The 57,671-nt window shown below is 48.7% G+C and carries 47 protein-coding genes (1 of these 47 running past the window's edge); 27 read left to right on the top strand and 20 right to left on the bottom strand.

The window, feature by feature from the left end; genetic code table 11:
* From ACTHMC_RS20815 to ACTHMC_RS20800, 4 genes are all read left to right on the top strand, one after another.
* Positions 1 to 475: the 3' portion of a CinA family protein gene (locus ACTHMC_RS20815; protein ID WP_440416053.1), read on the top strand. It extends 17 nt beyond the left edge of the window; 475 of the gene's 492 nt are visible here — the last part of the coding sequence; its start codon lies off the left edge, out of view; it ends in the stop codon at positions 473 to 475.
* A 97-nt stretch (positions 476 to 572) separates the two neighbouring features.
* Positions 573 to 950, top strand: coding sequence for a response regulator (locus tag ACTHMC_RS20810; RefSeq protein WP_440416051.1), 378 nt, complete (start codon positions 573 to 575; stop codon positions 948 to 950).
* Positions 951 to 1,035: 85 nt separating this feature from the next.
* Positions 1,036 to 2,970 carry a PAS domain-containing sensor histidine kinase gene (locus tag ACTHMC_RS20805; RefSeq protein ID WP_440416050.1) on the top strand — a complete coding sequence of 645 codons (1,935 nt, stop codon included), beginning with the start codon at positions 1,036 to 1,038 and terminating at the stop codon, positions 2,968 to 2,970.
* A 102-nt stretch (positions 2,971 to 3,072) separates the two neighbouring features.
* Positions 3,073 to 4,260 (top strand): aminopeptidase C, encoded by a 1,188-nt coding sequence (locus ACTHMC_RS20800; RefSeq protein WP_440416049.1) that lies wholly within the window; start codon positions 3,073 to 3,075, stop codon positions 4,258 to 4,260.
* A 47-nt stretch (positions 4,261 to 4,307) separates the two neighbouring features.
* Here the strand turns inward: ACTHMC_RS20800 and ACTHMC_RS20795 are convergent, their stop codons facing one another.
* The 3 genes from ACTHMC_RS20795 to ACTHMC_RS20785 all read right to left on the bottom strand — a co-directional run bounded on the left by ACTHMC_RS20795 (position 4,308) and on the right by ACTHMC_RS20785 (position 10,040).
* Positions 4,308 to 8,426 (bottom strand): DUF6443 domain-containing protein, encoded by a 4,119-nt coding sequence (locus tag ACTHMC_RS20795; RefSeq protein WP_440416047.1) that lies wholly within the window; start codon positions 8,424 to 8,426, stop codon positions 4,308 to 4,310.
* Positions 8,427 to 8,769: 343 nt separating this feature from the next.
* Positions 8,770 to 9,558, bottom strand: a complete 789-nt coding sequence (locus tag ACTHMC_RS20790; RefSeq protein WP_440416045.1) for a S1/P1 nuclease — start codon at positions 9,556 to 9,558, stop codon at positions 8,770 to 8,772.
* 41 nt (positions 9,559 to 9,599) lie between these two features.
* Positions 9,600 to 10,040: a response regulator gene (locus ACTHMC_RS20785; RefSeq protein ID WP_440416043.1), complete on the bottom strand. Its 441-nt coding sequence runs from the start codon at positions 10,038 to 10,040 to the stop codon at positions 9,600 to 9,602.
* Positions 10,041 to 10,243: 203 nt separating this feature from the next.
* Between ACTHMC_RS20785 and ACTHMC_RS20780 the strand changes: the two genes are divergently transcribed.
* Both ACTHMC_RS20780 and ligD read left to right on the top strand, forming a co-directional pair.
* Positions 10,244 to 10,438 carry a hypothetical protein gene (locus ACTHMC_RS20780; RefSeq protein WP_440416041.1) on the top strand — a complete coding sequence of 65 codons (195 nt, stop codon included), beginning with the start codon at positions 10,244 to 10,246 and terminating at the stop codon, positions 10,436 to 10,438.
* Positions 10,439 to 10,446: 8 nt separating this feature from the next.
* Positions 10,447 to 12,531 carry a DNA ligase D gene (gene ligD / locus ACTHMC_RS20775; protein ID WP_440416040.1) on the top strand — a complete coding sequence of 695 codons (2,085 nt, stop codon included), beginning with the start codon at positions 10,447 to 10,449 and terminating at the stop codon, positions 12,529 to 12,531.
* Here the strand turns inward: ligD and ACTHMC_RS20770 are convergent, their stop codons facing one another.
* The 8 genes from ACTHMC_RS20770 to rbsK are packed head-to-tail and all read right to left on the bottom strand — an operon-like array spanning position 12,532 to position 24,403.
* Entirely contained in the window at positions 12,532 to 13,539 is a 1,008-nt protein-coding gene (locus ACTHMC_RS20770) for a nucleoside hydrolase (protein WP_440416038.1), read from the bottom strand.
* A gap of 12 nt (positions 13,540 to 13,551) precedes the next feature.
* Positions 13,552 to 15,171, bottom strand: coding sequence for a DUF4832 domain-containing protein (locus tag ACTHMC_RS20765; RefSeq protein ID WP_440416036.1), 1,620 nt, complete (start codon positions 15,169 to 15,171; stop codon positions 13,552 to 13,554).
* A gap of 6 nt (positions 15,172 to 15,177) precedes the next feature.
* Positions 15,178 to 16,806, bottom strand: a complete 1,629-nt coding sequence (locus tag ACTHMC_RS20760) for a DUF4832 domain-containing protein (protein WP_440416034.1) — start codon at positions 16,804 to 16,806, stop codon at positions 15,178 to 15,180.
* Positions 16,807 to 16,824: 18 nt separating this feature from the next.
* Positions 16,825 to 18,240 (bottom strand): RagB/SusD family nutrient uptake outer membrane protein, encoded by a 1,416-nt coding sequence (locus ACTHMC_RS20755; RefSeq protein WP_440416033.1) that lies wholly within the window; start codon positions 18,238 to 18,240, stop codon positions 16,825 to 16,827.
* Positions 18,241 to 18,251: 11 nt separating this feature from the next.
* A complete protein-coding gene (locus ACTHMC_RS20750; protein WP_440416032.1) occupies positions 18,252 to 21,197 on the bottom strand; it encodes a SusC/RagA family TonB-linked outer membrane protein in 2,946 nt (981 codons plus the stop codon).
* A gap of 31 nt (positions 21,198 to 21,228) precedes the next feature.
* A complete protein-coding gene (locus tag ACTHMC_RS20745; RefSeq protein WP_440416030.1) occupies positions 21,229 to 22,389 on the bottom strand; it encodes an IPT/TIG domain-containing protein in 1,161 nt (386 codons plus the stop codon).
* A 39-nt stretch (positions 22,390 to 22,428) separates the two neighbouring features.
* The gene (locus ACTHMC_RS20740) at positions 22,429 to 23,430 is read right to left on the bottom strand and encodes a GRP family sugar transporter (RefSeq protein ID WP_440416028.1); all 1,002 of its coding nucleotides are present in this window, start codon (positions 23,428 to 23,430) and stop codon (positions 22,429 to 22,431) included.
* Positions 23,431 to 23,458: 28 nt separating this feature from the next.
* The gene (rbsK, locus tag ACTHMC_RS20735) at positions 23,459 to 24,403 is read right to left on the bottom strand and encodes a ribokinase (protein ID WP_440416026.1); all 945 of its coding nucleotides are present in this window, start codon (positions 24,401 to 24,403) and stop codon (positions 23,459 to 23,461) included.
* A gap of 202 nt (positions 24,404 to 24,605) precedes the next feature.
* Here rbsK and ACTHMC_RS20730 point away from each other — a divergent pair, with 202 nt between their 5' ends.
* The 8 genes from ACTHMC_RS20730 to ACTHMC_RS20695 all read left to right on the top strand — a co-directional run bounded on the left by ACTHMC_RS20730 (position 24,606) and on the right by ACTHMC_RS20695 (position 32,423).
* Positions 24,606 to 26,090, top strand: a complete 1,485-nt coding sequence (locus ACTHMC_RS20730) for a hypothetical protein (RefSeq protein WP_440416024.1) — start codon at positions 24,606 to 24,608, stop codon at positions 26,088 to 26,090.
* Between the two features lie 91 nt (positions 26,091 to 26,181).
* Positions 26,182 to 27,000: a universal stress protein gene (locus ACTHMC_RS20725; protein WP_440416022.1), complete on the top strand. Its 819-nt coding sequence runs from the start codon at positions 26,182 to 26,184 to the stop codon at positions 26,998 to 27,000.
* Positions 27,001 to 27,130: 130 nt separating this feature from the next.
* On the top strand, positions 27,131 to 28,510 hold the full coding sequence (tig, locus tag ACTHMC_RS20720) for a trigger factor (RefSeq protein ID WP_440416020.1): 1,380 nt from the start codon (positions 27,131 to 27,133) through the stop codon (positions 28,508 to 28,510).
* A gap of 170 nt (positions 28,511 to 28,680) precedes the next feature.
* Complete coding sequence (locus tag ACTHMC_RS20715; RefSeq protein WP_440416019.1) at positions 28,681 to 28,980, top strand: hypothetical protein; 300 nt, start codon at positions 28,681 to 28,683, stop codon at positions 28,978 to 28,980.
* 482 nt (positions 28,981 to 29,462) lie between these two features.
* Positions 29,463 to 30,155: a ClpP family protease gene (locus ACTHMC_RS20710; RefSeq protein WP_440416018.1), complete on the top strand. Its 693-nt coding sequence runs from the start codon at positions 29,463 to 29,465 to the stop codon at positions 30,153 to 30,155.
* A gap of 26 nt (positions 30,156 to 30,181) precedes the next feature.
* Positions 30,182 to 30,817 (top strand): ClpP family protease, encoded by a 636-nt coding sequence (locus tag ACTHMC_RS20705; protein WP_440416016.1) that lies wholly within the window; start codon positions 30,182 to 30,184, stop codon positions 30,815 to 30,817.
* Positions 30,818 to 30,944: 127 nt separating this feature from the next.
* Positions 30,945 to 32,183, top strand: coding sequence for an ATP-dependent Clp protease ATP-binding subunit ClpX (clpX, locus tag ACTHMC_RS20700; RefSeq protein ID WP_440416014.1), 1,239 nt, complete (start codon positions 30,945 to 30,947; stop codon positions 32,181 to 32,183).
* Positions 32,184 to 32,249: 66 nt separating this feature from the next.
* Positions 32,250 to 32,423: a hypothetical protein gene (locus ACTHMC_RS20695; protein ID WP_440416012.1), complete on the top strand. Its 174-nt coding sequence runs from the start codon at positions 32,250 to 32,252 to the stop codon at positions 32,421 to 32,423.
* 105 nt (positions 32,424 to 32,528) lie between these two features.
* Here the strand turns inward: ACTHMC_RS20695 and ACTHMC_RS20690 are convergent, their stop codons facing one another.
* The 5 genes from ACTHMC_RS20690 to ACTHMC_RS20670 form a co-directional block, all read right to left on the bottom strand.
* Positions 32,529 to 33,671, bottom strand: a complete 1,143-nt coding sequence (locus ACTHMC_RS20690; protein ID WP_440416011.1) for an acyl-CoA dehydrogenase family protein — start codon at positions 33,669 to 33,671, stop codon at positions 32,529 to 32,531.
* Positions 33,672 to 33,818: 147 nt separating this feature from the next.
* Positions 33,819 to 34,871, bottom strand: a complete 1,053-nt coding sequence (locus ACTHMC_RS20685; RefSeq protein WP_440416010.1) for a helix-hairpin-helix domain-containing protein — start codon at positions 34,869 to 34,871, stop codon at positions 33,819 to 33,821.
* A 94-nt stretch (positions 34,872 to 34,965) separates the two neighbouring features.
* Entirely contained in the window at positions 34,966 to 35,760 is a 795-nt protein-coding gene (locus ACTHMC_RS20680) for an MBL fold metallo-hydrolase (RefSeq protein WP_440416009.1), read from the bottom strand.
* Between the two features lie 8 nt (positions 35,761 to 35,768).
* Positions 35,769 to 36,071, bottom strand: coding sequence for a hypothetical protein (locus tag ACTHMC_RS20675; protein ID WP_440416007.1), 303 nt, complete (start codon positions 36,069 to 36,071; stop codon positions 35,769 to 35,771).
* Between the two features lie 96 nt (positions 36,072 to 36,167).
* Positions 36,168 to 37,724, bottom strand: coding sequence for a response regulator (locus ACTHMC_RS20670; RefSeq protein ID WP_440416006.1), 1,557 nt, complete (start codon positions 37,722 to 37,724; stop codon positions 36,168 to 36,170).
* A 114-nt stretch (positions 37,725 to 37,838) separates the two neighbouring features.
* Between ACTHMC_RS20670 and ACTHMC_RS20665 the strand changes: the two genes are divergently transcribed.
* The 5 genes from ACTHMC_RS20665 to ACTHMC_RS20645 all read left to right on the top strand — a co-directional run bounded on the left by ACTHMC_RS20665 (position 37,839) and on the right by ACTHMC_RS20645 (position 43,644).
* Positions 37,839 to 39,056 carry an HD domain-containing protein gene (locus tag ACTHMC_RS20665; RefSeq protein ID WP_440416004.1) on the top strand — a complete coding sequence of 406 codons (1,218 nt, stop codon included), beginning with the start codon at positions 37,839 to 37,841 and terminating at the stop codon, positions 39,054 to 39,056.
* A gap of 48 nt (positions 39,057 to 39,104) precedes the next feature.
* The gene (gene lpxD, locus ACTHMC_RS20660) at positions 39,105 to 40,151 is read left to right on the top strand and encodes a UDP-3-O-(3-hydroxymyristoyl)glucosamine N-acyltransferase (protein WP_440416002.1); all 1,047 of its coding nucleotides are present in this window, start codon (positions 39,105 to 39,107) and stop codon (positions 40,149 to 40,151) included.
* Positions 40,152 to 40,554: 403 nt separating this feature from the next.
* Positions 40,555 to 41,961: a bifunctional UDP-3-O-[3-hydroxymyristoyl] N-acetylglucosamine deacetylase/3-hydroxyacyl-ACP dehydratase gene (locus ACTHMC_RS20655; RefSeq protein ID WP_440416000.1), complete on the top strand. Its 1,407-nt coding sequence runs from the start codon at positions 40,555 to 40,557 to the stop codon at positions 41,959 to 41,961.
* Between the two features lie 194 nt (positions 41,962 to 42,155).
* The gene (lpxA, locus tag ACTHMC_RS20650; RefSeq protein ID WP_440415998.1) at positions 42,156 to 43,004 is read left to right on the top strand and encodes an acyl-ACP--UDP-N-acetylglucosamine O-acyltransferase; all 849 of its coding nucleotides are present in this window, start codon (positions 42,156 to 42,158) and stop codon (positions 43,002 to 43,004) included.
* On the top strand, positions 42,985 to 43,644 hold the full coding sequence (locus tag ACTHMC_RS20645; protein ID WP_440415997.1) for an ABC transporter ATP-binding protein: 660 nt from the start codon (positions 42,985 to 42,987) through the stop codon (positions 43,642 to 43,644). The genes lpxA and ACTHMC_RS20645 overlap by 20 nt, the downstream gene beginning before the upstream one ends.
* A gap of 632 nt (positions 43,645 to 44,276) precedes the next feature.
* Here ACTHMC_RS20645 and ACTHMC_RS20640 read toward each other — a convergent pair.
* Together ACTHMC_RS20640 and tsaE are read right to left on the bottom strand one after the other, a co-directional pair.
* A complete protein-coding gene (locus ACTHMC_RS20640; protein ID WP_440415995.1) occupies positions 44,277 to 45,491 on the bottom strand; it encodes an alanine dehydrogenase in 1,215 nt (404 codons plus the stop codon).
* A 38-nt stretch (positions 45,492 to 45,529) separates the two neighbouring features.
* Positions 45,530 to 45,943 carry a tRNA (adenosine(37)-N6)-threonylcarbamoyltransferase complex ATPase subunit type 1 TsaE gene (gene tsaE / locus ACTHMC_RS20635; protein WP_440415993.1) on the bottom strand — a complete coding sequence of 138 codons (414 nt, stop codon included), beginning with the start codon at positions 45,941 to 45,943 and terminating at the stop codon, positions 45,530 to 45,532.
* Between the two features lie 192 nt (positions 45,944 to 46,135).
* Here tsaE and ACTHMC_RS20630 point away from each other — a divergent pair, with 192 nt between their 5' ends.
* Positions 46,136 to 48,256 (top strand): heavy metal translocating P-type ATPase, encoded by a 2,121-nt coding sequence (locus ACTHMC_RS20630; RefSeq protein ID WP_440415991.1) that lies wholly within the window; start codon positions 46,136 to 46,138, stop codon positions 48,254 to 48,256.
* A 4-nt stretch (positions 48,257 to 48,260) separates the two neighbouring features.
* Positions 48,261 to 50,168 (top strand): RecQ family ATP-dependent DNA helicase, encoded by a 1,908-nt coding sequence (locus ACTHMC_RS20625; protein WP_440415989.1) that lies wholly within the window; start codon positions 48,261 to 48,263, stop codon positions 50,166 to 50,168.
* Here the strand turns inward: ACTHMC_RS20625 and ACTHMC_RS20620 are convergent.
* Complete coding sequence (locus ACTHMC_RS20620) at positions 50,165 to 51,730, bottom strand: helicase HerA-like domain-containing protein (protein ID WP_440415987.1); 1,566 nt, start codon at positions 51,728 to 51,730, stop codon at positions 50,165 to 50,167. The two genes, ACTHMC_RS20625 and ACTHMC_RS20620, sit on opposite strands and share 4 nt — an antisense overlap.
* A gap of 153 nt (positions 51,731 to 51,883) precedes the next feature.
* Between ACTHMC_RS20620 and ACTHMC_RS20615 the strand changes: the two genes are divergently transcribed.
* Entirely contained in the window at positions 51,884 to 52,324 is a 441-nt protein-coding gene (locus tag ACTHMC_RS20615) for a hypothetical protein (protein ID WP_440415986.1), read from the top strand.
* 101 nt (positions 52,325 to 52,425) lie between these two features.
* Complete coding sequence (locus ACTHMC_RS20610) at positions 52,426 to 53,127, top strand: response regulator transcription factor (RefSeq protein WP_440415985.1); 702 nt, start codon at positions 52,426 to 52,428, stop codon at positions 53,125 to 53,127.
* A gap of 193 nt (positions 53,128 to 53,320) precedes the next feature.
* Here the strand turns inward: ACTHMC_RS20610 and ruvB are convergent, their stop codons facing one another.
* Positions 53,321 to 54,349: a Holliday junction branch migration DNA helicase RuvB gene (gene ruvB / locus ACTHMC_RS20605; RefSeq protein ID WP_440415984.1), complete on the bottom strand. Its 1,029-nt coding sequence runs from the start codon at positions 54,347 to 54,349 to the stop codon at positions 53,321 to 53,323.
* 48 nt (positions 54,350 to 54,397) lie between these two features.
* Between ruvB and ACTHMC_RS20600 the strand changes: the two genes are divergently transcribed.
* The 4 genes from ACTHMC_RS20600 (at position 54,398) to ACTHMC_RS20585 (ending at position 57,254) form a co-directional block, all read left to right on the top strand.
* Positions 54,398 to 55,087 (top strand): type 1 glutamine amidotransferase, encoded by a 690-nt coding sequence (locus ACTHMC_RS20600; RefSeq protein WP_440415983.1) that lies wholly within the window; start codon positions 54,398 to 54,400, stop codon positions 55,085 to 55,087.
* Positions 55,088 to 55,204: 117 nt separating this feature from the next.
* On the top strand, positions 55,205 to 55,633 hold the full coding sequence (locus ACTHMC_RS20595) for a MarR family winged helix-turn-helix transcriptional regulator (protein WP_440415981.1): 429 nt from the start codon (positions 55,205 to 55,207) through the stop codon (positions 55,631 to 55,633).
* A gap of 69 nt (positions 55,634 to 55,702) precedes the next feature.
* Positions 55,703 to 56,605, top strand: a complete 903-nt coding sequence (locus tag ACTHMC_RS20590) for an NmrA family NAD(P)-binding protein (RefSeq protein WP_440415980.1) — start codon at positions 55,703 to 55,705, stop codon at positions 56,603 to 56,605.
* A 34-nt stretch (positions 56,606 to 56,639) separates the two neighbouring features.
* Complete coding sequence (locus ACTHMC_RS20585) at positions 56,640 to 57,254, top strand: thioredoxin family protein (RefSeq protein WP_440415978.1); 615 nt, start codon at positions 56,640 to 56,642, stop codon at positions 57,252 to 57,254.
* Positions 57,255 to 57,671 lie beyond the last annotated feature (417 nt).

The following is a 57,671-nucleotide window of genomic DNA, read 5'->3' as shown; positions in this document are numbered from 1 at the left end:
GTCCATGCTGAATGCCATCGGGAAGAGGCTGATGAAAAATGGCAGCACCATTGCCGTAGCCGAAAGTGTTACTTCCGGCCTTCTCCAGTGGGCGTTGGCCTCCGCCACCGATGCCATGAAATTCTATCAGGGAGGGATCACTACTTATAATATAGCCCAGAAATTCCACCACCTGCGGGTAGAGCCTATTGCAGCGGAATCCTGCCATGCGGTTTCAACCAAAGTAGCTGCGGAAATGGCCATAGGAGCTATCCGGCTTTTCGGAAGCCAGTGGGGCATCGGCATCACCGGTTTTGCTACACCCGTGCCTGAATCCGGAGGCAAACGCTACGCATTCTATGCTATCGCCTACCAGGGCAGGATCCTGTCTTCCAGGCAACTGAAGCCCCGGGCCACTATTACAGAAGAAGTACAGCTGGCCTATGCCAATGCTGTTCTGGCGGATCTCCGCAGGCTTTTACATTCCAGGAAGTAAGTATTCCCGATTTTTCCAGCTCACCAGTTTACAATTTTTTATAAAAATCTTTACTTTTATCGCCTAACTACCCTTTACTATGTGTGCTGGAAAACGGTTGATCCTTTTAGTAGATGATGACCCGGATGATATTGAACTACTGGACGAAGCCTTTGCGTCCTGCGCACCCGCACCGGAAATCCATACCGCCCACTCGGGCAAACAGGCCCTGGACATCCTGATGAACTGGCCCGGGGCCAGGCTTCCCGACCTTATCATACTTGATTACAATATGCCAGACATGACCGGTGCCGAAGTACTGGGTGTTCTAAAACACAACCGCCGATTCTCCGATACCGTCAAAGTGGTCTGGAGCACCTCAGACGCAACCCACTACGAACAAAACTGCAAAGAGAATGGGGCTACCCATTTTTTCAAGAAGCCCGACAGGATTGAGGCCATCCAATCGCTCGCCGCCACGCTGCTGACCCTCTGAAGGCTGGCATAATTTTTAAGTACGATCCTTTTGCCCTGTGAACGCACCTGGCTACACAAAATTGCCAAACCAATAATGCCCCGGAATGACTAAAAAGATTCAGGATACTGTGGATGCCATGCAGTTGCTGGAAGACAGTGAAAGGAGGTTTAGAGCGCTGGTGACTGCCACCGCGGATGTGATCTATAGGATGAGCCCGGATTGGACCGTAATGCGCGAACTGGATGGAAGAGGGTTTCTCTCCGATACCAGTGAGCCTATGACCGACTGGATTTACAAATATGTGCACCCCTCCGACCATCCCCTGGTGCTTTCCACCATTGCAGAAGCCATCCGCACTAAAACCATTTTTCAGCTGGAACACCGTGTACTCCAGACTGATGGTACTCCCGGGTGGACCTTTTCCCGTGCAGTTCCCATGCTGAACGACCAGAACGAGGTCATCGAATGGTTTGGCACAGCATCCGATATCACCGCCCGTAAAAAGATTGAAGAAGACCTGAGAATTACAAGGGAAGAACTGGTCCGCAGTAAAGGATTATATGAAGCAATTGTAGGAAGTACACCCGATCTCATCTATATTTTCGACCTCAATTACCGTTTCATCTATGCCAATAAGGCCCTGCTCACCATGTGGGGCAAAACAGAAGACCAGTATTATGGGTGCAGTTTACTGGAGCTGGGTTATGAGCCCTGGCATGCGGAAATGCATGAAAGGGAGATCGACCAGGTGGTGGCCACAAAAAAACTCATCAGGGGAGAAGTATCCTTTCCACATGCCACTCTCGGCAAAAGGATGTACGACTACATCTTCGCGCCCGTTCTCGATGAAAAAGGCGATGTGCGCGCCGTGGCAGGCACCACGCGTGATATTTCCGACCTGAAACTGGCGGAAGATGCACTCAAACAAAGTGAAGACCAGTTCCGCACACTCACGCAATCCTTGCCTCAACTGATCTGGACCTCCAGTCCCGATGGTTATTGCGATTTCTTCAATCAGAAATGGATCGAATACACCGGCAGCTCCACATCTGACTCCGCAGGAGATGGCTGGACGAATTATATTCACCCGCAGTATGTTACCGAAGTATTCAGGAAATGGCAGGATGCCCTGCACTCCGGTAACTCTGTGATCGCAGAATTTCCATTACGCGCCAAAGACGGAGCCTATAGCTGGTTCTACGTGGTAGGCAATCCTATCAAGGATGACACCGGCATTATCCGCAAATGGGTGGGTGCCCTCACCAATATCGAAAGCAGGAAGGCGGTGGAAGAAAGCCTGGAACAACTGGTGACCGACAGAACCCGAGAATTACAGCGCTCCAATGACGACCTGCAGCAATTTGCACACGTGGCCTCCCACGATCTGAAAGAGCCCGTTCGTAAAGTGAAGATCTTTGCCAGCCGGCTGGAAAAAGAATTCGGTGGTGAACTTTCGGATACGGCATCACTCTATCTCAAAAAGATTTACAGCGCCACAGACAGGATGAACAATATGATCGAAGGTGTGCTTAATTATTCAACTGTCAATAACCTGGAGCAGGATTTCAGCAATGTGAACCTCTCCGATATCCTCAGCAATATTGAATCAGACCTTGAAGTATTGATACAACAAAAAGGAGCAACGGTAAAATATGATCAGCCACCTTCATTTGAAGGAGCGCCAGTACTGATCTACCAGCTCTTCTATAATCTCATCAACAACTCGCTTAAATTCGCACGCAAAGATGTATCTCCCGTGATCTCCATCAGCAGCCGGCAAGTTCTGGAGAACAAAAAGCCGTTTACAGAGATCACGTTATCCGATAACGGCATCGGTTTCTCTCAGGAACATGCTGAAAGGATCTTCCATACATTCACCCGCCTCAATGCCAAAGACAAATATGAAGGCACCGGCCTTGGACTGGCCCTCTGCAAAAAGATAGTGGAACGCCATGGAGGTTCCATCAAAGCAAAGGGTGAAGAAGGCAGCGGCTCCTCCTTTATCATAGCCCTTCCCGTAAAACATACGCAGCACTGATACTTTTCATGAAGGCCGGATTAAAATCCGGAAAAAGATACAGGTACGGTAATGCCTGTTCTTTTGAATGCCCCTATCTTTGGCCCCTCAAAATGAAAATACATGAACTTTAAGAAAGCCTCTCTCATTGCTCTCACAGGCTTTGCTGCGATTGCCTCCTACGCCCAGGACAACCTGGTGAACTCACTCAATGCGAACGCCAGCGCAAAAGCCAAAGAAAAATTTGTATTTACACCCGTGATCAGCATCAACTGTACGGATGTTAAGAACCAGGGAAGCAGCGGCACCTGCTGGAGCTATTCCGGCAACTCCTTCCTGGAATCTGAAATGATCCGCAACGGCCGTCAACCTGTTGACATTGCCGAGATCTACACCGCCCGCTGCGTGTATATCGAAAAAGCAAAGAATTATGTTCGCATGCACGGCGCCGTTAGCTGGGGCGATGGTGGTGCACTGCACGACGTTACCAATATGTATGCTACCTACGGCGCCCTGCCACAGGAAGTTTACACAGGCCTGAACTACGGTACAGACAAAAACAAATTCGCTGAAATGCAGGATGTGCTGAAAGGTATGCTCGATGGCATTATCAAGAACAGCAACGGACAGCTCACGCCAAACTGGTTGCCCGCATTCACAGCCGTTCTGGATACCTATCTCGGAAAAGTTCCTGAGTCTTTCAACTATAAAGGCAAAACATACACTCCGCAAACCTTCGCCAAAGAAGTGATCGGATTGAATGCCAATGATTATATCGAGATCTCTTCTCTCACTACCGCTCCTTACTACACACAAACCTTCCTGCCTGTTCCTGATAACTGGAGCTTTGGTTATGTGTACAACGTAACGCCAACCGACCTCACAGATATCATCGACAATGCCCTGAAAGCAGGATACACTGTTGGCTGGGCCACAGATGTGAGCGAGAAATATTTCAGCTGGAAGAACGGCGTAGCCTTTGTACCCGAAGTGCCATTTGAAAAAATGAGCCCCGCTGACCAGGCTGATCTCTTCAACGGTCCAAAAAAAGAAATGGCCATTACCGCCGAGAACCGCCAGAAAGCTTTCGATAACTACGAAACGCAGGACGATCACGGTATGCAGATCGTAGGTATCTCTAAAGACCAGAACGGTAAAGAGTACTATATGGTGAAGAACTCATGGGGTGTGTCCAATGATTACAAAGGATTCCTCTATGTAACCAGGAACTATGTTCAGTATAAATCAACTGCGCTGATGGTGCATAAGAATGCAGTTCCCAAGCCACTGGCACAGAAAATGAAATTATAATGATCCGAAGCTGATCAGAAAAAACGCTCCGCCTGCCGGAGCGTTTTTTATTGGTAATGCACAGGAATTCCCATACTCTGCCAGTAACGTAGCAGATCCTCTACCCAGGTACCAACATAATGGCCACCCCTGCCTCCTCCCCTGTAGTATCTGATCCTGCCATCTTCAACACCTTCGATCTTTTGCAGGGAAGAACCGCCATTGAATGTATTCAGCAGGCTTCCCATATTTCCATAACCGGAAGAGACCTGGTCGTTCACCGTTGAGAACTGCCTGCCAGGTATATTGGCTGGATGTGCAAAATCACCGGGCTGATGCGGGGACAGATAATCCACAAAATCGATCAGGCTTCCATACTTTGAATGTTTAGCCAGTTCCGTGGCAATACCGGCCGCATAAGCTGCGCCCTGGCTATGGCCCACGATCCTGATCCGTTCTTCTGCACCAAGACTGATACTGCCTGCATCCAGCCTTTCAATCAGTAGCCGGCCGGCAGTCAGCCCCTCGGCAAAACGATCCGGCGCCTCGGAACCAGGCGTAAAACTTCCATTGATATACCAGGCATTGTTATCGTTGAAAACCGTACGGTAGGCGTTATCTACTTCCTCCCAGTAAGAGAACGGCTGCCCGTTGTTACGCGGCAAAGCCCGGAAATAATCCCTGTCCGGCGCATACTGATCCGGGTTAGTAACGGTTAAGGATTGGCTTGCATAAGCTCCTCTGTCAACCCACTCACGCTGCTGCACCTGCATTACCGGACTGCTTCCTTTCATCCAATGGTTCAGCATAAATCCACTGGCAAAGATGAAAAGATTCCCATCCACCTCTTTTGCATTCACCGGGTTGTTACCCGTGTAAGCATAGGGAGATAAACCATACCAGTTTTCAGCACCGGCATCAACTGATAACCACCGCCCTGTTTGTACGTCGTACATACGAGCCCCGAAATCATACCAGGCAGGCTCATCACCCTTATCAATCAATTCCTGCTGCGCTTCGCGGCCTGCATGGAGTATATTATTGACCGGAGCACCGGCAGCCTTTGTACTCAGAGCCTGTATCCGCATGCCAAACGGGTAATAATGATTTTCCTCCAGGAGCGGCCCACGTATATGAGTAAGTTGCAGGTCATCAAAATACACATCCGTACCGGCAGTTTCGTTACTGAGGAAAACAAAGAGATAGCCATTTTTTGTGATATTACGATTGCTGACCAGAATGGTATAGAGTTCATTGTCTGCACCAACAGTGGCAAAGCCGGTATTGTTGCCGTCATTGGTAATCACTGGCTGGAAATATTCATCCAGCAGCAGGAAGTTGAGAAATGCTCCGGGCTTTGTGAGTGGAGTGGAATTGTTCCGTTGCATCACGAAAGCGCCAAGCGCAGGTGTAATAGAATTTGTCAGGAAGGCCGCTGAAGCCAGCTTTCCATCTGCTACCGGAGGTAGCGCAGTAACCAGCATGGAAATGATTGCTGATAAATTATTCCCGGGAGAATAAGGCAATTGCCCTGTTACCCTGTACCAACTTTTCACCTGCAGATGGAATTTATCGCCCGCCATTACTTTAATTATCATACCCGGGCCTTGCTGATTTTCGCCTCCTCTCAACCGGCAGACATATTGATTGGCCACAGTATTGTTTTCTGATGGATATCCGGCTGGTTTCAGCACCCTGGTTTCCGGTATTTTCTGATACAGATTCTGTTCGATAGCAGCCTGTGATAGCTCCATGCTGGCAGGAGGGTATCTGTCGGTCTGCTGTTGCTCCGTCAGTATCATTCTCAGGTTGGACAAATGGTCCTTTACAAAAAAATCAAGTTGTGCTTTGTCTGCAATAAACCGCGTCCGGCCTTCTTCATGTAAAATGTATTGCAGTTTATCTTCCTGGTCTTTTTGTGAAGGCTCAAAATAACGCGTAGATGTAAAGACCGCGGAACCGGGATAAACTGTCGTGTGCACCAACCGGCGTATGCTATCTGTTACTATCTTCTTCAGTTTCTCTCCGTTGGCAGACCAGCTGTATTGAATATTTCCTTTACCGGGTAATTCCACCTTTTCCGGTAATTTCAAATGATTGTAACTGATCCTGCCTATGCCTTTGTTGAGATCAGCTATCATGTTTCCACTGGCATCATAACTATATTGTGAATGCAGTGAAGACAAAGGGTGTAGATCTCCCAATTTGCAACTGGTATCTTTATTTGCATCTCTGATTGATTGTACACGATTGGTGCCAGGTTGATAAATATAAGAAAGCGAATCGATGGTCTTGTTTCCAGCCACGGTCCATGCCCTTTGGGACAGAGACAGCATATTTCCATTCTGATCATATTGAAGGCCACCGGAACTGAAATCCATTGCAGGCGTATTGTTTCCATTACCTCCGGCTGCCGCCAGCAGGCGGTTTGCAGCATCATAATCCAATTCGTAATTTCTCAACTGATCATCCCCTGTGCTCTTCCATCGCCAGTCCGATATATTTCCATTTTTAAATTTTCCATATTCCAGGGAATAACCAAACCAGTTGTTTTCACTATGGCCGCCGGTAGAATAATCCTTGTTCATACCGGATACCCAACCGCGGATATGATATTGCCATCGCAGCGTTTCCAATGGGCCGGAACCAGAAAAGGCCGTCCCCAGCAACTTCGTTTTTATTCTTCCTGTTTCATCATATTCATATTTTGCGATCAGGCGAAGCGAATCGGGCGAATTATATCCTTTATCGATACGCACCAGTCGCCGCGATGCATCATAACTATTGACAGTATAAAGAAGGAAAGACTGTTGCAGCAACCGGATACGCTCTACTGCCCGCAATACCTGTCCGGTAAAATTATACTGAAAAGATCTGGTACTGATGCTGCCTGAAATATTTCTTGTCTGCTCCTGCAGCAGCCGTCCCTTATCATCATAATAATTCACTTTGGTTATCCAGATATTTGTTCCAATCACTTTTGCAGAGGACCAGGCTAGAAGTTTGTATATCAACAGTGACTGTGAACGTGGTTCCGCGTGCTCATTGGCTGATTTGGTATTCAGGAATATTTCATCTTCCCCGCTCATTGCTGTTATGAATCCTGAAGGCAGCATATCATAATCATCATAATGGAATTTCTGCAACTCTTCAAAGGCCTGGCCGCGCAAGTCAGGATATTGGTCTGTTGCTGCTGCCAGTGCCGCATGTACCTCCCTCGATTGCGTATTGATCAGCAGACCGGATGCAATCAACCGGTTCCGCTGATCATAAGCATAATATAACCACTGCCCTTTCATATTGGCATCTTGCTGCAATACCATTCTTCCTCCGGCATCATATACCATCCTTGATTCTCCACCTCCCGGGATTTGTTTCCTGATGAGGTGGCCGCGTGGATCATATTCATACCTGAAGCATTGTTCTGCAAGAATCACAGGGTTATTTAGTATCCATTGCTGCTTCATCACCGCTAACACGCCTTCCGGCTGCAACACACAGCGAAGCCTGTTGACATGATCATACATAAAATAAGTACAGATCCATCCGGCATAACCTGCTCCGCATCTATCAGACAGCTGTACTTTCTTCAATACCAGCTTGCCACGCTTGTCTGTAAATTCAATGACCCGCCTTCCATCTTCATCCGATACAATGGTTTTATACAATGTACCGGCCGCATACCAGCCCGTACTTAAATAATTACCAAATCCATCCGGTACATTCTTTACGGTCCAGATCCGCACGCTGTCCGAAACAGAATTCACAGTACGATTGAAAACTATTCCATGTCCGGTGCCCACCCAGTGATTGCCGGGTGGTAACTCCCCTGTTACCTGCGAACCCGGAGATGCCTCAAATTTTGTCTGATGAAAAAACCAGGCATCATCCGGATACTGTTGCCGGCAGAAATCTGCCTGTTTAGGAAAAGGATCCTGCACAAGCCGGCCTTCGTTACCGGTAACCAGGAACGGCATATATTTTCTTGCCATTCTTCCGTACTGATCATGTAAAAATGGCGTGACCAATGCCTGTCCTTCCTGTATTTCCAATGTCTGCAATGGCCGGCCCAGCCCATCGAAATAACTGATGGTCCGACGCACATCACGCGCAGGCCGCTTCTGCAATCCGGTAGCATCGCGCTCCGGCACCATCACTTCACTGCTACGAATTATGTTCGTTAACATTGAAGGCGCATAAGGCGGTAAAGGTATTGCCGGTCCGGCACTGAACGGAACAGTTACAGGCTTTGGCCTCACCTGGGCTGCTCCGGAGAAGAAAAAGAATAACGGCCCCATCCACCAACAGGCGGACTTACCAGTAATTTTTTTAAGCATGTACAACTGATTTTCATCCCATGAACAGGAGTGATCAAATATTCATCAGGAAGGATAGCCCGGGATGATATCAGAGTATTTGCGAAATAACAAAGGAATCAAACATGAAGCAATACCATGCAAAGGGTATTTTACCGATACTCGGGGACGCGAGTGACCGGGCACAGCGAAATAAATATTATAGCGTATATGATTAACCGAAAATATTGTTCAGGAGGCCGGCGAGATGAACGCCACCTTTCAGTAACTGATCGTTCAGTATTTGCACATGATCGAAATTATAGCGGTAGCTCAGTTTCTGATCCGGAGTAACCCCGGCATACAGTTTTTGCGCAATATTGTAAGAGTTGATGACCCAACTGCTGGGTGGCTCTGCCTGCCAGGCTTTACGTTGGGCTTTGGTAGTATGATTGATAGCCGATACATACTCCGTGTAGCTGAGTTGCTGAAATTCTACCAGCTTCTCATCCCATACCGCATGCAGGTTGGTGGAACTGTTGAACCAGCTCAGGCGAATACGGTTGCCACCCAGGTCTTCCAGCCTTCCTACATGCATGGGCTGGTGAAGATCACCAACAATATGGATCAGTAAACGCAGATAGAGTAGTTGCTGATCAGCAGGCAGTGCTTTGTTCCCAAGCTCCTGCACCAGCCAGTTCATTTTCGTATAAGCGTTAACGGAGGTATCCTGCTTCAGATGCGCTTCGATGTCCGCTTCGGCCAGGCCCTCCCGCAGGTTGATATAATGCCAGTTGCTAAGGTAATTGTAGTTGGAATCAGACTTGATGAAATCAGCCCAGTTACTGCACATGGCCATGGACTCACTCCCCAGTATACGCTGGATCTGTCTGCGTGCTTTATTGGTAAGATAGGAATCGGCGATCTCTGCCACGATCCTGTGCCCCAGTACGCCCCATGCCATAGAATGCAAGGGAATGTAGAACAGTATCGCAGCCAGCAATAGTTTTCTCATTATTTTCATACATGAAGTTTTGCCGGAGCAAAATAGGCAATCCAGCCCTATCAATCCACTAAAAACTGGCTGTGCGGAGGAAAATGCAGATAATTTTCCCAATCGATGGAAAATATCTTCCTCAGTTTATCGGTAAGTTCAGCAATTGTATTGGTTTTGGCCAGGTACAGGTTCGCGCCGCTACGGTACGCCTCTTCCATGATCCGTTTGGAAATTTCGGAAGTATACATGATCACGGGCATCTTATCATAATCCCTGTTCTTACGGATCTCTGTAATACAGGATATTCCGTCCTTACAAGGCATATGTATATCCAGGAAAAGTATATAAGGGATCTTATCCTTCAGCATAATAAACAGCACATCGCCATTTTCCGCATGCCTGAGCAGATAGGGCACCTGCAGCCCCTTCATTCCCAGGTCGAAAATCTCAACATCATCGCTATCATCTTCAGCAAGCATTATATCCTTTTGTAAAGCCAGTGCACCCATATGGACATATTTAGATTGCTAAGATAGGACTTAACCGCATTTATCAGTTATCCGGCTCCATTTATTAAGGGCGGGCAAATCCGGGACAAACAAAACTGCGTATTATTTTCCACGCCTTTATGTTCCACAGCCACGCGTGACAGGAAATCCAATGCTGGTGCGGGTTTTGTGTTTAATATCAATGAAACAAAATCCGATCAACCATGAACAAATATCCAGACAAGCCAGAAAATTTATCCTCTGACAAACAGCAGCAAGACAAACAAACACAATCTTCCCCGCCTGAACAACAGAAAAAGGAAAATGAAAAGAACGATCCGGGTCCTGTTTCTGACCAGGATTACAGTAGTTCGAAAAATCAGTCGGGCAAGAACACCGACCCTGATTCAGAAGATTAATCAATGCCATGTCCAAAACAAAATCCGGAAAACCGGCCACTGCCATTCGCAGCACCCGGCCGCAACAAGATGCGGCACCTTTGAGCTATTCCATCCAGGACCTGGTCAGCAACCTGTCTGTCCGTAAAAAACAAGCCTTCCCAAAAAACATCCAGCCTATGCTGGCCTCTCTTGCCTCCAAAGCATTTGATGATGCTGCATGGCAATATGAGATCAAATGGGACGGCTACCGTGCCATCAGCTACCTGAATAAAGGATCCGTGGACATTGTTTCACGCAACAGCAAGTCCTTTAAACAAAACTATTACCCCATCAATGAAGCGCTGGAAGCCTGGACTATCAGCGCCGTCATCGATGGAGAGATCATTGTAGTGAATAAAAAAGGAAGGGCTGATTTTGCAGCCCTGCAGGAGTGGCGGAGCGAAGCAGATGGGCAACTACGCTATTATTTATTCGACCTGCTCTGGCTGGAAGGCTTTGATCTGACCGGACTGCCACTCTCCGAAAGAACCAGTTTACTTAAAAAACTGATCCCGCCGGATAATGAATGGATACAATTCTCCGCCAGCTTTGACACCACCGGCACCACTTTCTTCAAACAGGCGCAGAAACTGGGACTGGAAGGTATTATGGCAAAGAAGAAAGACAGTATTTACGAACCCGGTAAACGAACAAAAAACTGGCTGAAGATCAAAACGGAAAGGACCCAGGAGGCAGTAATTGCCGGATATACCAGGAATGAAGGGACCAGCAAACTGTTCAGTTCATTACTTCTAGGCATATACGAAAACAGGCAGCTGGTATACATCGGGCCTGTAGGCACCGGATTCACCAACCAGCAGCAAACGGAACTGATGAAGGCCTTCAAGCCACTCCGCACAAAAACATGCCCCTTTCCGGAAGTACCTGAATACAACAAACCCAGCCGCTTCAGACCCAATCCGCCTAAAGCAAGTGTCACCTGGCTAAAACCCGAACTGGTAGCGGAGGTAAGCTATCAGACCGTTGCCCCGGGCGGAGTGCTCCGGCACCCCTCTTTCAAAGGCTTGCGGCCCGACAAAAAAGCAAAGGAAGCCGTTGCAGAAAAAGCATTCAAACCGGAAAATGTGATGAAGCAGAAAAAAACACCCCCTAAGAAAGCCATCAACTCCGGAAACCGGAAATCTTTACTCAATCCTACTGACGCCACACAGGTCAGAAATATCCTGGGCACCAGTTTCTCCTTCAATAATGTTCAGAAGGTATACTGGCCAAAGGAAGGATATACAAAAGGGGATATGCTGAACTATTATTATCAGGTTGCTCCCTATATAATGCCCTACCTGAAGCACAGGCCGCAATCCCTCAATCGCTTCCCCAACGGCATCAATGGCAAAAGCTTTTACCAGAAAGACCTTACTGCCCAGGCATCTGAATGGATGCAACTCTTTCCTTACACCACCAGCGAGGGAGAGCACAAGAATTACCTGGTGCCTGAAGATGAGCGGGCACTGCTGTTCATGGCAAATATGGGCGCCATTGAAATGAATCCCTGGAACAGCACCGTTCAGAAGCCTGATAACCCAGACTGGTGCATGATAGATCTGGACCCCAGCCCGAAACAAACATTTGAACAGGTCATCAAAGCAGCGCTTACCACCAAAGAGGTACTCGACCAATTAAAAGTGCCCGGTTATCCCAAGACCTCCGGCTCCACCGGGATCCATATCTATATACCCCTCAATCAGAAATACACGTATGATGAATGCCAGCTATTCGGCAAACTGATCGCCACCCGCGTACACGAGGCCCTGCCTGATTTCACCAGCATTGAAAGGCTCACAAAGAACAGGAGAGGAAAAATGTATATCGATTATTTACAGAACAGACCCAAAGCCACACTGGCCGCGCCGTACAGCCTCCGGCCCAAACCGGGAGCACCGGTATCGATGCCTTTGTTCTGGGAAGAAGTGAAACCCGGACTGAAGATCACAGACTGGAATATAAAAAACGCCCTCGCCCGGATCAGGAGCGAAGGCGATATCTTCAAGCCGGTACTCGGCAAAGGGATAGATATGCGAAAAGTGCTGAAGCAGTTGAACGATCAGGAATAATCATTTCCCTGTCACCAGTTGCACCAGCCTGTTCAGTACTGCATCCTTATTATTTTTATAGATGAGATAACGCTGATTTCCATTCCCCGCACTGAACACTGATTTCCCATCCGCGGCAATAGTGATGCGGCCTGCAGGAGAAAGGTCGAAATGATTTTTCTCAGGTTCGATGGCATACAAAACAGAGGTCAGATCCCAGGTCTGGCGGTCATATGGCATTTTCTGGTACACGATGTACGACATCACCAGCGGATTACTTACCCCTCCATTGAAATCATTCAGGATACTGCTTGCAGGATAACGATACTTATCCCCGATCTCGAAACCACTGGCCACCAGCGGCACCGGGCATTCCGAAAATGTGATCTTACTCGCATCCAGGTCCTGCACAATATTCCATTCGGGGAAATCGAATTCATTAGTGTACATGCCTCCCATCACAGATACCAGTTTCACTTTTTTCTTCATCAGTTCCACTCCACTGAGCTGGCTGTATTCATCAGCACCGGACCTGAGCAACCTGGCGATATTGGTTTCGGGCCCCACCACAATCAATATTACCGACTGATCCGCTGCCTTACTCAGCAACCTGCGGAGCAGTTTGTACCCTTCCGGTAAACTATCGGCAATACTACGTTTGGGAAAGAGCAGCTTCTTTCCATTGATGGTGGTATCCAGCGTAACGGGTACATATACGTGCGGTTCAGGGTTCACGCCATTGTAGGCATATCCCAGGGGAATATCGTTATAACCATTGAGTCTGCAGTAGGCATCCACATAATCGATCACGCGGGGGTTGGACTTACTGATAGTGATGCCCAGCAGTTTTACCTTCTGTTGCTTTTCATAATTGAACAGCATCTGCAGGGCCAGCACATCATCTATATCATTGCCTATATCCGTATCGAAGATCACGGAAACCGGGGCGGCAGCTTTCTGCTGCCGGGCCACCGTCTTGCAACTGAATGCCAGTATGGCGATGAAGAACAGACCGGATAATATTTTCATGACTATACTTTCTTATTTACAATAATATAAACTTGCATCTTCCTTCAGGTTACTGAATCCGGATTCAGGCAATGCATATGCTGCCAGATCAGTCCCCACACCAATATACCCCAGGGCAGTATATCCACCTTTGATATAACTGGTATTGGCAAAACGGATGGAAGGCCTGTTACCTGCCGGATCGATGATACTCAGTGCAAGGATATACTTTCCTTTTGAAACGCCGCTCAGTTTCACCTGCTGATCAATGGTATACACAGGCGCAGCAATGCTGTACTGCTGTTTCGCCTCGTCCCATTCATCACCGGGCATCCACTGACTGATATTCACTTTTTTCAGGGTACTGCTCCAGACCGGCTGAAAGGTACGTGGATCCAGCAGACTGAGCTGCACGGGCCAGTCATAGTAAAACGGAGAAGACCCGGTATTGGTAAGACTGAACTTTACAGAGATTGCTTTCCCATTGTCTACCCTGGGAGAATACACCGCCTGATCAAGCACATAGCGATATCCCATGGCCTTCTGCAAAGCATCAGCGGCTTTCAGGAAATCCCTGTCTTCAAAATTTGCCCAGGTGATACCACCGAGGTGATTGCAGTGGAGATTCCGGATCTGCTTCAACGTCAGTTTGAAGTACTCCGGGTCCTTCACCACTTCTTCGAAACTTTTGAATTTAGCCAGGGAGCCCCAGTTCCAGGTGATCTCTCCGCCGATGGGCTGGGTCTTCCAGCGGTCTTTCAGCTTGCGCATTTCACCATACCCCCTCACTTCTTCCTCCGGCTGGCTCCAGCTATCCCAGTAAATACCGAATTGGTAGTCCTTGAATTCATAGGCATAGCGGACCATTACTTTTTTGTTCCTGAACGCCTTGGAGAAAGCATCGCCCAGCACCTTTTCCATGCCTGGTATCCAGGTGCGGTTCACAACATGGTCGGGCTCGTCATGCGGAGGCCAGTAGGTGGACAGGTCAGGGTCATGCTGTTCCCCCCATTCACCAATGATGCCCATCTCCACATAGGCCACACGTGGATCATTGTCCCAGGCCTTGCCGATCTTTTCCACCAGCTTTTTCACCCTCGCAGGAAACGCGGGATCAAAATAGCCGCCGGTGATGGGCTTGTGTTTATCTGCTGAGTCAACGCGGGCGCCCCAGGATCCCTCGACCTGCTTATATGGTCCGTTTTCTTCGGGTATCCCCTTTGGCCAGTGAGTGCCAGTAAGATCGTCCGGATTATTCAGATCCTTGGGGCGACCGCCATGCCAGGGCTCTACCCAAACCAGGTAGACCCTCGGAATTATTTTCGTATTGTGCGCTTCAACTCCCTTCCAGCGATGATTGCTGTATGCAATGATCTTGTCCACTCCATCTTCCGCATCATCCTCAATCATGTTCCACTGCATGTATTCCTTGATCATGCTGCCATAGGGCCAGGGATATGCTGCGCGTATCTTGTCAACCCCCGGCTGAAAAAATTCGCGGAATCCTTTCATGGGGTTACGGAAAGCAGGCTGGTACTCGCTGAGCTGCACCTTCACCATGCCGTTCTCCAGGCTTGCATTATTGGTTTGTGCTTCCGCAGTCTGCAGAAACGCCACCAAACCAAGCCCCGCTGTGAATTTCAATAATCGCATCAGTACTTATTGCTTTTGATATTTCAGGGTACGTTCGTCTTTCATGTCGCGGAAATCCATGGATGGGATCTCATAGTTTTCCAGTTCCTTGTTGATGCCTATATAACCCATCGGGTGACGGCCACCAATGAAATAGTTCTGTACTGCAAAACGCAGGGAAGGCATATTGCCCGCAGGGTCCAGCACAGAGATGGCAATCACATATTCCTGCTCAGACAGGTCCACATCAAGACTGATCTCTTTTTCGATACTGTATACTTCTGGGGCGATGGTGTACCTGTTGGAAGCTTTGTCCCAATTGTCGCCAGGCATCCACTCTGAGATGTTCACGTTTTCCAGCACCTTACCCCATACTTTCTTTTTAGTGCGTTTGTTGAGCAATGAGATCTCAACAGGCCAGTTGTAGTAGAATGGTGATGATCCGTTGTTCACCACTTTGAAGCCAACTTTGAAAGGTTTGTTCTTTTCGATCTTTGTGGGATAGGTGAAATCGGAGATCACAAAATTGTATCCCATCGCGCGCTGCAGTTCTTCAGCATTTGCTTTGAACTGGCTGTTGTTGAAGTCTGCCCAGGTGATGCCTCCAAGATGGTTATTGTGCAGGTTTCGGATCTGTTCGATAACGGTAGCGCGTGTAGGCCCGTCTGCCACCACCGCTTCAAAGGAGTTGAATTTTGAAAGCCCGCCCCAGTTCCAGGTGATCTCGCCACCGATGGGCTGTGTTTTCCAGCGGTTGCCCAGTTTCTTCATTTCATCATAACCACGCACCTGCTCTTCGGGTTGGCTCCAGCTGTCCCAGTAGATCCCGAAATCGTAGTCTTTGAATTCGTATGCATACCGCACCATCACCTTCTTGTTTTTGAAGGCGGAAGTGAAGGCATCGCCCAACGTTTTTTCCATGCCTGGTATCCAGGTACGGTTGGCAACATGGGCTGGTTCATCGTGAGGTAACCAGTAGGTACTGATGTTAGGATCATGCTGCTCGCCCCATTCTCCGATGATACCCATTTCAACATAGGCCACGCGCGGATCATTATCCCAGGCTTCTCCGGCCTTTGCCACCAGCGCTTTCACACGGTCCTGGAAAGTAGGATGGAAATATCCACCGGTGATGGGTTGCGTTGGATCGGTGGGTCTTGTTTGTCCGGGAAGATCGGAAGGCCAGTGCCAGCCGTTCAGGTCATCCGGGTGATTGGTATAAACGCCTTTGGCCACACCACCGTGCCAGGGCTCCATCCATACAATGTAAATGCGTGGGATCACTTTTATATTATCGTCTTCCACACCTGCCCAACGATGATTGCTGTACGCGATGATCTTGTCCACTCCATCGCCTGCATTATCTTCCAGCATATTCCATTGCATGTACTCTTTTACGAGTGTACCATATGGGTAAGGATATTCAGCACGTTTTGGATCGATTCCGGGCCCGATGAACTCACGGAAACCTTTCATGGGGTTACGGATGGCGCCGTTGTATTCGGCAGGACGAACGGTGACCATACCATTGGCCACTTCAACGGATGGTTGAATATCGGCCTGATCGAATTTCTCAGGTCCCAGTTTCTTGCAGGATATGGCCAGCAGCGATAGTGCGCCAAAGACCAGTCCTTTTTTATTTTTAAAAATTGTCATTGCTCTGTGATTTGAAGATTAGTAACCAGGATTGTTTTCCGGGATAGCGGTATTGGCATCCAGCGCGGCCTGTGGCAGCGGATACAACGTATGATAGTCCTGGATAGTGATGCCCATTCTGTCTTTCAGATATTGCTTCAGCTTCCCAAAGCGAATGAGATCGAATCTACGCAGGTGCTCAAAGCAAAGCTCATGCAGCCTTTCCTGCAGTACCACTTCTGCAAACTGCTCTTCGGTAAGATTGTTGGCAGCAGTGATCTCAGCGATATTTGCGCGGCGGCGCACTTCATTCAGTGCATCGTATTTGGCATTGGTATTATCCTTGATAGCATTGAGTGCTTCTGCTTTCATCAACAGCACATCAGCATAACGGATGAGAATGAAATTGAGGTTATCGTCTTCAATCACATTCCCATTCTCTGCATCCCAGAATTTATTGTTGCAGGGAGGTGATTGCGTTACGCCGTTGAATGTTGTGAGGAAGAATGCCGATTTGCGCCTGTCGCTGTTCTCATAGCTGTCATATACATATTGTGTTGCTCCGAAGCCGCCCCAGCCACCGAAATTGGTTGGGCCGCCTACACCACGTGGCCCCCAGTAACTGTGTTGGATGCTGCCTTCCAGCCCCCATGAACCGGAATGACGGAACTGAACTTCAAAGATGTTCTCATATTCTGCATTCTTGTTCTTTGGATTGAATATGTCTTTGTAGTTGTCGTACAGATGGAATTTTCCACTGAGCTTATTACAATAAGGCAGCGCCTCTGCAGGCTTACCCCATTGAAGGTAAATGCGTGCCAGGAAGGCTGATGCCGCATGGCTTGTGGCCCGGCCTTTATCACCAGCATTACTCCATGTTGGCGGCAGTACGCTTTCAGCATCCTTCATGTCCTGTGTAATGAGCGTATATACTTCATCGGCAGTGGCGCGTGGTTTCATGATCTCGCCGTCGATGGAAGACTTCACCCAGAGGGGAACGCCGCCGTACATTCTCACCAGATCGAAATAGTAGATGGCGCGCAGGAATTTGGCCTGGGCCACCATCAGGTTATGCGTGCTGGCATCCACCACGCCTGAAGGCATATCGATCACTGCATTGGCGCGCTTCACGCCTTCATAGGCAACGCGGTAATGATCCTGGAAGAAAGGATGGCCGGCATTGAAAGTGTACATCTTGAGCTCTGAATAGGCAGCCCAGCCCAGATCGTAGGGCTCCACTTCATCTGTGCCGAACTCACCGAGGGTGATGGTATACTTGCCCACGAACAGCCGCTGCATGGCGCCATAAGCAGCGTTCAGTGTTTTCTGCCAGTCCTCAGGCGTGTTGTAAGCATTTTCCGGAGTTGTGATGCTGCGCGGATTTTCCGTAAGGAATTTCTCACAACCGGTCTGTGTCAGCAGGGCAACCAGGGCAATGAATATTATCTTTTTCATATTACAAGTCATTAGAAGTTGATGGAAAGGCCAGCCATGAAGGTCCTGGCATTCGGATATGGATTGGTATTATCTCCTGATTCCACATCGAAACCAGTGAAGCGCGTCCATGTAACTGCATTCTGCACGGAAGCAAACACACGCATACCGCTTGATTTGATCCTGCGCAGGAAGCTGTCTGCAGAGAAATTATAGGCCAGTTCGATATTGCGCAGGCGCAGATAATCCCCTTTCTGCAGATTGGCATCCGTACCATCGCCATTTGCATAGGGACTGCCTACACGTGGAGCGGGATAACGGTTGCTGGGCCTGGAGGGCGTCCAGTATCCGTTATAATAATCCGTGCTCATATTTCCCCAGGTATTGAAAGCATTGAGGTAACGGTTGAGGGAGTTATTGATCATATGCCCGCCCGCATAGGTGAAAAAGGTCAGGAACTCGATGCCCTTGTACTTGAAAGTATTGGTGAAGCTGCCATAGTATTTAGGAACGGACACACCGGCAAATTGCCTGTCGTCTCCATTGATCACACCATCTGGTTTCAGATCAGCCACACGGCGGTCGCCTGGTTGTGCATTGTATTTGGATGCTTCAGCAGCATCCTTGCTTTGCCAGATGCCTTCTGACTTCAAGAGGTAGAACACATTGATCGGCTGACCCACGAACAATGATTTGTTGACGTCCTGTTTGCCATCATAGAGCTCGGCGATCTTGTTCTCGTTGTATGAGAAATTTCCGGCGCTAGTCCAGCTGAAATCCTTTGTGCTGATATTCACAGTGCTCAGAGAGAACTCTATACCCCTGTTATCGATCTGCCCGATATTGGTGAGCGAATTATCAAAACCTGACTCGATGGGAAGCGGCACCAGCCACAGCAGATCGGTGGTCTTCTTGTAATAAGCATCGATGGTACCCGCAATACGGTTCTTCAGGAATCCGAAATCCAGACCGATATCAAACTGGTTTGCTTTTTCCCAGGTAAGATTGGGGTTGGAAATGGTATTCTGCACAGAGCCTGTTGCCAGGTTGCCGCCGAATACGTAATCAGACCATTCACCACCCTGACCGATGGTGGCAGCATACGCATAGTCGCCAATATTCTGGTTACCCAGTCTGCCTGCACTGACCCTGAGCTTCAGGTCGCTGACAGCAGGGATGTCCTGCATGAATTTTTCTTCTGAAATACGCCATGCCAGGGCAGCAGAGGGGAAGAATCCCCATTGCATTCCGGGAGCAAAACGGGAAGAGCCATCGCGGCGCATGGTAATGGTAAGGAGGTACCGGCTGTCGAAATTATAATTCACACGGCCGAAGTAAGAAGTGAGCGTGCTCGCAGAGGCATAGGAACCGTTAGGTCCATGGTTCTGTGCACCGCCCAGGTTATTGTATCCAAGAATGGCCGAAAGATTTTTGCTGTCGGCTGTGGTGCTTTCATAATCATATTTGGAAGCAGCAAAGCCACCCATCACAGTGAACTTATGTTTGTCTTTCAGATTGAAAATATAGGTAGCTGTATTCTCCGTTTGCATGTAACGCTTTTTGCCATTGAATTTTACGGCATGGCCACCATCGGGGTAATGTTGTCCCATGCGGCCATCCTCATAAGAATTCACATTGAAGAATTCCAGTTCGCCACCATTCTCAGAACGGATCTTCAGGTTTTTGATAGGCTCGAATTCAAAATAGAATGAACCAACAGCCCTTGTTTTGGCAGTGCTTTTATTCAGCAGGTCAACAATGGCTACGGGGTTTGCCTTTGTATTTAAGAAGCCATCGAAATAGTCTCCATTGGATAAATAGACAGGAGCTGTTGGCTGGGAGCTGAGCGCGCTGAACATGGTGCCATAGCCTGAATCATCTTCTTCATTGATATTTCTGAGCTTTGACTCTATCACATTGAAGCGGATACCGGTCTTGAGCCAATCCGTTGTCTGCGCATCCATATTGTAACGCAGGGTGATCTTGCGGAAAGAGGAGTTCTTGATAGTACCTGTCTGGTCATAGAAATCGGCACCGAGGAAATGCATCACTTTTTCGTTGCCGCCTGAGATGCCGAGGTTATAGTTATTGAAGCTGCCATTCTGTGTAATGGCATCCTGCCAGTCGGTGGATTCACCGCGGCTGAGGAGGCGGAGTTCTTCGGAGGTCCAGTTGTAACCAGGCACAGCGCGTGATGCCAGTTCATAATATTGCTGGGCATTCATCATGTCCTGTTTGTTGAGCATACGCTGTGTGCCACCGTTCACGTTGAGGGTTACGCGGCCGCGGCCTCTGGTACCTTTGCGGGTAGTGACCAGGATCACGCCATTGGAACCGCGGGAACCATAGATAGCTGCGGAGCTTGCATCCTTCAATACTTCAATGGATTCGATATCGGCAGGCGAAAGGTCCTGCAATCCGCCTTCCACGGGCATTCCATCCACAATGTAAAGCGGGCCGTTACCTGCACGCAGCGAACCTGACCCGCGGATCACCACGGAGGCATCGCCACCAGGCTTCACAGATCCGGTGGTAACAAAAACACCTGCTGCAAGGCCTTGTAAAGCACTGGTAGCTGTACCAACGCGGGCATTCTTCAGGCCATCCGGTTTGATGGTTGCCACAGATCCTGTCAGATCGCTTTTTTTGGTGGTGCCATACCCCACAACAACCACATCATTGAGGTTAACGGCATCGCTATTAAGTTGAACATTGATAGTTGTTGCATTGCCTACCACTACAGTTTTGGTGACCATACCCGTGTGAGAGAAAAGTAGTGTTTCCCCCTTGTTCACCTGCAGGGTGTAACGGCCGGAGGCATCGGTAGCAGTACCACGGTCTGAATCCTTCACGGATACTGACACGCCGGCCATCGGCAGGTTGGCTTCATCGGTAACCAGACCGCTGATCTTTGTCTGCGCCATGGCTATAACGGTGGCAAACAGACTAAGTGCCAGGAATAATATTTTTTTATACATACAGAAAATTGAGAGTAATGAGAATTGGGATTTAGAATGAACGAACAGCCCTTACGCCGATCAGCCATCCTTCTTTGTCCACATTCCAGGAAACCAGGTTCACTGTTTCATAGAAGTTGACATAGAAGGCAGACCAGCCTGCTGCATTGCCATCGCCTTCCGTGGAGCTCCAATAGTTATTGGCAGGAAGTGAAGCGCCGTGGGCAGCCAGTACACTCTGGGCTTTGAAAAGTTCTACCAGTTCCTGTTGTGAAGGGAGGAACCAGTCTGTGTAAGTATCGCCATCCACCGTAACACTCAGTTCATCACAGAGCTCGAATGCCGCTTTCCTGTTGGCCCAGTTGGCAAAGCTGCCACGCCAGGTGACCATTTTGCTTACCAGTTTGCTGGTATTGGTTTTACCAGCTCCAAGGTCTTTGCTGGTACCTGCCGCCAGGTTCTGCGCTACTGCTGGCCCATAGGGCTCAGTGGGGGAACCTGTATTTGTTTTATTGGCGATAAAACCATGTAGTTTGCTATTGTCTGTGTAATACACTACACCTCCGCCGACTTCATCGCCGGGGTTGACCTGAATACCGATAGTTCCGAGTATGGTCTTGCGCACTGCTCCACGCGTAACAATCATGGTGTTGATGCCGTATGCATTTGAAGGCACAGTAAAGCTGATACCAGCTGCATCTGCATTGGCAGTTACTTCGATCACTTTCCCGTTGGGATAGAAACCCGCTGTAAGTTGGATCTTATCACCGGCTTCAAAACCTTTTCCTGCAATGTTCACGGTAGCGCCATGCGGGAAAGAAGCGGAAGGAAGTACCACATCTTCCAGCACAATTATAAAGGGCACTACCAGTTCACCATCCAGGGTGGTTTGTTTTCCTGAACGCTCGATGGTAACCACGTAAGTACCACCTGCTTCTTTTGGCACCATGATCACCATGTTCTCATCGCTTACACTGATGAGCTCAACGGGAGTGATGCCGTTATCGTCTTCAATAAATACTTTGTCCGAAGGATCGAAGCCTTTGCCCCTGATAGTTGCCGGGCGGCCAGGCATCACATCATTGGAACTGGGGAAGAGCACATTCTTGAGAACCGGGGCAATGGGCACCGGAACGGGATCGTCATCCTTCTCGCAGGATTGCAGGAATCCGGTGAGCAGAACTGCAACCAGGAAGATCATTATCTTTTTCATTTGGCAGTCGTTTTATTTATAGAGAGAGCGTTTGCTGAATCAGAGTCCTGCTGCAATTACCAGTGCCAGTCCCGCAATAAAGAGAACGAACATGGATGCGATCAGGTTCTTTACTTGTTTTGAGCTTCCGGCAAATTCTTTCCAGATCATCACTCCCCAGATTGCAGCCACCAGTGTGGCGCCCTGTCCGAGGCCGTATGAAATGGCAGGACCAGCCTTGCCCGCAGCGATAAGGTTGAAGAGATTGCCCAGCGCCCAGATGGATCCACCAAGGATGCCGATGGAATGGAGCGCGGGACGTCCTTTGAAGTATTCCGTGTAACTGATCGGCGGCCCCTGCAGCGGCTTGCGCATCATTACAGTATTGAACAGGAAATTACTGAGCAGGATACCCGCAGCAAATACAACAGATGCCGTATATGGCGTCATCTTTTCTGCTTCGGGATTTATGAAATTATCGAGGTCCATAGCGCCTGCTACAAAACTGTAGAAAAAAGACATGAGCAAGCCTGCTATGATGCTCAGCGCTATTCCTTTTGCACCTGCTTTGGATGCAGTGCCTGTTTTCTTTTTATAAGCGATGGCATTGAAGATGATGGCCAGTGAAACCAGCGCTACGCCTGCAAAGAGCAGCAGCGGATCTCCTTTCTGATGGCTCGCGAAATTCACGATCACACCTACCACCAACGCCAGCCCGATGCCTACAGGAAAGGCTACAGACATACCCGCGATTGCGATGGCCGAACTCAGCAGGATATTGGCAAGGTTGAAAATGATACCGCCCACAAGCGCACTTCCGATATTGGCACCCGAGGCCTGCTTCAGATCTTCCAGGAAGGCGCGCCCCTGGTCTCCGGTGCTTCCCAGTGTAAGCGCTGCAATCAGGGAGAAGAGGAAGATACCGATCACATAATCCCAGTAGAAGAGTTCATAACGCCATTTTCCGGCAGCCAGTTTCTGGGTGTTGGCCCATGACCCCCAGCATAACATGGTGATCACGCAGAACACGATGGCCAATGGGTAACTAGTAACGATAAACATATGACAGCAATTGAGGGGTTAGTTGGATTTATTGCACCGGGTTGCTGGTGGCAAGATCAAGTTGCACAGCTACCAGTTCGTTACGATGCGGGATCGAAGACTGCGCGCCCAGCCTGGTCACGGAAATGGCGGCAGCCTCACAGGCGAAGCTCACAGCTGCTTCCAGCTCACGGCCTTCAGAAAGTGCCACAGCCAGTGCACCATTGAACACATCCCCTGCGGCTGTTGTGTCTACCGTTTCAACCTGTCTTGTTTTTACCAGTTTCAATTGTTCGCCATCACAGATCACGGCGCCCAGCGGCCCCATGGTCACCACCACATGTTTAACCCCCATGGCACAGATGGCTTTGGCGGCGCGGCCGGCGGAATCGATATCCGTCACTTCCATTCCGGAAATCATGGCCGCTTCTGTTTTATTGGGAGTAAGGATGTCTATCTGGGCAAGCATCTCTGCCGGCAATGGTGCCGCAGGTGCCGGATTCAGGATCACTTTCACATTGCGCTTAGCTGCATATGAGATCACATATTGTACAGTAGGCAATGGTATTTCCAGTTGCAGTAATACGATGCCTGCGTTTTCAATTTCACGGAGCGCTGAGGCAATGTCCTCATCAAGAAGGAATGCATTGGCGCCGGAAGCTACCACAATACTGTTCTCTCCATCTTTATCAACGGTGATCAGCGCCACGCCGGAGGGGCGTTCGTCATCAAAACGCAGGTGCGTGGTATCGATCCCCTCACTGCTGAACAGCTGGGAGAACTGCTTACCAAAAAGATCATTACCGAGTTTGGAGATAAAAACCACTTCGCCACCGAGCCGGGCTACTGCTACTGCCTGGTTGGCACCTTTGCCACCGGCATTCATGAAGAAAGATCCGGAAAGAACAGTTTCACCGGGTACAGGAATATGGTCAGTTTTCACTACCATATCCATATTGGAACTGCCTACCACTACTATTTTGCCTGAATTCATACAGAAGCTGTTAGTTGGATTTAGGAATCGTTAGATGCCAAATGTATTGCTTGCTGCCGGGTAAAAACGGACCAAAAAAACGCCGGTTTGTGAATCCTGAAAATAGATAATTTGATTAGTTTCTTTTATAATCTAATGAAAAAGAGCAAATTAATTATTCAAAAATGATCAAAACCCTTACTTTTAATGAAATTGCAATCGTATGTCCCTGCTGCCTGCCATCCGCCTGGTACAATCCCTCTCCGGCCCTGAAAAGCGCTTTTTCAAATTGAACACCCGCCAACAGTCAGGCACACACGATTACCAGGAACTCTTCGATATCATCTGCACAGAAAGCCCGCTGCCGGAGGAGATCAGCACTAAATTCAAATCATTATATCCCAAAACCAATATCGATAATACAGCACGTTATCTCTGCCAGGTATTGACGGATTGCCTGATCCAGAGCCGCGTACAGAAGGATGGATTCTTTCAGTTGTTCCAGGGCATCATGCGCGTGAAAGTATTGCAGGAACGGGCATTGCCGGAAGAAGGATACAAGGAACTGAAACGTATACGCGAAAATGCAAGCCTGCATCAGCAGCACTTCATAGAATACCTCACTTACCGGTATGAACTGGATCATTTGTCGGGTAATGGCTTTGCAGGGGTGAGCGACAGTCAACTGGTGCAGACACAGATGAAAGCGCGTGAGGTACTGAAGAATGTATCATATGTACAGGATCATCATTCTTTGTTCGAGCTGATGAAATACCGCCTGCTGCACGCCGGGCAGATCCTCACTGACGCAGACAGGAAGCGGCTCAACGATCTTATGCTCAGTGAAATGATCCTGGTGTCAGGAAAAATGAAGAATAATTTTGCTGCCCAGAAACTGCACCTGCTTTTCCAGTCGTACTTCCTCACCAATATCGGCGATTTCCCCTCTGCATTGAAAACGTACAGGGAGCTGAACAAACTTTTTGAAGACAATCTCGCATTGCTCGATCACCCACCATTGGATTACCTCTCCGCCCTGGATGGCATCATCACCAGTCTCTGCATGCTGAAGAACTATGATGAGATCCATTATTATATTACCAAACTGCAGCAGTTATCACAGCCATCTTACCCTGAGTATTTCAGATATGCTTTGCGCAAATCCATACTGGCGGCATACCTGGCCATCCATACGGCAGGAGCTGATTACATGGCAGCCAGAGAGTTGATCACTGAAAGCGGCAAAGAAGTGATAGAAGCATATGCGATGGTTAATGAAGAAAAACAATGGGAGCTGTATTTCTATATAGCGCTTACCCATTATGGTTGTGGCGATCTGAAAAAAGCACATAAATGGCTCGGCACCCTGATGCAATTGCACAAGCCGCAGGCCAACCTGCTGATCTGCAAAGCCACCCGCCTGCTCAATATGATCATTCATTACAAAACCGGTGATGAAGGATACATCAGTTATGAGATACGCTCCTACACGCGTTTCTTTCATAAACCCAAAGCACCGCGACTCCAAACCGAATTGCTATTGCTGAAGCTTCTCCCCTTGCTGCCTGCTTCCGGCAAGCGTGTACATCTTCCTGCCGCCCTCCGGAAACAACTGACGGGTATTGAAAAACTGCAGCACGACAAATACGAACAACAACTGCTTCGTTATTTCGATTTTGCGGGTTGGATGAAAAACATCGTCTCATAGGTTATTCCGGCCCGAAAATAGTATTGCCGGTATTGACCTGCGTCAGCTTTAATTCCACCGGTTGCCCGTAACTTTATACAAACTTCATGTTATGCAGAATATCCTTGTTCCTGTTGACTTCTCCCCGGTTTCCCGCAATGCCGCCATCTATGCTGCCGAACTGGCAAAAAAATTCAATGCAAAATTGATGTTGTTCCATGCTTATATGTTACCAACCCCTGTAAGTGAAGTTCCATATGTAATGGTAACCGCCGATGAAATGCAGAAGGAGAATGAAGCCTATATCAAAAAAGAAGCGGATCACCTGCACGACACCTATAAAATAGAAGTGGAATGGTCCGTCCGGATCGGCATTGCCTCCGATGAGATCAAATCCCTGGCAAAGGAAAGGAATGCAGACCTGGTGGTGATGGGCATGAAAGGCGCCGGCGGACTGGATAAGATCATTGGCAGCACCACTACCAATGTGATCCGGAAACTGAAAAGCCCGGTGCTGGTGATCCCGGAGAAAGCAACTTATATACCTGTTCAGCATATTACGTATGCATACGATCTGAATGATCCTTCCGGTCCGGCCCTGTTCCAGCCATTGCTTGAGCTGGCTGCCCAGTACCAGAGCAGGTTCTCCCTGCTGCATGTGGAAAATCCAGGTGAGCCAAAGGATAATGATGGTCCGGCCAATACACCATTGGAGAAGATCTTCCTGGGCAGGCAGGTGAGCTGGGTTACCATCCAGGATTCATCAGTAACCCGCGGTATCAGTGAATACCTGCTGCAGCACCCGGCTGAAATGCTGGCGATGATCGCTCACAGGCATAATTTCTTTGAACGGGTATTCTCCAAAAGCCATACGTCTTCCATGGCCTATGAAACAGATATCCCCCTCCTGATACTGCACGACAAAGAGTAAAAAACATAGGATTTTGGGGCTCAGGTGTGTATAAAACTATAAAATACAGGCCTGAGCCCCATCTTTTTGGGTTATTTGCCCATTTAAAAGCTAGTTTCCCTACCTTTGCACCCCAATTAAAAAATGTAATATGGCAACCGTTACCAGAGAGAATATAGGGCTGCTGAATGATAAGATCACAGTTAAGGTAGCAAAGGACGACTACCTGCCTGCATTCGATAAGGCATTGAAACAATATAGCAAAACCGCCAATATCCCTGGTTTCCGTAAGGGTATGGTACCGACCGGCATGATCAAGAAAATGCACGGTCAGTCAGTTTTCACTGATGAGGTGCTCCGCACAGTGGAAAAAGAACTGACAGACTACATGACTAAAGAAAACCTGGAGATCTTCGCCCAGCCTCTTCCGATGGCTGAGAACGATGCCCGCCAGATCAATATGAATGATCCCGCAGAGTATGCTTTCGCTTTCGAGATCGGTCTGAAACCCGACTTCAAAGTAGCTGACCTCGGTTCCGCAAAGATGACCCGCTACAAAGTGAACGTTACTGAAGAAATGATCAACGAAGAAGTGGAGCGTCTTCAGATGCGTCATGGCAAAATGAACGAGCCTGAAGCTGTTACCGGTGACGACAACGTGCTCAACGTTTCTTTTGTTGAGAGCGATGCCAGCGGTAACGAAGTAGAAGGTGGTGTGAAGAAAGACAATAGCCTGCTGGTTAAATATTTCAGCCCTTCTTTCCGCCCTTCACTGATCGGAAAGAAAAAAGATGATACCCTCGTTATCCAGATCAATACTGCATTCGACGAAAAAGAAAGAGAATGGATCCTGGGCGACCTCGGGTTCGACAAGCATGATGCTGAAGCTGCCAACAAGTACTTCAAAATGGTGATCACCAAAGTTGGACTGGTTGAGAAAGCTGAAATGAACGAAGAGTTCTTCAACACAGCATTCCCCGGCAAAGAGATCAAGGATGAAGCAGGTTTCCGCAACACTGTGAAAGAAGAGATCCAGGGCTACTGGGATAAACAAGCCAGCAACCACCTGCAACACGAGGTTTACCACGTGTTACTGGACCATACAAATATCGAGTTCCCTGAAACATTCCTGAAACGCTGGATCCAGCAAGGAGGCGAACAACCTAAAACAGCTGAACAGGCTGACCAGGAGTTCCCCACTTTCGCAAACCAGCTGAAATGGACTGTGATCATCGACAAGATCGTTCGTGAGCATGGTGTGGAAGTGAAACCTGAAGACATTCAGAACTTCGCGAAGCAACAACTGTTCGGCTACATGGGTATGAACATGGGAGATCCTGAGCAACCATGGATCACTGATTATGTGAACCGCATGATGCAGGACAGGAAATTTGTTGAAGACGCTTACCATCGCGTACAGACAGAGAAAGTATTCGGCTGGGCAGAAACCCAGGTGAATGCTACCGAGAAACCGGTATCCGTTGAAGAGTTCACCAAAGAACTGGAAAAACATCAGCACCATCATCATTAGTAGATGATGGTTTAGAATAGTGAGAGAGTGTACCGGAAGGTGCACTCTTTTTTTGTGCGACAGATTCAGTCAGATATTATACAATAACGAAAACGTGTATTCGAAAATCACGGTCTTTTAAGTAATTTTAATCACCTCTTTACTCTGGCTGACTATTAAATTTGTGTCATTTGATAAAGCCAGTAAACAGAACAATTCATACTTGTTATATCAGGATATATAAATCCCGGTCGGGTGGCTGTGTAGTTGAAAATATGTACAAATGTGGTCATGACAGGCGGGATAACGTCAAAACTGCAAAAATCCTTGCAGATAAGGGATATTTTATTCAATTGCTCCCTGATATCTGCTCCACTGAGATTGAGTTAAGGAAACGATACCTTTCGGATGTTTACGGAAATAAAAACCCTGACGCAAGAATTAACAGCATATGGATTGCCGACTTTAAAAAGCCTGCCGCAGAAGTATAAAAATGGTCTGGGTAATTACCAAAACCAGGAATTTGTTTATTGTCTACCGGCAGGAGGTATTTGATGAAACAGTTTATTCTGTATTGGAGACTTTATGAAACAGGGACGGCAATTACCTCATAAAAGTAATTGCCGTTCTGCGTTGGCTTCGAACCGCAGTAAGAAGCAAACAGTGACGGCAATCACTTCAAAAAAGTAATTGCCGTTCTGCTTAGGCTCCAGGCCGTAACCCGAAGCAATACAAAGTTATTGCTCACCGTATTAGTCGGCCTGATTTTCTCCCCTTTTCTTGCCCGGGATCAACTTTCCTCCCCCCAATCCGTCACTCCTCCTCCCAGTTTCCCTGCCAATTATTGTTCCCTCTCCCCCGCTTTTCCCTGTTCCAGCTTTGATTTTGTGGCAAAATGTCGGATTTTTGATGCAGCACGGTATTTGATTTCTCAAATGACTTATATTGCTAACTAAATCAATAGGAATACGTTATGAACCTTGGAAAAGAATTTGAAAAATATGCAGTGAAACACAGGGGCATTTCGAGCAATACCCTGAACGCTTACCAAAAATACGAGGTCACTAACCTTACTCCCAATATCATCGAAGAACGTCCCATGAACATTGCTGTTATGGACGTATACAGCCGCTTAATGATGGACCGCATCATTTTCCTCGGCTATCCCATCAACGATGAAGTGGCCAACATCATCACAGCCCAGATGCTGTTCCTGGAAAGTACAGACCGTCATCGCGATATCCAGATGTACATCAACTCACCCGGTGGTTCCGTTTACTCCGGCCTCGGCGTGTATGATACCATGCAATACATCACTCCCGATGTAAGCACCATCTGTATTGGTATGGCAGCATCCATGGCAGCCGTGCTCCTCTGCGCAGGCACCAACGGAAAACGTACTGCCCTCAGGCATAGCCGCGTGATGATGCACCAGCCCAGCGGAGCCATCGGCGGACAGGCAAGCGATATCGATATCACTGTGAACGAGATCCGCAAGATCAAGAAGAACCTGTACGATATCATCGCTTACCATACCGGTAAACCTGTGAAAACTATCGAGAAGGACAGCGACCGCGATTACTGGCTCACATCTGAAGAAGCCAAAGAATACGGTCTTGTAGATGAAGTTCTGCTGATCAACCCCCGTAAGGAAAAGAAAGATTAATCTAACTAAAACATCAATTGAATAGCATGGGCAAGTATTCACAATATTTGACGAACCCTTATCGTATGGACGATGAGGATGAAGAGAAAGAAGAAGCGCCGAAGTCTGACCTGATGATGTTCAGCAAAAAGCTGGAAAAATATTTCTTCGATGCACGCGCCGTTCACCTCTGGGGTGTGGTGGATGATAAATCCGCCAAAGACGTTACTACCAAACTGTTGTTACTGGATGCAGACAAGCCAGGACAGGAGATCAAGTTCTTTATCAACAGCCCCGGTGGTATCGTTACCAGTGGTATGGTGATCTACGATACCATGAAACTGATCAAAAGCCCTGTGAGCACCATCTGTATGGGCCTCGCAGCAAGTATGGGCTCCATCCTCCTGAGCGGTGGTGCCAAAGGCAGACGTTTCATCTATCCTCACGGTGAGGTAATGATCCACCAGCCTAGCCTCGGTGGTCATATCCAGGGCGTGAGCGCTGACCTGGAGATCCAGGCCAAACAAACCAAACGCGTGAAAGAAGTGAGCGCCCGGATTCTCGCTGAAAATACCGGCAAGAAATTCGAGCAGATCATGAAGGATTTTGACCGCGATTACTGGATGGATGCTAAGGAATCGATCGATTACGGCATCGTGGATCATATTACAGACAAATTATAAAGCTCTCATAATCAGCTCCCCGGCTCCCGGTTTCAAGGTAATCAGGGCTTTAACCTGCCCCCGTGCTTTTAAATTGGGATTTGGGGAGCCATTTAGATACCTTTGTAAGCGGAGAGTTAGAATAATTATGGCAAAGACAACCCTGCATTGTTCCTTTTGTGGCCGTAGCCGAGATGAAGTGAAAATCCTCATTGCCGGTCAGGAAGGACATATTTGTGAAAATTGCGTGGAGCACGCACAGGAAATCATCGAGCAGGAGCTCATGATCCGCAGCGAAACCGCGCCCGCGCCTTCTTCCTTCAAACTGAATGTGAAGAAGCCGATGGAAGTGAAGAAATTCCTCGATGAATATGTGATCGGTCAGGATGAGGCTAAGAAGGTCTTGTCTGTTGCCGTTTACAACCATTATAAACGGCTTCAGCAAAAACCCAATGACGGTGATGTTGATATCGAGAAGAGCAATATCGTAATGGTGGGAGAAACCGGTACCGGTAAAACCCTCCTCGCTAAAACGATCGCTAAACTGCTCAACGTTCCCTTTGCAATCGTTGACGCTACCGTATTCACTGAAGCCGGTTACGTAGGTGAAGATGTGGAAAGCATCCTTACCCGCCTGCTCCAGGTTTGCAACTACGATGTGCCCGCAGCCGAAAGAGGCATTGTGTATATCGATGAAATTGATAAGGTAGCCCGCAAAGGAGACAATCCTTCCATCACCCGCGACGTAAGTGGTGAAGGTGTGCAACAGGGCTTGCTCAAACTGCTGGAAGGTACCGATGTACTGGTGCCACCACAGGGAGGCCGCAAACACCCCGAGCAAAAACTCATCAAGATCAATACGCAGAATATCCTCTTCATTTGCGGTGGCGCATTTGATGGTATCGACAGGGTGATCGCACGCCGTGTGAACACCAATGCCATCGGATTCAACGTGAACAAGGAATTGCAGGAAACCATGAAGAAGAACCTGCTGCAGTATATCACTGCTTCAGATCTGAAATCATTCGGCCTGATCCCCGAACTGCTCGGCCGTTTGCCCGTGGTTACCCACCTCAACCCGCTGGATGCAGAAACACTGCGCTCCATCCTCACCGAGCCGAAGAACGCCCTCATGAAACAGTACAAAAAACTGTTCGACCTGGAAGGCATTCAGCTCAATGTTGAGAATGATGTGCTGGACTTCATGGTTGAAAAAGCCATCGAATACAAGCTCGGCGCCCGCGGTCTTCGCAGCATCTGCGAAAGCATCCTTACAGACGCTATGTTCGAAATGCCTTCTTCCAAACAAACCGTATTCAACCTCACCCTTGAGTACGCACAGAAGAAGTTCGACAAGAGCAAGATGAGCATGCTGAAAGTAGCATAACAGAACTCAATTCATTCAATATAGCAGTGCCGGGGAAACCCGGCATTGTTTTTAAAAACAAGCATCATGAAAGAACTCATTGACAAGCTGATGGCAGAAGGGCTTACAGAAGCCCAGGCACTGAAAGCCATTGAAGTGATCAAGGATTACGCTAAAACAAAATTGCCCCTCTTCGGCGGCGCGATAGATAAGATGTTTGCCAAGTATGGCCCAAAACAGGAAGATGATTTCATGCCCTGATCAACTGATACGAAGGCCGGCGGAAATGCCGGCTTTTTTATGCCCATGCATAAAAAATGAGCCCCCGCAACCATTTCGGAGGCTCATAGAACATGACAGACAAAACTATTTGCCCAGCACTTCCCTGGCAATTACCAGTTTCTGGATCTCAGAAGTGCCCTCGCCGATAGTACAGAGCTTACTATCGCGATAATATTTTTCAGCAGGAAAATCTTTCGTATATCCATAACCGCCGAAGATCTGTACCGCCTCATTACTTACTTTCACGGCCACCTCACTGGCATAATACTTTGCCATGGCAGACTCTTTGGTCATTTTTTCTCCGGCGATCTTCAGTGAACAGGCCTGTAATGTCAGCATTTCCGCAGCAGCGATCTCTGTAGCCATATCGGCCAGCTTGAAAGAGATGCCCTGGAAATTTGAGATCGGCTGATCAAACTGATAACGCTCCTTCGAATATTTCAGCGCAGCTTCATAGGCACCTTTTGCAATACCCAGTGAAAGGGCTGCAATGGAGATGCGGCCACCATCCAGGATCTTGAGCGATTGCCTGAAACCATCTCCCACTTCGCCCAAACGGTTGGCATCGGGGATCCGGCAGTTATCGAAGATCATCTCGGCAGTTTCACTGGCGCGCATGCCGAGTTTATTCTCTTTTTTGCCACCAGTGAAGCCGGGTGTTCCTCGCTCCACAATAAAAGCAGTACAGTTACCACTGGTACGCGGCTCGCCGGTTCTGGCGATCACCACCGCCACATCCCCGCTGATACCGTGAGTGATCCAGCATTTGGTGCCATTCAGCACCCAGCTGTCTCCATCACGCACAGCGGTGGTCTTCATATTTCCTGCATCACTGCCGGTATTCGGCTCAGTGAGCCCCCAGGCACCCAGCCACTCTGCCGTGGCCAGCCTGGGGAGAAACTTTTGCTTTTGTTGCTCATTTCCAAAGGTCATGATATGACCAGTGCAGAGGGAATTGTGAGCAGCAAGGCTCAAACCCACTGAACCACATACTTTGGCAATCTCCTGAATAATGGCAACATATTCATAATAAGAGAGACCGGCTCCTCCGTACTGCTCTGGCACCAGCACCCCCATCAGTCCGAGCTTACCCATTTCCTTGAATGTCTGCAAAGGAAACTCCTGGCTTTCATCCCAGTCCATAACATATGGCCTGATATGGTGTCTGGCAAACTCTGCGGCGGTCTGTGCTACCTGTTCTGTTAATTCAGCTGTTTGAAAATTCATACGTAATCTGTTAGCAACAATCGTTAAAGGCAGGTGCAAGATAGGAGATCAGCATTAAATAACTAACATTTGTTAGTGAATTTTTCCTGAAATCTTTTCGCGTGTTGCCATTGGCCGATTGCCGGGTATTTGTAATTCAGAGGGTTGTCAGTACTCAATATACGGCGCAATCTTCGTGATCAGAAGCGGTGTCAGCAGTATGATGCCCTGCAAATCTGCGGCCGACCGGAAAGTTCCGTGCTGCTGACGGTACTGCACAATCGCATTGGCCAGGTTCCAGCGCAGGTAAGGATGCTGTTTGAGCTCTTCCACCGTTGCCTCATTGATCCGGATCTTTCGCAATGAAGGGGCGGGGCATTGCAGCCAGGGCTTTATCTTCTGGAATGTAGAGTCCGGCAGGGCCCAGGTTTCGCCCACCTGATCAGGGGAATGAAAACCACCCAGTTTTTCCCGGTAGTTCACGATCCGCAGGGCAAGCTTACTACCGATGCCCGGAAAGCCACTCCAGGCAGCGGTATCAGCAGTATTTACATCAAGGTTGGTATAACGTTTTTTCCGTACAGCCGGAAAGGGGAGTGAGGTATTATTTACAACAGCATTTGTTGAATCCGGCCGGAGCTTTCCAGGCTGATGCCGCGTTATCCATCCCGGACGGTTTGTACCAATTGCCTCAATTTTCACAAATGGCAGTAAACGCTTTGCATCAACAGGGCGCATCCCATAGATCTTTTCAATGTCTTCAGGCTTCCTGAACTGCCCACCTTTACTGATATAATGTAAGATAGTGCGGATCACTTTGTCCGGTATCCCAAGCTGCTGCCAGCCTTTGGTTGTAAGGGTATTGGGATCGAAGGGGAATAGACCTGAGGCTGGTACAGACAGCACATTACCGTTATCAGCAATAGGGCTACGCATCCCTTCAAAACGAGTATCAGCCTGCTCTTCAGAAAACCTGTTGCGTGCTCCATCATTTCCTGAAGCCCCTTTCTCCTTAATATATCCAGGTTTCTCTTTACCCATTCTCTTCCATTCCGCCACCCGCTCCTGCCAGGCCAGCCTTGCATCTTCATTCACCCCAGTGCCCCGTTCCGGGAAAAACGGCGGCACTGCTATCACTATAATCAATAAGGTCAGCAGCACAATCACCCCTCTCCGCTCCTTCCTTGAAAAAGCGATATATTCTTTCCAGTCCTCTTTCATATGCAGGCCGGTTTAATGGCCAACAAATCTAGTCATACTGAAAATCAAATCTGCGGTTACTATGAACCGTTAGAGTATAAGTTTCCGGAGATTGTTAATCCTTGCTACCAGGGATCTGTAAGCGCAATCCGTCGTAGGCAAAACTGATGCCGGGTGGCAGTTCCCTGCTCACCTCCTGGTGCTTGCCCATCTGGTGGCTTAAATGCGTGAAATAAGTCTCGGGGATCTGCAGGTCCTGACTCAGGGCAATGGCTTCAGGCAGACTGAAATGAGAGATATGCTGCTCTTTGCGAAGGGCATTCAGCACCAGCACTTCGCTGCCTTTGATCTTGGCCAGTTCTTCCTCATCGATCCGGTTGGCATCGGTGATATACGTGAAGGCGCCAAACCTGAAACCCAGTACAGGCATCTTCAGGTGCCATACCAGGATGGGCGTAACAGGAATATCGCCCACCATAAAAGGGATGGTATTGCTGATGGTATTGAGCTTCAGCTCTGGCAGACCAGGATACCTTGCTTCATAAAAAGCATAGGGGAATTCCCGCACGATGGCTTCCTGCGTGAATTCGCTGGCATAGATCTGCATCGGCTCATGGGAGAAAAAATTGAATGCGCGCACATCATCCAGTCCTGCCAGGTGATCCTTATGAGAATGGGTGAACAAAATGGCATCCAGGTGCTTCACTTTGGCCCGAAGCATCTGGTAACGGAAATCCGGCCCTGAATCCACCACCAGGGTAGTAGTTGCGGACTGAATAAGTATGCTGGAACGAAGCCTGTTGTCCTTCGGGTCAGGGGATGTGCAGATGGGGCACTCGCATGCAATCATGGGCACACCACTGCTGGTACCCGTTCCCAGAAATGTTATAGTAAGTGCAGGATAACTCAAGGGATCGTCTATTTACTTTTACTGTCTGCGTCAGCGGCTGCATCAGCGGCTTCCCGGCGTTGTATTACATCATCATACACTTTGCGTGATTCCGGAGTAAGGAATTCGATACCCACGTTCAATTGAGGGATAATATCCATCAAAGTGTTGATACGGCCTTCCATCTGAAGGAATTTATTCAATACAACAACCTTCTTCTGCTCCAGGATACAATAGCCGCTCTGGAAAGTGCCACGTTCGTACCGCACCACGTATTCCAGCTCATCCAGTAAGGTTTCCAGCTTATCTAAAGTGGTTTGTGTGTATTTCATAGTTATGCAACAAAATGAACACTACAAAGGTAGCCAAATAGCTCGGTGATGCCGATTGCAGCCGGATAAGGTTTTCCACAGACAGTGGAGAGATTCTTACTTGCTGGTCATTTTGATAACAGGTATGATCATCTCCTCCAGGCTCACCCCGCCATGCTGAAACGTATTACGGTAGTAGTTCACGTAATGATTATAGTTGTTCGGATAACATAAATACAGATCTTCCTTCGCAAAAATATAGGAGGAATTCACTGTAGGAACAGGCAGTCCCGCCTCTTTGGGATCCCGGAACGCCAGCACTTCCTTGGCCTCGTAATGCAGGTTGCGCCCGTGCTTGTATCTGAGATTGGTAGTAGTTTGCTTGTCGCCGATCACTTTGGCAGGCGTTTTCACCTGTACACTACCGTGATCCGTTGCCAGGATCAGGTTGATCTTCTTGTCGGCCACCTTCTTCAATGCCTGGTGCAGCGGCGAATGCTCAAACCAGCTGCGGGTCACTGAACGGTAACTGATCTCATCCCCCGCCAGCTCTTTCAGCACTTCCATTTCCGTTCGGGCATGGCTGAGCATGTCCACGAAATTGTACACGATGATATTGAGATCATTCCCCAGCAGGTTATGCATATTATTCACCAGGTCCTGCCCCGCAGAATTGTTGAGGATCTTGGTGTAGGAGAATTTCACATCCTCCCTCTTCAGACGTTTCAGCTGCCCGCGGAAGAATTCTTCCTCAAACAGGTTCTTACCGCCCTCATCATCATCATTCTTCCATTGCTGGGGATAATTCTTTTCTATTTCGACAGGCAGCAATCCGCTGAAAATGGCGTTGCGCGCGTATTGTGTGGCAGTAGGCAGGATACTGTAGAAAGAATCCTCTTCCAAAATGCGGAAGTTCTCCGCAAAGATGGGCTGGATGGCTTTCCACTGATCAAAACGAAGATTATCCAGCAGAATAAAGAAAGTAGGAATTCCCTTTTCCACATGCGGCATCACTTTCCACTTCATGAGCGTATGACTCATCACAGGACCTTCCGTGCTCTTTGGCCCCACCCATTTGGAATAGTTCTTTGAAATGAATTTGAAGAACTCTGTATTGGCTTCGCTCTTCTGTGATTGAAATACTTCCTGCATCTCAGGGCTGTCGCTCTTCTCCATCTCCAGCTCCCAGTACACCAGCTTGCGGTAGATCTCCATCCACTCGTTGTAATCAGGATTACTGTTGAGGGCCATGAAGAGATTCCGGAACTGTTGCTGGTAAGCGAAAGTGGTTTTCTCCGCCACCAGTCTTTTATTATCGATGATCTTTTTAAGACTGAGCAATACCTGGTTAGGATTCACGGGTTTGATGAGATAGTCTGTGATCTGGCTGCCGATAGCATCATCCATCAGGCCTTCCGTTTCATTTTTGGTGATCATCACCACGGGGATCTGCTGGTTCACCTCCTTGATCTTGGCCAGGGTTTCCAGCCCGGTGATACCGGGCATGGTTTCATCCAGCAGTACAACATCCACGTAATTGTCCTTTACAAAATCAACCGCATCAAAACCATTGGTGAGCGCACTTACTTCATATCCTTTTCCCTGAAGAAAGAGGATCTGAGAACGCAGGCTTTCAATTTCATCATCTACCCAAAGTATTTTTCCAATTGCCATGTATGAAGTTTAATGGTGATTCCAGCAAAATACCATTATTATCACTGATAATCATTAATCCGTAGTTTTGCCAACCGCCTTTGAGGGCAATTTTAACAAAATAGCAAGCAGCGAATGGCGCATCCTGTCAGAAAGATCATCAATGATCCGGTATATGGTTTCATTACGATCGATCACCCGGTAATTTTCCAGGTGATAGCACATCCTTATTATCAGCGCCTGCGGCGGATACATCAGATGGCCATGGCGCACCTGGTATATCCCGGGGCAGTTCATACCCGCCTGCATCACTCACTGGGCGCCTATCACCTCATGTGTATGGCCCTGCATGAACTACGCAACAAGGGGATCGATATCACCCCCGAAGAAGAAGTGGCGGCAAAAGCTGCTATTTTGTTGCATGATGTAGGCCATGGCCCTTTCTCCCATGCCCTGGAACATGTACTGATAAAGGGTGTGAAACACGAGAATATTTCGCTCCGCATCATCCGCACCATCAATGAAGAAATGAACGGACAGCTGGATCTTGCCATTGCCATCTTCACCAATCAATATCACAAGCCATTTTTATACCAGCTCATTTCCGGTCAACTGGATGTGGACAGGATGGATTACCTGAGCCGCGACAGCTTCTTCACCGGCGTGTCTGAAGGTGTGATCGGTTATGACCGCATCCTGAAAATGCTTACCGTGCAAAACGGGGAACTGATGGTGGAAGAAAAAGGAATTTATTCCATCGAGAAATTCCTGGTGGCCCGCCGTCTCATGTACTGGCAGGTTTATCTGCACAAATCCGTACTGAGTGCCGAAAAGATGCTGGTGAAGATCCTGGAACGCGCCCGCGAGCTCATCCTCAGGGGGGAAACTGTTCCCGGAGCCTCTGCAGCGCTTGACCTGTTTTTGCAATCAAAGGAAAAAGAGCTTCCCATCGATAAGCACCTCGATCAGTTTTGCCTGCTCGATGACTTTGATGTAATGGCAAGTATCAAGAACTGGATGTTCCATGCAGACACCGTACTGAGTACACTCTGCGAAGGACTTATCAACCGCCGTTTACTAAAAGTTAAATTACAGGCAGAGCCATTTGATCAGGACTGGATCACGGAACAGCGGAACAGGATTTGCCAGTGTAAAAGCATCAGGGAAGAAGATTGTCATTACCTGCTTTTTACCGGCGAAGCCGTCAACACCACCTATAATCCGGTGGAGGAAAAGATAAATATTCTTTTCAAGGACGGGACCGTAAAAGATATATCGCAGGTAGACAATGCGCTGATCAGTCAAACGCTCTCCAGCCCTGTGAAAAAATATTACATTTGTTATCTGAAGTAACAGTACATAACCAATACCTCGCAAATCCCTTATAAAAGCTCAACAACCATGCAATTCACAGCAGCGCAAATAGCCATGATCATCAACGGGAAAGTGGAAGGCGATCCCAATGCAGCCGTCGGCTCTTTCGGTAAGATCGAAGAGGCCAAACAGGGGCAGCTCGCCTTCCTGGCCAATCCCAAATACGAAGATCATTTGTACACCACGGAAGCAACCGTGATCATCATAAGCCAGACACAGGAACTCAGGCAACCGGTCAAGGGAACCCTTATCCGCGTTGAAGACGCCTACACTGCATTTGCCACCCTTCTTACAAAATACCAGGAGGTGATGACCCAGCAAATGGTAGGCAGACAGGAACCGGTTTACGTAGCACCCACCGCCAAACTGGGAGAGAACCTTTTCCTCGGCGCATTCTGCTATATTGGCGAAGGCGTGGTATTGGGCAATAATGTAAAGATCTTCCCTAATGCCTATATCGGAGACAAGGTTACCATCGGCGATAATACTATTGTTCATCCCGGTGTTAAGATCTACCACGATTGTGTGATAGGAAAAAACGTGACCATCCATGCCGGCACCGTGCTGGGCAGCGATGGTTTTGGCTTTGCCCCTCAGGCAGATGGAAGTTTCAAGAAAGTGCCACAGATCGGCAACGTGATTGTGGAAGATTTTGTGGAAATCGGCGCCAATGCCACCATTGACCGCGCTACCATCGGTTCCACACTCGTTAAATCAGGTGCCAAACTGGATAACCTGATCCAGATAGCCCACAATGTGGAAGTAGGTAACAATACCGTGATCGCGGCACAGGCCGGCGTAAGCGGCAGCACCAAACTGGGTAATAATGTAATGATTGGCGGACAGGCCGGTATCGTTGGACATATCTCCATTGCCGATGGCGCCCGCATCAATGCCCAGAGCGGCGTGAGCAAATCCATCAAAACCAGCAATGCGGCCGTTACCGGTTCCCCCGCATTCGACTATACCAGCGCCCTCCGTTCCCAGGCAGTGAGCCGCAACCTCCCTGAACTGGAAAAGAGAATTAAAGAACTGGAAAAACTGGTGCAGCAGCTGCTGGCTGAAAAAGTATAAATTCCTTCAAATAATATCCGGATCGGGGCTGAACTAAAAATTCAGCCCCGTTTCATTTGGCAGTGCCCAATCGCTCGCATCCCGCGAGTGCCTTCTGTTTGCTCGCCTCCTGGCGAGTTCTGCGTTCGCCAGAAGCGAACTAATATTCCTCACTCGCCAGAAGCGAGCTAGTGGTCTCCGAGTAAATTCTAACCCGCTGATTTCCACTTCCTATGCCGGAAACCCGGTGCAAAATGATATTCATTTTAAATTATATAAAACAAAATTGATCCCATAAAACCCAGCACAGATGCGGAATTGAGCCCCAATAGCCCTTCCATCACCCTCCACCCGTAAAATATCAATACAACTTAGGGAGGTAATAATACGTTGAAGTGTATCTTTGCGCATCTAAAAAAATTGAATGGACGCTAACTTCAATCCTGACAAGCAGCATACTCTCGGATCGGCTATAAGTATTTCAGGCACGGGCCTGCATACAGGTTCCAAGGTGGATATGACCCTGAAACCAGCCAATCCCGGCTTCGGTTTCAGCTTTCAACGCATCGACCTCCCCGGACAACCGGTGATCAAGGCCGACTGCGACCTGGTAACCGATACCTCAAGAGGTACTACCCTGGAAGATAATGGCGCCAAAGTGAGCACGGTGGAGCATATCCTCGCCGCACTGGTGGGAATGGGCGTAGACAACTGTCTGATCGAGCTCAACGGCCCTGAGATCCCCATCATGGACGGTAGCTCCGCCCCCTTTGTGGAAATCATCGAGAAAGCAGGCGTGCTGGAACAGGATGCCGCTAAACAATGGTATTTCATAGATACACATATCACCCATTACGATGAGAAGAAGCGCGTGGAAATGACCGCCCTCCCCGCTACCGATTATAAGATCACCACCCTGATCGACTTCAACAGCCCCGTTCTGGGAACCCAGCACGCCGGTCTGAAGAATATGGGGGAATTCAGATCCGAGATCTCTTCCTGCCGCACCTTCGTTTTCCTTCACGAACTGGAAATGCTCCTGGAGCACAACCTGATCAAAGGCGGAGACATCAACAATGCCATCGTGGTAGTTGACAAACCCGTTACAGAAGACGAAATGGAAAGGTTGGCCAAAGCCTTTGGCAGGGAAAAAATGGGCGTGAAAAGCGAGGGCTACCTGAACAACCTGGAGCTGCGCTTTCCCAATGAGCCCGCCCGTCATAAACTCCTGGACGTGGTAGGTGACCTGGCACTGATCGGCTATCCCATCAAGGCGCATATCATCGCCAACAGGCCCGGTCATAGCACCAACGTGGACTTTGCCCGCATCATCAAGCAATACATTAAAAAGAATAAACAACTGAAGAATATCCCCGTGTATGATCCCAATCAGCCACCGGTATATAATCTTCAGCAGATTGAAAAGACCCTTCCTCACCGCCACCCGTTCCTGCTGGTAGACAAGATCATTGAACTGTCTGACAAACAGATCGTTGGCGTGAAAAATGTAACTTTTGACGAATGGTTCTTTCAAGGCCATTTCCCCGGTAATCCCGTTATGCCCGGCGTTCTTCAGATCGAAGCCCTCGCCCAGTGCGGTGGCATCCTCGCTATCAATGCCATGCCTCCCGGAGACTATGATACTTTCTTTGTGAAGATCGATAACGTGAAATTCAAGCAGAAAGTGGTTCCCGGCGATACCATGATCCTGAAAATGGAACTGCTGGCCCCCATCCGCAGAGGTTTCTGTGAAATGAGAGGCACTGTATATGTAGGCAATAAGGTGGCTACCGAAGGTGATCTGATGGCGCAACTGGTAAAACGCGGTTAAATTGACAGCCGCATGTATACTAAGAATAAAAAAGTTCGTTTGTATATAAGTTATATTTTTGCGGGTCGGCTTGAACCCCGACTTTAACTCTTTTAGCTGATCACTTGAGTATCAAACGCCAAATCATAAAGCAAGACCCGCAAAGCGGGGTGCGTAACCAAGACCCCAACGGGAACGGGGTTGAATTCAATACCATGAACCCTCTTCCTGTAACAACACTTAAGAACGTAAATCAAATGATCCATCCGCATACGTACATTCATCCAAATGCGAAACTGGCCACTAATGTGAAAGTAGACCCCTTCACCGTGATCCATCAGAACGTTGAGATCGGCGAAGGAACCTGGATAGGCAGCAATGTAACTATCATGGAAGGGGCACGCATTGGAAAGAATTGCCGGATTTTCCCCGGCGCCGTAATCGCGGCAATCCCACAGGATCTGAAATTCGGCGGGGAAGATACCATGGTGGAAATTGGCGATAATACCACTATCCGTGAGTTCGTAACCATCAACCGCGGTACCAACGACAGAGGTAAGACCAGGGTAGGCAATAACTGCCTTATCATGGCTTATAGCCATATTGCGCACGACTGCATGATCGGTAGTAACTGTATCATGAGCAACAACACACAGATTGCCGGCCACGTGGAAATGGGCGACTGGGCAATCCTGGGTGGCATGTGCGCCGTTCACCAGTTCGTAAAGATCGGTGCCCACGCTTTCGTCAGCGGCGGTTCACTGGTTGGAAAAGATATTCCTCCTTTTATCAAGGCAGGCCGTCAGCCCCTCAGCTACTCCGGCGTTAATTCCGTTGGTCTGAAACGCAGAGGCTTTACCGTTGACAAGATCAACCACCTGCTGGATATCTATCGTGTTATCTACAACAAAGGCATGAACACTTCCCAGGCCCTCGAATTCCTGGAAGAAGAGTTCCCTGCAACCGACGAACGTGATGAGATCGTAACATTCATCCGTGAAAGTGGTCGCGGTATCATTAAACGCTATTCAAAAAATAGTGTGGATGAAGATATCGCTGATTAATGCAGGCAAGCGCTTTAACCGCGAATGGATCTTCCGTAAAGTAGATTACAGTTTCACTGAAGGCAAGTCTTATGCTATCACAGGGCCCAACGGCTCCGGGAAAAGTACATTGCTGCAAGCTATCGGCGGAGCCATTGCGCTCTCCGAAGGAGAAGCCCATTACATCATCGATGTACCGGCAGTGCAGGCAGCACAACACAATCCCGCCATTCAGACCCGCAAAGTGGAAACCGATCACGCCTTCAGAAAGATCTCCATAGCCGCTCCCTACCTGGAACTCATCGAGGAAATGAGCGTTACTGAATTCCTGCATTTCCATCAGCAATTCAAGCCCCTGCTTCCCCGGATCAGCATCAAAGAGATCATTGAAAAAGTAGGTCTCACCAAAGCTGCCCACAAACAGATCCGCTTCTACAGCTCCGGCATGAAGCAACGCGTGAAACTGGCACAGGCCATCTTCTCCGATGTACCGGTTCTTCTGCTGGACGAGCCATGCACCAACCTTGATGCCGAAGGCATCGCGCTCTACCAATCTCTCATCAGCGCCTACGGCGAGGGGAGGCTGATCATTGTCAGCTCTAATGATCCGCAGGAGTATAGCTTTTGTGAGCACAGGATCAATATTCTTGATTATAAGTAAGCATTTTTTGTTTAGTCTCGCAAAGGGGTGTGAACCGGTGGTTGGAAAACATACCCACACCTTTTAGGATTTTAATTAGGCTTTGGTGGGGTATGTTGGAACGGCAGGGCAATGATGAGCTACCGGAACGTATGTTTTCAAGACCACCTTTTCACACACCCTTTGCTCCATGTCTCCGGACGTGCGGCAACTATAATGCAGAACCCTGAAGCTGTGCTCATTTGCACGCTACATGGCGGATCAAAGAAGCTGAGATGATCAGAGGAAAGAAAAAATGGAAACAACTTCGAAGACCCTGATGAAAGGTAACATTGACAGACTGCCTGAAGGAGAATGATGCACATGGATCATTTACTGCTCACTAAAGCTGACGCTCAAAAATTATATCCAAGCATTAAATTGCAAACTGAATGTGCATCCCTGCATATGCAATAATTTGCCAACCACTCAACCTTGGGTGCAGTACAAAGGACCTCATGCGGCGAGAGTTATGAAAACAAGGGCCTTGAAAACATAAGCGAAGAAGATCAATAGAACTACATCAGCCCAATCTCTCCCAACAAATGCCCAATAGCACCACTAAAAGGTGCGGTTTGTTTTCGCAGCCCGGTTTTTATACGCCGGGTAAGCAATTAACGTTGACTTGCTATCAGCAGATTCAGATCCGTGTACTTCAGATCAAATCTCTGACTGAGATGGAAATTTGTGAGTGCGCCTTTGAAAATGTAGATGCCGCTGCGGAGATGCACCTTGTGCCATACCAGGTTCTCAAAGCCGCCTTCGTCGCCGGCTTCAAGCAGGAGTGGCATCAGCACGTTGCTGATGGCCTGGCTGGCGGTACGTGCAAAGCCCGAGGGAATATTGGGCACGCAATAATGGATCACGCCGTATTTCATGAAGATGGGATGTTCATGACTGGTGATCTCGGAAGTTTCAAAGCAGCCACCACGGTCGATGCTGACATCGATGACCACACTGCCAGGACGCATATTGCTGACCATTTCTTCGGTCACTACTACCGGAGTGCGGCCAGTAGTGGAGGCCAGGGCGCCTACCGCCACTTCGCAGGTCTTGAGCTGCTTGGCCAGGATGCGGGGCTCTATAACGGAAGTCCACATACGCTGACCGATATTATTCTGAAGTCTTTTTAAACGATATACGCTGCTGTCGAACACCTTCACGGAGGCGCCGAGGGCCAGGGCTGCGCGGGCAGCAAACTCACCCACGATACCGGCACCAAGGATGATCACCTTGGTGGGCGGGATCCCTGATATCCCTCCGAGCAATACGCCCTTGCCATGATTGGCGGAGCTGAGGTACTGCCCGGCTATCAGCATCACGGCGCTGCCGGCTATCTCACTCATGCTGCGCACGATAGGGAGACTGTCGCTGTCATCTTTCAGATTCTCGAAGGAAATAGCGGTGATGCGCTTGTCCATCATCTTCTGCAGCAGTTCCGCTTTCATGGCGGAGAGATGGATGGGGGAAATGATCACCTGGTTGAACTGCAGATAGGGAATATCTTCCTCTACGATGGGAGCGCTCTTTACGAGGATGGGCGCTTTGAAAACTTCAGCCTTGTCGTACACGATCCGGGCTCCTGCCTCGCTGTAGTCGCGGTCACGGAAATGTGCCGCCTCACCGGCATTGTGCTCTATCACTACATCATGACCATTGCTGATCAGAACGCCTACAGCATCGGGAGTTAACGCAATGCGGTTCTCCTGGAAGGCGGTTTCTTTAGGGATACCTATATGTAGTTGAGCCCCTTTGGGCTTCACATCAAGTTTTTCTTCAAGTGTTTCGTAACTGAAAGAGGTGCTGATGATCGGTCGTTGCTGGGACATGAAGTTGATTTTCTTATTGGCAGCTATATCAAATATACTTATTTCTCATCTATCTGAAGGAGCCGGGTAGCCGGATCGGTTACGGAAATATGCACCTGAAGCGTATTTTCGGGAAAAATCCCTTCAGCCCGCTCAGGCCATTCCACCAGGCAAATATTTCCGGAATAAAAACAGTCCTCCACTCCCGCCCTGATGGCCTCTTCCTCATCCTTCAGCCTGTACAGATCGATATGAAAGAGCTGTCCACCGGGCCAGGCATACTCGTTGATGATGGAAAACGTTGGGCTTCCCACCGTACTGGTAACATCTTTCACATCGCACAGGGCATGAACAAAAGTAGTCTTCCCTGCACCCATCTGTCCATGAAAAGCCAGGACCTTCCTGTCTCCTACCGCTGCCCAGAACTGGCGGGCAGCCTCATGAATGGTTTCCAGAGTAAATGATAGTTGCATAAAACGCAAATATACAAGGCTCTGAGCGATTTATAAGCCTTCCATCCTGAAGGTTAATATGAACCGTCCCATTACAAATTCCCGAAATTGCAACCGTGCAGCGATATTATACGTTTAGTTATAAGGCCCTTCCCGGCTCCGTTCGGTAAATTTGCCAATACTAACCTGATGATCAATATAAACTCCTAAGCAATGGAAACAGTGAATTGGAAAGTAGATGGGATGGACTGCTCCAACTGCGTGCTCACAATCCGGCAGTTCCTCGAAAAGAAAGGGCTGGCAGATGTGAAAGTGAACCTGGCCGGAGGAGACGTGAGCTTCACCATCAACGGCGTCAATAAAAAAGAAGATATCCTCAAAGGCATTGAATCCCTCGGCTATTCAGTAGACGCAGGCGATGCCAGCATACAGACCAAAAAGAAGAAATTCCTGAGGAACCATAAGGAGCGCTTCCTCTTCTGCATCATTTTCACCCTGCCCCTCCTGATGCATATGTTCGACAGGTGGGTGCATATCCACTGGCTCATGAATCCCTGGGTTCAGCTGGCCCTCTGCCTGCCCGTGTATATCGTGGGCATGGATTTCTTCGGACGAAGCGCCATCAAGAGCATCCGCAACGGTATGCCCAATATGAACGTGCTCATAGCCATCGGGGCAACTGCCGCATTCGTATACAGCCTTGCTGGTGCATTTCTGGGAATGGGAGAAGGCTACCTCTTCTTTGAGACCGCCGCTTCCGTGATCACCCTCGTATTCCTGGGCAACTGGATGGAAGACGCCAGCATTCAGAGCACCCAACGATCACTCAACAAACTCGCCAGCTCACAAAAAGTGATGGCCAATATGATCGCTTACGACGACCAGCACCAGGAACATGTTTTCCCCGTGGAGAACACCACCCTTCGCGTTGGCGATATCCTCCTGATCAAAAACGGCGAACAGGTGCCGGCTGATTGTAAAATATTATGGGGAGATGCCACCGTGAACGAAAGCATCATCACCGGTGAGAGCCTGCCCATCTCCAAAAAAGCAAAGGACCACCTCATCGGCGGCAGCCTGCTGGTAGATGGTACAGTGAAAGCCTATGTAACGGCAGAAGCCAAACAATCGGTGCTGAGCAATATCATCGACCTGGTTAAACGCGCGCAGGGCGAGAAGCCGCCCGTACAGCAGATGGCCGACCGGATCAGTGCCATCTTTGTACCTGTGGTGCTGGTTATCGCAGCCATCACACTCATCGCAAACTGGATCTTCCTCCATGATTTCACGGCCTCGCTTATGCGAAGTATAGCTGTTCTGGTAATTGCATGCCCCTGTGCCATGGGACTGGCAACTCCGGCGGCCATCGCAGTGGGGCTGGGCCGTGCAGCCCGAAATGGTGTGCTTTTCCGAAATGCAAAAAGCCTGGAAGTATTCAAAAACATCAGGCAGGTTGTATTCGATAAAACCGGCACCCTCACCACTGGTGATTTTGTGATTGCAGGATTTGAGAAGAATGAGGATATAAAAGAAGAGGAATTCAAACAGATCGTTTTCTCGCTCGAAAAGTATTCCAACCACCCGATTGCACAATGCATCGCCCGGGAATGGAAACAGAGCCAGGTGACCCGCTGGGACAAGATAGAAGAAGTGAAAGGTATCGGAATGAAAGGCATCACCAAAGAAGGGGATACCTGGCAGGCAGGCTCTTTCAAAATTGCACAGGCCCACACCAAAGACGACAAACACAATGTCTATATCCTCAAAAACGACCAGCTCATCGGCTGGATCGATGTAAAAGATGAAGTACGTCCGGAAGCCATGACGGTGGTGCAATACCTGCGTCACCGGAATATCCGCACCATCCTGCTCAGTGGCGACCGCTACGATAAATGCAAACAGCTGGCAGATTTCCTTGGCATCGATGAAGTGATAGCAGAACAGACACCGCAGGAAAAACTCACTGTAGTGGAAGACCTCACCCTGAAAGGCCCTACCGCCATGGTAGGCGACGGTATCAACGATGCACCGGCCCTTGCGAAAGCAACGGTGGGCATCTCGCTCAGCGCAGCTTCACAGATTGCCGTGCAAACAGCCGATGTGGTGCTGATGAACAATGGCATCCGCAACCTGCCACTTTCACTGGGACTGGGCAGGCATACGTTCATGACTATCCGCCAGAACCTGTTCTGGGCTTTCGCATACAATATTGTTGCTATCCCCGTGGCGGCATTTGGCCTTCTCACCCCTACCTTTGGTGCACTGGTGATGGGATTGAGCGATGTTGTACTTGCCATCAATTCCGTTCGCCTCTTTGTAAAGAAGGTACTGTGATCTTATGGCCTATATCCATTCATTACTCAAAGAATATTTCAGATACGATGGCTTCCGCCCCATGCAGGAAGCCATCATCAATTCTGTGCTCAACAGGGAGGACACACTGGCCATCCTTCCTACCGGAGGAGGCAAATCATTGTGCTTTCAACTGCCGGCACTTGCACAGGATGGCTTATGCCTGGTGGTGAGTCCGCTCATCGCCCTCATGAAAGACCAGGTGGAAAACCTCCGTAAAAAAGGCATCACCGCCTTTTCCATTGATTCAGGAATGGGCCGGAAAGATGTGATCAATGTACTGAAACTCGCAACGGAAAGCAATTGCAAATTTTTATATGTATCTCCGGAAAGGCTTGAAACTCCGCTGTTCCGGGAATACCTGCCCGGACTGAATCTCTGTCTCATTGCTGTGGACGAAGCGCATTGTATTTCCCAGTGGGGCTATGATTTCAGGCCTTCTTACCTGAAGATCGCTGCGCTGCGCGATGAAGTGGCAGACGTGCCCATCCTGGCGCTCACCGCCTCTGCCACACCGGAAGTGCAGGAAGATATCTGCGCCAAACTGGATTTCGCCGGCCGGAATATTTTCCAGACCTCTTTTGCCAGGCCCAACCTGAGCTACAGTGTTTTTGAAGTGGATAGCAAGATCGTCAGGATCAGGGATATCCTGGAAAAAGTGCCAGGCAGCAGCATCGTGTATTGCCGCAGCCGCAAACGCACCAAACAGATCAGCGATCAGCTCAACCTCTACGGTATCCAATCCGAATGTTACCACGCAGGTCTCCCACGTGAAGAACGCAATCGCCGCCAGGAAGCCTGGATCAAAAATGAGATCCGTAATATCGTTTGCACCAACGCCTTCGGTATGGGCATCGATAAACCCGATGTACGCATTGTGGTTCACGCAGATCCTCCCGACTGTATGGAGAATTATTACCAGGAAGCCGGCCGTGCAGGCCGTGATGGTAAAAGATCCTACGCTGTTTTACTCTACGACCACCAGGATCCTGAAGACCTGCGCGCCATGCCGGATATCCGCTTCCCCGAAGCTGATGATATCAGGAAGATCTATACAGATGTAATGAATTACCTGCAGGTGCCGAATGGACTTGGCGGTGGTTCTTATTACGACTTTGAGCTGAACGACCTCATTGCGAAATTCCATCCCGAACCAAGACTGGCCACTTACGCACTGAAAGCAATGGAGCAGGAAGGATGGATGAATTACAATGAACAGGTTTTCATTCCCGCATCTGTTGGCTTCATCACCGGCAAGCAATGGCTCTATGAATTTGAAGAGATGCACCCCGATCTGGAGCCACTGATCAAAACACTGCTCCGCACATACGAGGGCATCTTTGATCAGCCCACTCCTGTTTCAGAAAAAAATATCGCCTACCTCATGCGCAGCGACGCCGACACAGTAAAGCTTCAGCTTCGTAAACTGCATGGTTATGGTATTATCGAATATGTACCTCAGAAAGATACGCCGCAACTCTATCTCCGCCTCAATCGTGTGAGAACGGAAGAGCTGCGCATCAATATGGTGCATTTCAATAAAAGGAAACAACTCTTTGCATCGCGTATCCACACCTTTTTACATTACCTGGAAGAAAGAAAACAATGCCGCAGCCAGCAGATCGCACAGTATTTTGGCGATAAGGAAGCAGGTGCTTGCGGCGTTTGTGATATCTGCCTGGAGCAGCAGAAGAAACCTCTCCACCCTGCAGAGCTGGCGCAGATCCATCAGCAGATCAAAGCAGTGATCCAACAACGTCCTGCTACACAGGAACAGATCATGGCGGCACTTCCGGGCATACAGAAACACAAGGTCCGCGAAGCCATCGCCTTCCTTCAGTCAGAAGAAAAAATAGGAGTGAACGCAAACGGGGAGATCAGTGACCGGTCTTAAAACCATCCACTGCTTTTCTTTTTACTGCTGCTTCTCCCGCCAACTCCAAGAACGCCCAGCAGGGCTCTTCCCAGTCCTCCGGCAACAGTTCTCATGAACTGCTTTGTAGCACCGCTGTCCAGTACTTTTTCCACCGTTGATTTTTCTTCTTTGGCAGGTTTCTTTTTGGCCGCTTTCTCTTCAGCTTCTTCCTCCGATTTCTTTGCAGCCTCTTCGAGCTTGGCTGTGAGGATCTCGTAAGCGCTTTCGGAATCTTCGGTTTCAGCATACTTCCTCACCAGTTTGGACCTGGAAATGATGCTGTCTATTTCCGTATCGCTCAACACGTCCATACGGCTGCGGGGAGAAACCAGCATGGCGTGTACGAGAGGAGTAGGAATGCCTTTCTCGTTCAGCATGGTCACAAACGCTTCGCCTATACCGAGCTGCGTAAGCAGGTCTTCCGTTTTGTAGAATTCAGTTTCAGGATAATTCTGTGCTGCCTGTTTGATGGTTTTGCGGTCTGCTGCCGTGAAAGCGCGCAGCGCGTGTTGTATTTTCAGACCGAGCTGGCTCAGCACGCTGGCTGGCACATCCTGCGGGTTCTGTGTGCAGAAGAAAATGCCCACGCCTTTGGAGCGGATCAGCTTGATCACTGTTTCGATCTGTTGCAACAACGCTTCCGTGGCTTCCTGGAAAACCAGATGGGCCTCATCGATGAACATCACCATTTTGGGTTTGTCAAGGTCACCTGCCTCAGGAAGGGTGGCATAGAGTTCCGCCAGCATCTGCAGCATAAAAGTACTGAACAGCTTTGGCCGGTTCTGCATATCCGTTACACGCAGCACACTGATCATACCACGGCCATCATCTGATATCCGCATCAGGTCGTCTACATCAAAAGATGGCTCACCAAAGAAAATATCGGCGCCCTGCTGCTGCAGCTCTATCACTTTACGCAGGATGGTGCCGGTGCTGGTTGTGGCGATCTTGCCATAGCTCTTTTCAATATCGGCCTTGCCTTCATTGCTTACATACTGAAGTATTTTGGTGAAGTCCTTCAGATCAAGCAGCGGCATCTTGTTATCGTCGCAGTATTTGAAGATCATGGCCACCAGGCCCTGTTGTGTATCGTTGAGGTCGAGTATCTTGGAAAGCAGGATGGGACCGAATTCCGTAACGGTGGCACGAAGCCTTACTCCTTTCTCATTGCTGAGCGTCATCAGTTCAACGGGAAATCCGGAGGGAGTCCAGGTACCGCCCATTTTCTGCATACGTTCTTTGATCTTGTCATTTTCCACACCTGGCTGGGCAATACCACTGAGATCACCCTTGATATCCATCAGCAGAACGGGTACACTGGCATCGCTGAGGCCTTCGGCCAGCACCTGCAGGGTTTTCGTTTTACCGGTACCGGTAGCACCTGCAATCAGGCCGTGGCGGTTCATGGTTTTGAGGGGAAGCAGGATATCTGCGCCTTGCAACACCTGGCCATCGAGCATAGCTGCCCCGATGCGGAATGATTCACCCTTGAAAGTATATCCGTCTTTTACCAATTGAAGGAATGCGTTCTGGTCTGCCATAGTATGATTTTGTAGAGCGGAAGGTACTGAAAATGAGCGGAATCGTATACGGCCCGTTTATTGTAACTTTATTAAGTATAACTGCTGCTTAGGAATTATTATTTTCATACGAATGCAGCGCTTATTCCGTTTGGATAGTCAGCCTGATAATTAGTGAAAACATTTCAACTCATCCCCATGAAGCCGCGTGTGATACTGCCGATACTGGCCTTTCTGATGATTACCCTGGTTGTTGCCTGTAAGAAAAGCAGCGACAGCAAAGAACCGTATGACCTCACCAATACGGAGTGGCAGGGTGAAGGCAAGGTGTATGACCGCAACTTCAAGCCGGTAAAAGTGCAGTTCAAAGAGAACAGGAAGCTGGAGATATCATTCGTGGCCGTTGACGATCCCACTGCCAAATACACGTTTACCGGTACCTGGCAGAAAGCGGAGGATTCAGACAATGTGGTATTTGAATATGCCCAGGGTCTGGAAACTGTTACCGGCACAGCTACCCTCACCGAAGGCAATACGAAGATGGCCGACGGCAAATTCAAGAGCAGCGGGGATCCCAACCAGGACGCAGGCAGCTTCAACCTCAGCCGTCAGTAGACTCCCATGCATTAGTAATTAACAAAATATTACACGGCACTTGCCGGATGTGATAAATGATTTAATTTTATTTACACTATCAAGAATAAAATCTACCAACAATGGAAGGAAAGAAACCGAAAATATTGTTATGTGAAGATGATACGAACCTGGGCAGTGTACTTAAGAACTACCTTGAACTGAATGATTTCGATGTTACCCTTGAAAGGGATGGCCGCCTCGGACTGGCCGCCTTCCAGCGTGAGAAGTTCGAACTCTGCCTGCTGGATATCATGATGCCGCATATGGACGGCTTCACCCTGGCAGAAGAGATCCGTGATGTTGACCCCGATATTCCCCTCTTCTTCATCAGCGCTAAAACCATGAAAGAAGATATCATCCAGGGTTACAAACTGGGTGCTGATGATTATATCACCAAGCCATTCGACAGTGAAGTGCTCCTCCTCAAAATAAAGGCCATCCTCAAACGCAATGAAGAGGTGACCAAAGAGCAGGAGAATAAAGAATACGATCTCGCCAGCTATCATTTCAATCCCAAACTGCGCGAACTCAGCCATGCAGGTAAAACACAGACATTATCCCCCAAGGAGAATGAACTGCTGAAGATGCTGTCTGAGCACATGAACGACCTGCTCCCCCGCGAACAGGCGCTCAAGAAGATCTGGGGTAGCGACACTTACTTCAACGGCCGCAGCATGGACGTATACATCGCCAAACTGAGGAAGTACCTGAAGGAAGATGATACCATCGAGATCGTGAATATCCACGGTAACGGATTCAGACTGGTGGTGCCTGTAGCATAGATTGCAGGAACCACTTAAAATATACAGGGCTGACCTTATGGGGTCGGCCCTTTTACTTTTGGTGTGCCCAGCCGCCCGCGTCGCCGCGAGTGGCTTCTATTGGTTCGCCTCTGGCGAACACCGTGTCGCCGGAGGCGACGGAATATTTGTCACTCGCGGGGACGCGAGCGACTGCTCACCGATAATACAGCTATTAAAAAAGTGTGGTCAGATTCCCACCCCGGATATCCTTTCCGAGATGTTCATATGCTTTATGGGTAGCCTCGCGGCCGCGTGGAGTACGCTTGATGAAGCCTTCCTGGATAAGGAATGGCTCATATACTTCTTCCAGGGTGCCTGTTTCTTCACCAACTGCAGTGGCAATAGTAGTGATGCCCACCGGGCCGCCCTTGAATTTTTCGATGATGGTATTCAGGATGCGGTTGTCCATTTCATCCAGCCCATGCTCATCCACATTCAGCGCTTTCAGCGCGTGTTGTGTAATACCCAGGTCTATCACACCATTGCCCAGCACCTGCGCAAAGTCGCGCACCCGGCGGAGCAGGCCATTCGCAATACGCGGCGTACCGCGGCTCCTGCGGGCGATCTCTGCTGCCGCATCTGAAGTGATCTTTGTATTGAGGATCCCGGAAGATCGAAGCACGATCTGCTTCAGAGTATCTGCATGGTAGTATTCAAGTCTTGATTTGATCCCGAACCTTGAAAGCAAGGGCGCTGTAAGCAGGCCGCTCCGCGTGGTGGCCCCGATCAGCGTGAACGGATTCAGGTTGATCTGGATACTACGGGCATTGGGGCCGCTGTCGATCATGATATCCAGACGGTAATCTTCCATCGCTGCATAGAGATACTCCTCCACCACCGTGCTCAAACGATGGATCTCATCGATGAAGAGCACATCATGCGGCTCCAGGTTCGTAAGCAGCCCCGCCAGGTCTCCCGGCTTTTCAATCACCGGTCCGGAAGTTTCTTTGATCTGCACGCCCAGTTCATTCGCCACGATCCTGCTCAGTGTGGTCTTACCCAAACCCGGAGGTCCATGGAAAAGGATATGATCCAATGCCTCACCCCGCAGCTTTGCTGCCTTGATGAAAATTTTCAGGTTCTCGATGATCTGGCCCTGACCCGCAAAATCAATGATCTCCCGGGGCCGGATATTGTTCTCGAACTCCTTGTCGGCAGCACTCTGCGAATTCTTATCAGTATTTAAGTTTGGATTGGACATTTCTTTATGCAACTTTGTAAATCTACACAAAAGTAAGGCAGTATAACCATGCATATCCATTTTATACAGCACGTTGCATTCGAATCTCCGGGATATATCCTGGAATGGGCGCAGGGCAAGGGTTTCAGCACCAGCTTCACCCGTTTGTATGAATCTGTTGAATTTCCTCCTGTTGAAAATACTGACTGGCTGGTAGTGATGGGAGGCCCTATGAGCGTGCACGATGAAACAGAATACAAATGGCTGGCTTCCGAGAAAGCCTATATCCGCAGCGCCATCGATGCAGGTAAAAAAGTACTGGGCATCTGCCTCGGCTCACAACTGATCGCCGATGTGCTGGGCGCACGTATTTATAAAAATGATCAGAAAGAGATCGGCTGGTGGCTTTTGGAAACCATTGATGTGCAACATCCGCTGACGAAAGATTTCCCGGAAGACTTTCCCGTTTTCCATTGGCACGGAGATACATTCGAACTTCCTGCCGGCGCAACCCACCTCTTTAAATCAAAAGCCTGTAAAAACCAGGGATATCTTGCAGGGACCAATGTATTAGGACTTCAGTTCCATATGGAAGTGGACGAACGCCTGGTGGCGCAGATGATGCAGCACGGCAAGTCGGAACTGGTGGAAGCGCCTTTCATCCAGGATGAGGCCACCATATTTTTGAATACACTCAGCATCGCCTTATTTACACGGGTGCTCCTCGGTCAGCTTTTAGACAGATTTGAGGCTTTATAAGTTTTAAGCTGCCTTCTGCCAGGGTAAGTATTCATTCAATCAAAAAAACACATTTGCATATACAAATAAAACCCTTATCTTTGCATTACCGTTATCGATAAGGTGGCGGACACTGGTATGAAAATCTCAGAAAGCAAATTCAAGCAATGTTTCTATTTCGCTTCCGGCGCGCTGGCCCGCATCGTTGAAAAGATGGCCATCGATGTATGGAAGAAAGTGGACCTGTCACCCAGCCACGCTTACGTGCTGCTGCTGGTGATAGAAGAACCTGGCATTCAGCCGGGAGTCATTGCCAATCAGCTTCATCTGACACCTTCTACCATCACGCGTTTGATTGAAAAACTGGAGAGCAAGAAACTGGTAGTGCGCACTTCGGAAGGTAAGATCACCAATGTATACCCTACCCCCAAAGCAAAGGAACTGCACCCGGAACTGGTAGCCTGTGCGAATGAGTTCAGCAAGCAGTATTATGATATGCTGGGTCAGAAAGAATGTGATCATCTGATCGATACCATTACCAAAATGGCAGACAGACTGGAACCTTAAATTTTTTTTATCTTATCATTTGTATATACAATTATAATAAATTTAACCAACGTCAAAATTTAAAGAAGTATGAAATACGTAATTACCGGCGCATCAGGCCATATCTCAAAACCGCTCGTTCTCCAATTATTGAATGCTAAACAGGATGTTACTGTGATCGGCCGTACCGCGGGCAACCTGCAGGAACTGGTAGACAAAGGCGCTACAGCAGCCATAGGTTCTATAGAAGACGGAGCATTCCTCACCAAAGCATTTGCAGGTGCCGATGCCGTTTATGTGATGTGCCCGCCCAATTACAGCGTACCCGATATCAAGGCGCATTATGGTGAGCAGGGTAAGATCTATGCGGCAGCTATCAAGGCTTCCGGCGTGAAGCATGTAGTGGTATTGAGCAGCGTTGGTGCTGATCAGCCGAAGGGTAATGGTCCTGTTGACGGGCTCTACCTGCTGGAACAGGAGTTCAACAAACTGGCAGACGTGAATATCCTTTATCTTCGCCCTGCCTATTTCTATTACAACCTTTACGCCAACCTCGACCTTATCAAACACCTGAATATTACCGGCAGTAATTTCAGTGCAGCGCCCGGCACATTCCCACTGGTACATACCAACGATATTGCAGCCGTTGCCGCTGAGGAACTTCTGCAGCTCAACTTCAAAGGGCACTCCGTTCGTTACGTGGTGAGCGATGAAGTGGGCACAGAGCAGATTGCCACAGCTTTGGGTAATGCCATCGGCAAGCCCGGACTGCCATGGGTGAAATTCCCGGATGATCAGGCGCTCCAGGGAATGTTACAGGCAGGCCTTGGACAGGACATTGCCAGTAATTTCATTGAAATGGGCAATTCCATCGATGCCGGCACCATGTCAGCCGATTATTTCAAACAAACCAATCGCCAGCTGGGAAAAATAAAGCTGGATGATTTTGCCAAAGAGTTTGCAGCTGCATTCAATGCTGCCAACCCTGCATAACAAAACTTAGTTTCACCATTTCAACTCAGGTAATATGATCACAACGAACAGAAAAAAAGTAGACAGGAAATATCTCTCCGAAGCAATGGATTATTCCACCTACAGAAAACTGGTAGATGATCTGTTGCTGGAGGGAAAGGTGACCGGCCCGCAACAGTCGGATTCACTGGCGCATTATACAAAACTGAATGTGCAGCGCATGCAGCGGATCGACAAGACCGTTCAACTCCTTCCTGAAGTAACAGAAACACTTCAACAGATCTCCGGGCCACAAACCTGGCTGGTGATCACAGAAGGCTGGTGTGGAGACGCTGCACAGATCCTGCCCGTGCTGAATGCTATGGCCAATGTGAACCCGCTGATACAACTCAGACTGGTACTGAGAGACAGCAACCTGGAACTGATTGACCAGTATTTAACTGATGGCACCAGCCGCAGTATCCCAAAACTGGTGGTACTCGATTCAGAAACCCTGGAAGAAAAGTTCAACTGGGGACCCAGGCCAACCGTTTTACAGGAGCTCTATAAAAAAATGAGGACCGAAGGAATGGAATATGCAGCCATAGCCCAGGAACTGCACGCCTGGTATGCAAAAAACAAGACCGAAAGTATCCAGAAAGAGATCCTGAAAAAACTGATAGAAGCATAACTCGGTTATCGATTTTTTTATAACAAAAAAGAGAATGGTGGATTCACTATCAGTGAAAAACACAATTCTCTTTTTTTTATCTGTTGTTGACACCACGCAGATAGTGCACACTTGCCGAAAACTCTGCATGCGATGAACAAACGAAGTTTCCTTTACCTTTACGTCCCCTCAATTCAACACACCCTCCTCACCTGCTTTTACAGCTGCTCATATTTTTTCTTCATACAAAAGCCTTATCAATTATGCAAAAGCTGAAACAGCTGACAGTTCTATGCCTCGTGGCAGTTTTATTTTTTAGTTGCGATAAAGTGAAGGACCTGCTGGGTGGCGAAGAGGGGCGCGCACTCGCCAACCTGAAGCTCAAAGAATTCACACGCGATGGCCGCACTTACACTTTTCTTTACCACCGGAACGGAA

Origin of the sequence: Pseudobacter sp., from assembly GCF_051955275.1 — a bacterium.
GTDB lineage: Bacteria > Bacteroidota > Bacteroidia > Chitinophagales > Chitinophagaceae > Pseudobacter.
The sequence above is the reverse complement of the archived record's forward strand: the minus strand, read 5'-3'. Positions and strand labels throughout refer to the sequence as shown.

Excerpts from the sequence above, each read along its gene's own strand:
- ligD (WP_440416040.1), top strand. The coding sequence starts at position 10,447 with ATGTCCAAAACAAAATCCGGAAAACCGGCCACTGCCATTCGCAGCACC.
- ACTHMC_RS20805 (WP_440416050.1), top strand. The coding sequence starts at position 1,036 with ATGACTAAAAAGATTCAGGATACTGTGGATGCCATGCAGTTGCTGGAA.
- tig (WP_440416020.1), top strand. The coding sequence starts at position 27,131 with ATGGCAACCGTTACCAGAGAGAATATAGGGCTGCTGAATGATAAGATC.
- rbsK (WP_440416026.1), bottom strand. The coding sequence starts at position 24,403 with ATGAATTCAGGCAAAATAGTAGTGGTAGGCAGTTCCAATATGGATATG.
- ACTHMC_RS20655 (WP_440416000.1), top strand. The coding sequence starts at position 40,555 with ATGGACGCTAACTTCAATCCTGACAAGCAGCATACTCTCGGATCGGCT.
- ACTHMC_RS20755 (WP_440416033.1), bottom strand. The coding sequence starts at position 18,240 with ATGAAAAAGATAATATTCATTGCCCTGGTTGCCCTGCTGACACAGACC.
- ACTHMC_RS20625 (WP_440415989.1), top strand. The coding sequence starts at position 48,261 with ATGGCCTATATCCATTCATTACTCAAAGAATATTTCAGATACGATGGC.
- ruvB (WP_440415984.1), bottom strand. The coding sequence starts at position 54,349 with ATGTCCAATCCAAACTTAAATACTGATAAGAATTCGCAGAGTGCTGCC.
- ACTHMC_RS20675 (WP_440416007.1), bottom strand. The coding sequence starts at position 36,071 with ATGAAATACACACAAACCACTTTAGATAAGCTGGAAACCTTACTGGAT.
- ACTHMC_RS20765 (WP_440416036.1), bottom strand. The coding sequence starts at position 15,171 with ATGCGATTATTGAAATTCACAGCGGGGCTTGGTTTGGTGGCGTTTCTG.
- ACTHMC_RS20645 (WP_440415997.1), top strand. The coding sequence starts at position 42,985 with ATGAAGATATCGCTGATTAATGCAGGCAAGCGCTTTAACCGCGAATGG.
- ACTHMC_RS20780 (WP_440416041.1), top strand. The coding sequence starts at position 10,244 with ATGAACAAATATCCAGACAAGCCAGAAAATTTATCCTCTGACAAACAG.
- ACTHMC_RS20640 (WP_440415995.1), bottom strand. The coding sequence starts at position 45,491 with ATGTCCCAGCAACGACCGATCATCAGCACCTCTTTCAGTTACGAAACA.
- ACTHMC_RS20695 (WP_440416012.1), top strand. The coding sequence starts at position 32,250 with ATGAAAGAACTCATTGACAAGCTGATGGCAGAAGGGCTTACAGAAGCC.
- tsaE (WP_440415993.1), bottom strand. The coding sequence starts at position 45,943 with ATGCAACTATCATTTACTCTGGAAACCATTCATGAGGCTGCCCGCCAG.
- clpX (WP_440416014.1), top strand. The coding sequence starts at position 30,945 with ATGGCAAAGACAACCCTGCATTGTTCCTTTTGTGGCCGTAGCCGAGAT.
- lpxA (WP_440415998.1), top strand. The coding sequence starts at position 42,156 with ATGAACCCTCTTCCTGTAACAACACTTAAGAACGTAAATCAAATGATC.
- ACTHMC_RS20795 (WP_440416047.1), bottom strand. The coding sequence starts at position 8,426 with ATGTTAACGAACATAATTCGTAGCAGTGAAGTGATGGTGCCGGAGCGC.
- ACTHMC_RS20665 (WP_440416004.1), top strand. The coding sequence starts at position 37,839 with ATGGCGCATCCTGTCAGAAAGATCATCAATGATCCGGTATATGGTTTC.
- ACTHMC_RS20800 (WP_440416049.1), top strand. The coding sequence starts at position 3,073 with ATGAACTTTAAGAAAGCCTCTCTCATTGCTCTCACAGGCTTTGCTGCG.
- ACTHMC_RS20745 (WP_440416030.1), bottom strand. The coding sequence starts at position 22,389 with ATGAAAAAGATAATGATCTTCCTGGTTGCAGTTCTGCTCACCGGATTC.
- ACTHMC_RS20585 (WP_440415978.1), top strand. The coding sequence starts at position 56,640 with ATGATCACAACGAACAGAAAAAAAGTAGACAGGAAATATCTCTCCGAA.
- ACTHMC_RS20670 (WP_440416006.1), bottom strand. The coding sequence starts at position 37,724 with ATGGCAATTGGAAAAATACTTTGGGTAGATGATGAAATTGAAAGCCTG.
- ACTHMC_RS20610 (WP_440415985.1), top strand. The coding sequence starts at position 52,426 with ATGGAAGGAAAGAAACCGAAAATATTGTTATGTGAAGATGATACGAAC.
- ACTHMC_RS20595 (WP_440415981.1), top strand. The coding sequence starts at position 55,205 with ATGAAAATCTCAGAAAGCAAATTCAAGCAATGTTTCTATTTCGCTTCC.
- ACTHMC_RS20600 (WP_440415983.1), top strand. The coding sequence starts at position 54,398 with ATGCATATCCATTTTATACAGCACGTTGCATTCGAATCTCCGGGATAT.
- lpxD (WP_440416002.1), top strand. The coding sequence starts at position 39,105 with ATGCAATTCACAGCAGCGCAAATAGCCATGATCATCAACGGGAAAGTG.
- ACTHMC_RS20630 (WP_440415991.1), top strand. The coding sequence starts at position 46,136 with ATGGAAACAGTGAATTGGAAAGTAGATGGGATGGACTGCTCCAACTGC.
- ACTHMC_RS20690 (WP_440416011.1), bottom strand. The coding sequence starts at position 33,671 with ATGAATTTTCAAACAGCTGAATTAACAGAACAGGTAGCACAGACCGCC.
- ACTHMC_RS20710 (WP_440416018.1), top strand. The coding sequence starts at position 29,463 with ATGAACCTTGGAAAAGAATTTGAAAAATATGCAGTGAAACACAGGGGC.
- ACTHMC_RS20620 (WP_440415987.1), bottom strand. The coding sequence starts at position 51,730 with ATGGCAGACCAGAACGCATTCCTTCAATTGGTAAAAGACGGATATACT.
- ACTHMC_RS20590 (WP_440415980.1), top strand. The coding sequence starts at position 55,703 with ATGAAATACGTAATTACCGGCGCATCAGGCCATATCTCAAAACCGCTC.
- ACTHMC_RS20725 (WP_440416022.1), top strand. The coding sequence starts at position 26,182 with ATGCAGAATATCCTTGTTCCTGTTGACTTCTCCCCGGTTTCCCGCAAT.
- ACTHMC_RS20770 (WP_440416038.1), bottom strand. The coding sequence starts at position 13,539 with ATGAAAATATTATCCGGTCTGTTCTTCATCGCCATACTGGCATTCAGT.
- ACTHMC_RS20785 (WP_440416043.1), bottom strand. The coding sequence starts at position 10,040 with ATGGGTGCACTGGCTTTACAAAAGGATATAATGCTTGCTGAAGATGAT.
- ACTHMC_RS20790 (WP_440416045.1), bottom strand. The coding sequence starts at position 9,558 with ATGAAAATAATGAGAAAACTATTGCTGGCTGCGATACTGTTCTACATT.
- ACTHMC_RS20705 (WP_440416016.1), top strand. The coding sequence starts at position 30,182 with ATGGGCAAGTATTCACAATATTTGACGAACCCTTATCGTATGGACGAT.
- ACTHMC_RS20685 (WP_440416010.1), bottom strand. The coding sequence starts at position 34,871 with ATGAAAGAGGACTGGAAAGAATATATCGCTTTTTCAAGGAAGGAGCGG.
- ACTHMC_RS20760 (WP_440416034.1), bottom strand. The coding sequence starts at position 16,806 with ATGACAATTTTTAAAAATAAAAAAGGACTGGTCTTTGGCGCACTATCG.
- ACTHMC_RS20740 (WP_440416028.1), bottom strand. The coding sequence starts at position 23,430 with ATGTTTATCGTTACTAGTTACCCATTGGCCATCGTGTTCTGCGTGATC.
- ACTHMC_RS20730 (WP_440416024.1), top strand. The coding sequence starts at position 24,606 with ATGTCCCTGCTGCCTGCCATCCGCCTGGTACAATCCCTCTCCGGCCCT.
- ACTHMC_RS20750 (WP_440416032.1), bottom strand. The coding sequence starts at position 21,197 with ATGTATAAAAAAATATTATTCCTGGCACTTAGTCTGTTTGCCACCGTT.